Source organism: Rhizobium sp. A22-96, from assembly GCF_053521805.1.
The window spans coordinates 112,007-167,725 of record NZ_JBNWDQ010000005.1 but is presented as its reverse complement, the minus strand read 5'-3'; the positions used below and the strand labels follow the sequence as shown (position 1 = coordinate 167,725).

Here is a 55,719-nt window from a genome sequence, read left to right as displayed (position 1 = left end):
CCTCAGGCATTTCCAATCAATATACCTGCCGCCAGCACCAGAGAGCCGCCAACCACGACCTGGAAGGCCGCGCGCAGGAACGGCGTTTCCATATATTTGTTCTGGATGAAGGCGATGGCCCAGAGCTCGAAGAACACAACGATGGCAGCGATGATCGTCGCGGTCCAGAACTGCGGAATGAGGTAGGGCAGCGCGTGGCCGAGGCCGCCAAGCGCGGTCATGATCCCGCAGGCAAGACCACGCTTGATCGGCGAGCCGCGTCCGGAAATCTTGCCATCGTCATGCGCGGCTTCGGTGAAACCCATCGATATACCGGCACCGACCGAGGCCGAGAGGCCGACAAGGAAGGTCTGCCAGGTCTGCTGCGTGGCGAAGGCGGCGGCAAAGATCGGCGCCAGAGTGGAGACTGAACCATCCATCAGGCCAGCGAGCCCCGGCTGCACATAGGTCAACACGAACTGGCGATGCGCCTTTGCGTCCTCTTCGTGTTTGACCGTCTCCGGCGTGTGCTTGTCTCCCAACATGCGGGCAACGTCTTCATGCCCCTGCTCGGCCAGCGCCAGGTCGCCAAGAAGCTGCCGCGTCGAGGCATCGGAAACCTGCTTGGCTGCCTCGACATAGAAATTATAGGCCTGCTGCTCCATCGCCTCGGCTTCATCGCGCATAGCTTCGAGAGACAGGTTCTTGCGCAGCCAATCCGGCTTGCGCTCATAGAAACCGCTGACATGCTCACGCCGGATCAGCGGAATACGCTCGCCGAACCGCCGGCGATGCATATCGATCAGCGTCTTACGATGCGTGTCCTCGACCTCGGCCATATCTTCGAAGACTTTGGCGGACTCGGGATAATTGGCGCGTAGACTATCGGCATAGGCGAGATAGATACGCGAATCGTCCTCTTCCGCGGCGATGGCGACGGCAAGAATCTCCTGCTCGGACAAGGAGGTGAAAGAGCGTTTCGGCGAACGGAAGAAACCCAGCAGCATGGGAGATAGCCTCTTATCTTTAGAATTATTCTAATTCTAAAGTGAGCCGCCATCCTGGTCAAGCACCGAGACGATATCTCGATTGAAAATCGAGCCTCAGAACGTGCGTGACGGGGACCAAGGGATGCGAAAATTCGCGATGCGACTTTGACAGATTGCCGCAACGCCCGCATGACGTCTTGGATATGCCGTGAAATTGCATAGATAGGCCGGTAAGAAGGCCGGTCACGACAATACGCCGGATACTACCGGCGGGAGCTTGATATGGAAAACGACATCCAGGGCCGGGCCGCCCATCTCGCGGGCATCCGTGAAAAGGCCGAGGCCGAGATGGCGCGCATGGGGATCGATGCTGCTTTCATCGACAGGCTGGTCGACACGTTTTATGGGCGTATCCAGGCGCATCCGCGTTTAGGCCCGGTATTCGATGGGCGCCTTGCCGGGCGCTGGCCCGACCATATGGAAAAGATGAAACGCTTTTGGTCGTCGGTCGCTTTCAAGAATGGCGCCTATGGCGGCAAACCCGTGCAGGCACATCTCGGCGTCGAGGGTATTGCGGCAGATCTCTTTCCCGAGTGGCTGGCGTTGTTTTCGCAGACGCTGGACGATATCGCGCCCTCGCAGCAGGCGAAGGACTGGTTCATGGCAACCGCCGAACGTATCGCCAGGAGCCTGACGCTCTCGCTCTTCTATAATCCGGCGTTGGATGATCCGACGAGGAAGACCGTTTAGAGCGCGGCATGAGCAAACACACGGCTCGATGATGCCGCTGGTCAAGGCGACATCGTTAGGGCAACTTTGCGCTATAAGCGGTCCATTGACGGCGTTGCAGCTTCAACATTTTCTGTTTTGCCAGACAGGATTTCTGGAAATATCAGTGTGCCGATAGGTAAGATGTCATCAGAGGCAGGTCTCCGGGAATGGTTGGCTCTTCAGCAGGAAATCGAAATCGCGCATGAAGCATCGGCTTATCGTTCTCTCCATTTCCCTCGGTATCGCCGTCGTCATCATGAGCTCCTTTGCCAGCCGCTCAGCACTGGGGCTGGTCGTCAAGGCCTGCGAGGTGAACTCTACCCTCACGGGATCGCCGTATCCGTGCCTTAAAATAGTCTGGGCAAAGGACCGATTGTCTTCCTACGTCGTTCTTCGCGAGCCGACCGACAAGGAGCGAACCATTCTTGCCCCGCTCGCAGATGTGCCCGGCATCGAAGATCCTCGTCTTCTGGCGGCGGACGCACCGAACTATTTCGACGACGCATGGAAAGAACGATCCGACGGACTGGGATTGGACGCCTGGAAGGATTCCTCACGGAATTTCGCACTGGCGATAAACGCCGCCAATTGGCGCACGCAAGATCGGCTTCACATCCACATGGGATGCGAGACGCCGCGCTTTCGTACCCTCTTGAAGACCCATGCGGCGGATATCAGAAACGGTCGGTTCACAAAGTTGAGGACCAAGGCCGGTTGGTGGGCAACATTCCAGGCGGCCGATGACCTCTCGAACTTGAACCCGCTGAAGCTTGTCGCGGATGGTGTCGAGGGAGCCCGCTCGAACATGGAAAACGTTGTTGTTGGCGTCTTCGGCACCACAATGCCAGACGGGCAGCACGGCTTCTATATTCTGGCGAGAATAATGGGCGCAAACAAAGCCCGCGGCTCCGCGGAGGATATGATTGACCCCAAGTGTGCATTGGAAAATGCGGCGCGCTAAGGGCGGGTGATCAGTTGGGCGTGAATTCGTGGAGGGGGATGCGCGCACGCCCCATAAACGCAAAACCCACTGACGCGACGGCAGACCAACCCGCCGCCAATCAGCCTTTTGTCGCGAAAATGGTTGCCCCGATACTCGCAGCCACCACAAGTGCGGTGCCGAACATCTGCGACGGCGTCATCGGCTGTGACAGGATGATAAAGCCGGCAAAGGCGCCGATGGCAGGTTCGAGACTCATGAGAATGCCGAAGGACGAGGTCGGCATGCGCCGCAGTGCCACCATTTCGAGCACGTAGGGAAGAAGGGGAACGAGGAGCGCCAGGCCGGCTATTTCGAGAAGACCGAAACCCGTCAGATGCGGGGCGGCGGAGACAAAGCCGAAGGGCGTCGAGACGACGGCTGCAACCAGCAACGACATGGAAAGCCCTTCAAGACCCTGAAAGGCATTGCCGACCCTCTTCGTCAGCAGGATATAGCAGGCCCATCCCGCGCCGGCACCGATGGCAAAGAGGATACCCGGCAGATTGCCCACCCATTCCTCGCCGTCGTAGGCCAAGAGCAGGACACCGATGGCAGCAAAGATCGGCCAAAGAAGCTGGCGGCTCAGCCCAAAGCCGAGGGTTGCGACCAGCAGAGGCCCTAGAAATTCGATGGCGACGGCAAGCCCCAGGGGAATGCGGGCAATCGCCGAAAAGAAGGACGTCGTCATCAGCGCCGATACGGTGCCGAGCGCCAGCACGCCGAGCCATTGCGAGCGGCTGTAGCTCAGGATCTTCGGCCGAACGATGATCGCCAGCGCAGCCGAGGCAAAGACGAGCCGCAGCCATGTGGCTCCGGCCGGCCCATAGGCGTTGATAATCGGAGACGACAATGCCGAGCCGAACTGGATTGACGACATGGACAGGACGCACATGAACACGCCGGCGGCAATGCCGCCGGAAGACGGCGCCACGTCCGGATGCGGCATCAGCGCCGCGCCGCCATCTGTGCCACCTTCGATGATCTTCTGATTCATGACCTCTCCCATAAGGCGTGGTTTTTAGAAGCCATGCCCGGCACTGGCAAATTCAAACTTTTCATCCTGCGATCAGATGTCTTGATGCGAGAATTCGTCAGGCTTCGAGGCCCTTCAGCACATTGGCGACATTCAAGCCGATCTCCGGCACGCCATAGCCGCCCTCCATGCAGACGAGAACCGGCAAGCCGGCGGTGGCGATGCGCTCACCCATGCGGATGAAATCCTCCGACGCCAGCCTGAAGAAGGAAATCGGATCGCGTTCGAAGGTATCGACGCCGAGCGAGAGCACGATCGCCTCCGCGCCGAAAGCCCTGATGCGGGAAAGCGCGTCGTCCAGCGCCGCCGACCAGACCTCCCAGGGCGTGCCGCGCGGCATCGGATAATTGCGGTTCGCACCGAGCCCGTCGCCCTCGCCCTCCTCGTCGGCGTATCCGAGAAAGTAAGGAAAGGCGTGGATCGGGTCGCCGTGGAGCGAGGCGGTGAAGACGTCGCCGCGCTTATAGAATATATCCTGCGTGCCGTTGCCGTGATGGAAATCGACGTCGAGCACCGCCACCTTGGCAGCACCCTGGTCGCGCAGACGTTGCGCCGCGACGCCGGCATTGTTGATGAAGCAATAGCCGCCGAAGAGATCGATGCCGGCGTGATGGCCGGGCGGGCGGCAGAGCGCGAAGGCGAAGCGATTACCCGCATGGAGCCAATCGGCACCCGTCAAAGCGCAGCGCATCGAGGCGATTGCCGCCTCATAGGATCCTTTGGTGATCGAGGTGTCGGCGGCATTGGCATAATGGCCGATCAGGCCAACGATGTTTTCCGGGATGCGCTGGCTGGTGCGCCTGACAGGAAATGAATTGGAGATTGCCTCGCCCGTATGGCCGGCCGCAATCCAGCGATCCCAGACCACACCGAGAAAATCGAGATAGGCCGGATCATGCACCTTGCGCGCCGTCTCCAGCCCATGGGCATCGGGCGCGACCACATCACCAAAGCCGGCCTCCTTGACGGCGGCAAGGATCCATTCGGCGCGAAACGGCGCTTCGAAGGGCGTGACGAGCTGGCCGTCATGCAGCTCGGTCTTGGCATCCCTGAGCTTATGATCCTCCGAGTAAATGACCCGCATCGTCTCCTCCTCCATCGCCTCTAACTTATGTTGACGCAAAGGCTTACATGCATCGTCACCAAGAAAAAAGGGTGAGACGCGGCCTTGAATGCAACCGCGAACAACAGCACCTTCCCGTCGTGTTTAACGAAGCGGAGGCAGCCGGCATGAAAATCCTGATGGTCGATGTCGACGGCGTGTTGGTCCATGGCCGGCCGAGCGATGGCCTGCCGCTCTTCACCTATCTCGAGCGCGATCTCGGACTGCGGCTGGACATACTGCGGGAAGCTTTCTTCAAAACTTGCTGGCGGGATATCGTCACCGGCCGCGAGGCACTGGAGCCGAAGCTAACGGAAGTTCTCGGCACAATCGCTCCCCATCTCAGCGCTAGAACGCTGATCGACTACTGGTTCGAAAACGATTCCCGCCTCGACCAAACATTGCTGGACGAGCTAGCCGCGCTGAAGGCAAACGGAACGCGAATGTTCCTCGCCACCAACCAGGAGCATCTGCGCGCCGCTTATCTGATGGATCAGCTAGGGCTTTCCGCGCGCTTCGACGGCATTTTCTATTCCGCCGCTCTTGGTCATCAGAAGCCAGCAGCAGAATTCTTCCAGTTGGCGACCGAGCGCGTGGGCGTCGCCGCCAATGAGATCGGCTTCATCGACGATGTCGTGGCCAACATCGAAGCGGCGCAGCAATTCGGCTGGAAGGCGATGCAGTGGACATCAGGCACCAAGCTTAGAGACGCCATCGCCGCCTTTTCCGTTTGAGCCTACCCTCTCACGCAACGATGCGCTTATAAAACAAGGTCGTGTCGCAGAGGCCTCCCTCCGGCCACATCGCATAATCCGGGATGACGCCGACGCGCTGCCAGCCGAGGCGCGGATAGATCGCCTCGGCATCGCTGCCCGTCGCCGTATCGAGCACCAGCAAGCTCTTGCCGATGCGGGCAGCTTCTCGCTCCGCCGCCTCCATCAAGAGACGGGCGAGACCCTTGCCGCGGGCGGAGCGATGCACCAGCAGTTTCTTCAGATCGCCGCGATGCGGCTGGTTCGGCATCTGCGCCGCGCCGACCTGCACGGTGCCCAAGACCTTGCCTTCAATCTCGGCAACGAGCAGCAAGGTCGCGCCGCTCTTGACGCTATCGGCGACAGCCTGCCAATAGGGCAAGGCGTCAGCCAATCCATAGGGCTGCATGAAGCCGACCGAGGCGCCGCCATTGACGCAATCGGCAAGCACTTCGCAGAGATCGGCAAGGACGGCACGGGCGTCAGCGGCGGATAAAAGGCGAATGTCAGGCATGGAAAAGGTCCTTGATGATTATCAGCGGCCGCGATCGAGGATGACGCAATAGCGCGCCGATCCCTCGCCGGGATTGTGGAAGGCATGGCCGTCGCCAACGCCCATGAAAAGGCAATCGCCTGAAATCAGGCGATGCGTGACATCGCGGTGTGTCACCTCCATCTCGCCCTCGAACAGCCAGACGTGCTGGGTCATGCCGAGACTTGCAGTGTTCGGCGGGAAGATGACGCGCGCGCCGGCTGGGAAGACGACCTCGACGACATCGACCTTCGAGCCGGTTCCCGGTGGCGAGACGGCGCGTCTGACATAGCCGGTCTCCGGATCGCGCCAGATCGCCTGCTGATCGCGCCGGGCCAAGGGCGATACGTCCTTGTCTTCCTCGGCAAAGAAGGCGGAGAGCGACAGGCCGAGCGCGGCGCAGAGGCGCGACAGCAGGGATGCAGTCGGGCTCGCCTCGGCGCGCTCGATGCGCGAGATCATCGCACGGCTGACGGCGGAGGCATTCGCCAACTCATCCAGCGTCAGGCCGCGATCGATGCGTAGCTGCTTGATGCGCGCCCCAATCGTCAGTTCCAGATCATCGTCCGACATCGCCGTATCTCTCGCATATGATTCCACTATCTAAGAAATACATGACCGGATGATGGAATCAAGCCTGTTGTGATACCCAGCGGTATCGGGCCAGAAAGGGCTAACATAAGGTGAAGATAGCCACCAAAACCCCGCTTTTCCGCTTTGCGGCGCGGGGCGGCGCTGCTATATGGCGCGCATGAGCACTAATTCCACCACTCCGCTTTCGCATATCCGCAACTTCTCGATCGTGGCCCACATCGACCACGGCAAATCGACACTGGCCGATCGTCTGATCCAGACGACGGGCGGTCTTGCCGAACGCGAGATGTCGGAGCAGGTGCTCGACAATATGGAGATCGAGCGCGAGCGCGGCATCACCATCAAGGCCCAGACGGTGCGCCTGCACTACAAGGCCAACAATGGCGAGACCTATATCCTCAACCTGATCGACACGCCCGGCCACGTCGACTTCGCCTATGAAGTCTCGCGCTCGCTGTCGGCCTGCGAGGGATCGCTGCTTGTTGTCGACGCCTCCCAGGGCGTGGAAGCGCAGACGCTCGCCAACGTCTATCAGGCGATCGACAACAATCACGAGCTCGTCACCGTCCTCAACAAGATCGACCTGCCGGCGGCCGAACCGGACCGCATCAAGGCCCAGATCGAGGAAGTCATCGGCATCGATGCCTCAGAGGCCGTGCTGATCTCCGCCAAGACCGGTCTTGGCATCCCTGATGTTCTCGAAGCCATCGTCCACAAGCTGCCTGCGCCGAAGAGCCCGGGCGGCGAAAAGGCGCCCTTGAAGGCGCTGCTGGTCGACAGCTGGTACGATACCTATCTCGGCGTCATGGTTCTCGTGCGCATCATCGACGGCGTCATGACCAAGGGTCAGACCATCCGCATGATGGGCACCGACGTGAAATACCAGGTCGAGCGGGTCGGCGTACTCACGCCGAAGATGCTGACCGTCGAAAGCCTCGGCCCTGGCGAGATCGGCTTCATCACCGCCTCGATCAAGGAAGTGGCCGACACGCGCGTCGGCGATACCATTACCGAAGACAAGCGCCCGACCGCCTCAGCCCTGCCCGGCTTCAAGCCGGCCCAGCCTGTGGTGTTCTGCGGCCTCTTCCCGGTCGATGCGGCCGAATTCGAAGACCTGCGTTCGGCCATGGGCAAGCTGCGCCTCAACGACGCCAGCTTCTCCTTCGAAATGGAATCGTCTGCCGCTCTCGGCTTCGGCTTCCGCTGTGGCTTTCTCGGCCTCCTGCATCTGGAAATCATCCAGGAGCGCCTGGAACGCGAATTCAATCTCGATCTGATCGCGACGGCCCCTTCGGTCGTCTACCAGCTGACCATGACCGATGGCACCGAGATCGAACTGCACAATCCGGCCGACATGCCTGACGTCGTCAAGATTTCCGAATTCCGCGAACCATGGATCAAAGCGACGATCCTGACGCCGGATGATTATCTCGGCTCGATTCTGAAGCTCTGCCAGGACCGTCGCGGCATCCAGACCGAGCTGACCTATGTCGGCAACCGCGCCATGATCACTTACGACCTGCCGCTCAACGAAGTCGTCTTCGACTTCTATGACCGCCTGAAGTCGATCTCCAAGGGCTATGCCTCCTTCGACTACAGCCTGACCGACTATCGCGAGAGCGACCTCGTCAAGATGTCGATCCTCGTCAATGCCGAGCCGGTGGATGCGCTCTCGATGCTCGTGCACCGCTCCGCCGCTGAAAAGCGCGGCCGCGTCATGTGCGAAAAGCTGAAGGACCTGATCCCGCAGCACATGTTCCAGATCCCGATCCAGGCTGCCATCGGCGGACGCATCATCGCCCGCGAAACGGTGAAGGCGCTGCGCAAGGACGTGACCGCCAAGTGCTACGGCGGCGACGCCACCCGCAAGCGCAAGCTGCTCGATAAGCAGAAGGAAGGCAAGAAGCGTATGCGGCAGTTCGGCAAGGTCGAAATCCCGCAGGAAGCGTTTATCGCTGCGCTGAAGATGGGGGATGAGTGAGGCTCTGCCTCATATCAATCTTCGATTTTCTTCAAATTGCGCTGAATCTTTCGCTTCATTAGATCTAGCCAATCTGAGAAATCCTCAAAACTTGAGTGGCTAATCAAGGATGGCATTATAAGTACAACCTCCCCTTCTTCCAAGGTGAAAACATCTCGGCGCACAGCGTCATTGCGGTTGGATATCATCGTTGGGCTAGGATTCGCGACATCGCTAGTTTCGGCCACTGTCTTAATCAGGTTTGCGTCGTTAGATTCTTTCTCCACGCTTTCCGAAGCTTCGTTGCGTGAAGGTTCGAGCAAATCGGCATTACGCACATATTCCAAATTCGAATCGTACACGACAAGAAATCGGCGAGCGGCATCAGAAGTAAATCGGTAGTCAAATTGCAATTGACTTTTCGCAATATCGTCATCAGGGCGATCGCTTGCCCACTGTGCAAAAATCTCTGACATCAAACGTGGCTTGAGTGCAGCTTCGGCTGAAAGCCGCTCTTTGATGCCAGGCCTAGCATCGGATAATATACGACGAGCGGCGTCGGATAACCTTATCTTTCTGGTAGGCCCGGAACCAGAACTATCAATAAGACCATATGCTTGAAGGGCAGCGACATATCGCAATAACGAGCCGCTTGTTGGGGTAGTACCCCACGCGGATGATATTTCTGAAAGTCTTACTTCTGACTGCTTCGCAGCAACCAAAAGTCGTCGAGCGAGATCCAAAGCTACGGACAGTTCAAGATATGGAAACGACGGGCTGCGCTCGCGTCGTTGGTCGATTTCATTTTCGAACTCTTCAGACATTCCAATCTCCATCTGCTGTCACGTTGATAGCATAACGACATCAAGCAAGCAACATCTTGTTAGTGATTGGTCGATAGGGTCGATAGGACCTTGACAGAATCGCATGACCATCGAATACTAAAGTCAAAGGAGAATTTAGATGAGCAGCAGAGCCATAGCCAACCGTACCATCGAGCACCGTCGCGGTTGGCAGTAACAAAAAGGGCCACAAAACAAGTCAGTTCCTACACCAACTTGCAATGTGACCCATGGTGTCCAGTGGACATGCCCGAATCCGCTGGGCGGAGTAACTCGGAATGCCGATATCTGAACCGTTTGCCTATTCAGAGTCGCATTTCTGAGTCTCCGTTTCAAGAGGGCACTTTTAATCGGAGACTATTCTCATGAATGATAATGAAAAGCCGAGCTATGCGCTCACCTTTGACGACGCTGTCGAAATTTGGCTTCGTAGCTGGAATGGCGAATTCCAGAATAGGATTGCCGCAAGTTTCGACGTGAATCCCGGCCGCGTGAGCGAAGTTCTGAAAGAACGGAAGCATATCGGCAGTCGGGAAATCGCTTTGAAGAAGCAGGCCGCCTAACGGCTGGAGACCAGTGCTCCCACGGGCACTGGTCATTCTCTCACTCTCATAAGGAATTGCGCATCATGACAAAGCGAAATCAGCATGTTGTTCCGCATCAAAATGGCTGGGCCGTGAAAGGCGCTGGTGCTGAGAGGGCAACGAAAGTTACAGCAACCCAACAAGAAGCGATTGCCGCCGCTCGCGATATCGCGCGTAATCAGCAAAGTGAGTTGCTTATCCATGGGGAAAACGGACGAATTCGTGCCCGTGACTCCTATGGAAACGACCCCTTCCCGCCAAAGGGCTAGTTTTGTAACAATTTGCGACCGGCTTTGAAGCCGGTCGCCTCGCGTCAAGGAGCCTGCTCCATATACTCCCCGATCAAACCCTCATATTCTTCCATCGGCGGCAGCGCGGCATAGCTGTGTTTGGCTGGCGTCGTCACCCAGGGCAGCTTTTCGCTTGTCCAGGTCTCGATGAAGGGCGTGAACCATCTGGCATCGTCAAGCATGGTAGCGCGCATATTGACGAACCAGTCGACGCCGTCGAGCTTTGTGAACATCCAGCTCATGCAATGCGGGCAGAAATAGTGATGGATGGTGTCGCCATGCAGGCCGCCGATCACAGGCTCGCCCTGCGTTACCTCGAAACTATCAGAGGGGATCGCGGCGCTCAGCGAATAGGCGCTGCCCGTCATGTTCTGACAGCCGGTGCAATGGCAGGCCATGGTCAGCAGGGGCTTGGCGCTGATCTTCAGCCGTACCTGCCCGCAACGGCAGCCGCCTTCGCAGGGTAATTCCAGCGTCGTCATGATTTTTTCTCCTCCCGTCTTCGATGATATTGGCGCCGATGCCCGCGCCCGCTTTCCGCCAAATCAGCTGCTCAAGCTTCCGCAGCCTGAGGAAGTGCCTGGCGCGCGCCGATCGTCTGAACCCAGGCACGCGCTATGGCGAGCCCCGCAGTCTCCGCCGCTGCCGCGTGCTTGGCGACAAGCTCCGGATAGGCCTCCAGCCAGCCCGGCGCCTTGCGCTCGATGGTTTCCTTGAATTCGCCGCGCCAGCGCTCGACCACGGCGGCGTTGGCCTCGAAATGGAACTGCGTACCGTAGGTGGCGCGGCCGATGCGGAAAGCCTGGTTCGGCGTGACGCCGTTGGTGGCCAGGCGCACAGCGCCGGCCGGTAGCGTGAACGTGTCGCCATGCCATTCGAAGATGGTGAATTCGTCGCCGACGCCGGTCAGCAGCGGGTCCACCCTGCCCTCCTCGGTAAGGCCGACCGTCTTCCAGCCGAATTCATGGGCGGTTCCGATCAGATTGTCCGCCTCGTAGGCTCGCGCAAGGATCTGGCTGCCGAGGCAGATGCCGAGCACGGACTTGTCCTCACCCTCGAAACGACGCATCAAGCCCGCTAATTCCGGCAGGTAGGGGTGGGTTTCATCGGCGCGGGCATTCTGTTCGCCGCCAAGCACGACAAGCGCATCATAGGCTGATGTGTCCTTGGGAAGGGCCTCGCCGTCCCACGCACGGAACCATTCGATCCTTGCTCCCGCCTCCTCCAGCGCGATGCCCAGAGCGCCAAGCGGGGTGTTCTTCATGTTCTCGATGATTGCGACGCGCATGCCGATGATTCCTGAACCATGTCTCCGGCTGAGATGAACACGGGGGAGCCAGTCAGGCAAGAGCCAGAGCGGTCAAGCTTTCCAAACCACTTCGCGCTTTTCCTGGAATGGCTTTGGCTTGCAGCCGCCCAAAGCTATGCCTAGATGTCAGCAAACAGCGAAGGATCAGGACGATGAGCGACAAGCCGCGGATCACCATTCTCTATTGCACGCAATGCAACTGGCTGCTGCGCTCCGGGTGGATGGCGCAGGAACTGCTGCAGACCTTTACCGATAGCCTGGGCGAAGTGGCGCTGATCCCCGGCACCGGCGGCGTCTTCGAAATCCGCATCGATGGCGAGCTTCTGTGGGAGCGCAAGCGTGACGGCGGCTTCCCCGGCCCCAAGGAACTGAAGCAGCGGGTGCGCGATGTCATCGATCCCGAGCGCGACCTCGGCCATACGGACCGGGCGTCACTGGAGAGCTAAGCGCCTACCCGGTGTATCAGTCGAAAGGCGAACGGCAAGCCTGGTTGCCGCGGTTGATCGTCGTATAGCTGTTGGTGCCGGGATTATAGGTGCGGTAGCGTTCGGCACACCATGTCTGATGCTGCCTGAGCCGCTGCGCCGGCGACGGATAGACGGCACGCGGCGGCGGCGCGTAGGTTTCGCGCGGGGGCATCTGGACGCGCGGGGCGTCATAGCGTTTCACCCCTCCCGTATAGGGCGGCGTGATCGGAAGCGGCTGGCCAGGCCGAGTATAGAACTGTCTCTGTCCGAAACCGAAGCAGCCACGGGAATCGCAGATGACGGAATTCGTGGTACTCGGCGGAATGCCCATTCTCGGAGGGTTCGATGCGGCGACGGCCAGGCCCGTCTGCGCCAGCAGAGCAAAGCCCAAAGCGCAGCCAAGCGCGATTCTGTCCAAAACAGCCATGACAAACTCCTATGCGAAACGCCGCCAATGAATATGCCTGCCGCAACGCTTCACTCTCTATTTGGGGCGATGGCAGCGGTAAAACCAGTGCGACTGCAACGGGAAAGCCTCGACCCACGATGAGTTGATCCCTCGGGCTGCTTGCTCCATAAAAGCGCTATCGTTCCAAGGAGATTGCCTGTGAGCAGCTTGAAATTCGGTACCAGCGGCCTTCGCGGCCTGTCCGTTGACCTCGTCGGGCGGGCGTCCGCCCTCTATGCCACAGCCTTCGCCAACCATCTGCTGAAGAGCGGCCATGCCAAGCGCGGCGATCTCATTCTCGTCGGCCGGGACTTTCGCGAATCGAGCCCGGCGATCTCTGCGACCTGCATCGGCGCCCTGAAGCGGGCAGGCCTGACACCGATCGATTGCGGCACGCTGCCGACGCCGGCGCTCGCACTTTACGGGCTGCAGCTGAAAGCCGCCTCGCTGATGATCACCGGCTCGCATATTCCAGCCGACCGCAACGGCATCAAATTCTACCGGCCGGATGGCGAGATCGACAAGCAGGACGAAATGGCGATCAGCGCGGAGGCAACCGCGATCATCGACACGCTTCTCGACGAAACGCCCGAGACGGCGGAAAATCGTACAGCGCAGACAGAGGCGCTGTTTCTGGAGCGCAACAAGGGCCTGCTGCCAGCAGGAAGCCTTGTCGGACTGACCATCGGCGTCTATCAGCACAGCACCGTCGCGCGCGATCTCTTCGACCAGGTGCTCGCCCATTACGGCGCCCGCGTCGTGCCGCTCGGCCGCTCCGAGAGCTTCATTCCGGTCGACACCGAAGCGGTCTCCACAGAAACCATCAGCCTCATGAAAGCCTGGGCACCGGAGCACGGGCTGGATGCCATCGTCTCGGCTGACGGCGATGGCGACCGGCCGCTCGTTGCAGACGAGACGGGCGAGCCGCTGCGTGGCGATCTGCTCGGCCTCATCGCGGCAAACTTCCTCGGCGCGGACGTGGTGGTGACTCCGGTGACTTCCAATTCGGGCATCGAAGCAGCCGGCTCCTACGCCGTCACCCGCACCCGCGTCGGCTCGCCCTATGTGATCGCCGGCATGGATGAAGCGATTGCCGCCGGCAAGGCCAACGTCATGGGCTTCGAGGCCAATGGCGGCACGCTTACGGCCAGCCGTTTCACCGTCGAGGGCAGGCCCTTCGATGCCCTGCCGACCCGCGACAGCTTCCTGCCGATCCTTGCGACGCTCTATGCGTCCGCGCAGGCGAAAAAGCCGCTGTCGGCCGTTGCCGGCAGCTATCGCCTGCCGTTTGCCGCCGCCGACCGCCTGGAGAACTTTCCAGTTGAGACGAGCGCAGCACTGATGGCCTCTTTGCGTGCCTCTGACGCCAATCTTGCGGATTTCCTTGCCCCCATCGCCGGCGTGGCATCCAAGAGCGACATAGACGGGCTGCGGGTTACGCTTGCGGATGGCCGAATCATTCATTTCCGTCCTTCCGGCAATGCGCCGGAAATGCGCTGCTATGTGGAAGCAGGCAGCGAAAGCGAGGCAAAGGCCTTGCTGGAACAGGGGCTTGGCCTGATCCGTGCATGGGCCAACGCCCGGATCTGACCCGGGCTTCAACGGCTTTTTTCACGATTGACACGAAAACTTCAAAAACCCTGTTGACACCGGACGGCCACCCCCTTACATGCCTGACCGTCGCCCAGATGGCGGAATTGGTAGACGCGCCAGCTTCAGGTGCTGGTACCCGAAAGGGTGTGGAGGTTCGAGTCCTCTTCTGGGCACCATTCCATTTTGAAAAACTCAGATTTCTCAATAATTTCAAGACTAACGAGTTCCTTTGGAACACATTCGGTTCACCGGATGTGTACGATGGGACTTGTCTTGGAATTGGCGGAAATGACAAAAATCCTGACTTGACGATATCGCAAGCGGATACCCGAGAGGGCCCCCAAATCTTCCAGACAACAGCGCCCGACGGCGTGGCAAGCTCACTGTCAGCTGAGGTAATGGCTGAGATTTCCAGGCTGCTTTTAAACCGTTGACTGTGGAGAAAACGGCGACCTAATAGAGGGTGAACTCTGAGGGATGTTTGATGAGCCACAAGCGCGACTGGTACGACCTGATTGTTGGCAACGGCAACGTCAACGAGGGACTGGGCAGGATGGTGGGTTCCATCCTTGCGTTCATCGTCATCGTTGGTGTGATTTTCTGGATGATCTATCCGAACTGAGCATCTTGCCTGCTTGATGCAGGATGGGCCTAGTGAAAGCGCTCGGAGTCCGGCTTCACGTAAAGCCCGGCCTCTCTCGCAGCTTCAAGGAAAGCGTCTCGCGACTCCTCTGCAGAAACCTTGCCCAGGAGCGCATCGAGGCATACCAGCACCGCGTCATTCACCACCGCTCCGCCGCGTACCGGCCATTCCTCGCTCATGCAGTTGGCTGCATCGAGCGCGTTCGTAATGATCGCGTAGTGGCCGATCCCGTCGAGATCGACTATGACGGGGCTGCTCCAATCACCATATTCCATAGCTGGCCTCCTTAACCGTATAGCGCCATCAGTGCTGCGATCAGGAATGATCCGGTGCCGGCGCATGCGGCCATCGTCGTGTAGTAGTCCATGTACCCAGCTCCTCGCCTCAGTTGATTGGATAACGTGGACCAGCCGTGGAGGTTCCTGGACGGATAGTATCTCGTTAAGATTTTCTTAGGATCTCCGCGAGATCGACCGAATGTGGCGCACCGGCGTGGGATAGCCATGTGCCTGCATTTTCCTGAATCTCCGCTTTTCGTCTCCCATTTTGCGCAACCCTCCATCCCGCTAGAGCGCTACCTCTTGGCCTGTCATCTGATTAACCTTTGACGCAGGGAGGAGGCACATAAAATAAGGGAACGATAAAATGGACCATATCTGCAACCTCCTCTGGCTGGCCTTCAGCGTCGCTCTGCTCTTTGCCGCGCTGAACAGGAGATTGGTCGGAGACTATTTGAGCATGTGGTATCTGCTCGTCATCACAGCCATGGCCGTCCTGGCCTGGGTTGGAGTATTCCCGACCGATATGACGACGGCGCGCGCCGGATAGGTTCCGCGCAGCAGCTGATGCGGTTTGGCTTTGCCCACTTTCGCTTGCGCACTTCATTCCAAACATGAAAAAGACCGCCGAAGCTTCCTTCGGCAGTCTCTGGCACGGTGCTCTTGCAGCGTGAGCTAGAGCTTCGGGCCCAGCGGGACAATGGCGGCAAAGCGCAGCCAATCCTTCTCGGCCTTCGGCGTCCAGGCCGCTTCGGCAATGGCCGGCAGGCGCGGGAAGACCAGACGATTGAAATAGTCCCGCGAGATGAAGTTCTCCTGCCAGATACAGGCCTGCACGCCCTTCATCAGATGTTTCAGCTCATCCGGGAAATCGCCCTCCGCCTCGTAAGCATAGGTATGGGCCGGTGGCACCGTGCCGGCCCAGCTCGCGCCCGGCTCCTGCCAGGCATCCGCCTGCACCATGTCGAGATAATAGGCCTGGCCCGGCGTCATGACGACCTCGTAGCCTTCGCGCGCCAGCTCGATGCCGACCTCTGGCTTTTCCCAGGCCATCAGCAGCGTGCTGTCGGGATTGACGCCGCCGCCATGGGCGACTTCGTTCCAGCCGGCGAGCTTGCGGCCTCGTTCGGTGAGCATGGCCTTGATGCGCTTCAGGAAATAGGATTGCAGCGCGAAGGTGCCCGATAGGCCTTCCTTCTCCATAAGCTTGCGCGCCAGCGGCGAAGCGAGCCAGGAACCGTTGGCAACCTCGTCACCACCGATATGGAGATACTGCGAGGGAAAGAGCTCGACCATTTCGTCGAAGACCTTGCCGAGAAATTCATAGGTCTGCTCAATGGCCGGGTTCAGCGCATTGTTCGGATAGCCCTGAACAGAATGATAGCTATCGGGCGCCTCCTGCCCGTCCGTCAGCTCAGGCAACGCAACGAGCGTCGCGGTACTATGGCCGGGAATATCGATCTCCGGCACGACCTCGATGCCGAGTGCCGCGGCATGGGCCACGATCTCGCGAACGTCATCCTGCGAATAGAAGCCTCCCACAGGTTCGGCGGTGTTGCCGAGCTGCGGCAGCAACAGCTCGTCCGGTCCACGCAATACGCCTGTCGTGGTCAGCTGCGGATAGGCGCGGATCTCCAGCCGCCATGCCTCGTCATCCGTCAGGTGCCAATGGAAGATATTGAGCTTCAGCAAGGCCAGAATGTCGAGGAGGCGCAGCACGTCGGCTTTGGGCGTAAATTGCCTGGAGACGTCAAGATGGCAGCCGCGCCAGCCGTAGCGCGGCTGATCTGCGATCACGCCCGAAACCGGGAAGCGGAACTTGCCAGGCTCGCGGCGTGCGCCATCCAGAAGCTGGCCGAGCGTCGTCAGACCATAGAGGCGGCCAGCAGTGGTCGAGAAGACCAGCACGATTTCGTCCGCGGAGAAGGCAAGCTCATAGGCTTCAGCCGCAAGGGCCGGCCGCTCGACGAAACGCAGCGCCCTGCCCTGCGGCGCGACAATGAGGCTGAAGGGGACATGGCTGGAGGGAAACAGCCGGCGGAAGAGCGCCTGCGCCGTGGCGACCGCCTTCACGCTTGCAGCGTCCGAGCCCTTGGCCGGATAGAGCGCGACCGGAAAGCCGTCGCCCGGCTTCACATCGACAGCAGCCGGCCATGGCTGGATGGCGAAGGGAAGCTCCAGCCTGCCCTCCGGCAGCAGCACCGGCGGCGGTTCGCTGACCCGGCCTTCGAGCAACAGGTCGGAGGTGAAAACCGTGACGTGACTGCCATCCGAAAGCGTCACATAGGCGGATTTGGCGCCGTCGGTGCAGTGCCGCGCAATGCGGTGAAGGGCGGAGACACTGAACGTCCAGCTCTCACCGGGACCTACGGAGAGACCGGCCGGCGGAGCAAACTCATGGAAATTGGCGTTGCGGCGAACGAAGACGGCATTGTCGCAGGCCTCTGGATCGACGACGCGCGTCAGCGTCGTATAGGCAAGGCGAAAATTCGTAAGAGGCGTATCCGAGAAATTGAAAAGCGTCAGGGTCAGGCGACCATGCTTTCCGCCCTCGGGAGACCAGGTGTTTTCAAGATGAAAGGAAGCCGGCTGCATCTATGGTCCCTCTTTGGCGACGCGCTTTAGTAATGTTCGGATTGCGAGAAGGTGTGGGCGAGCTCGGCCTGGCCTGCCGTGAGACCGCAATCGACCGGCAGGCAGACGCCGGTGATGGCGCCAGCCAGCGGGCTTGCCAGAAAGGACACCGCATTGGCGACATCGACGGGATCGACGACACGGCGCAGCGCATACCAGCGCTTTGCTTCCTCGAAGACATTGGGGTTTGCGGCGGCGCGCACTTCCCAGGCCTGGGTGCGCACCGTTCCCGGCGCGACCGCATTGGCGCGGATGCCAAACTTGCCGTATTCGACGGCTACCAGCCGAGTGAAATGCAGAAGCCCTGCCTTGGCGGCGCTATAGGCCGGATGGCCGAAAACGGCCAAGCCATTGACGGAGGCGATGTTGATCAGCGAACCCTTCGATGCCTTCAGCATATCCTCGACCGCGCGGAAACACAGGAAAGCCGCCTCCAGATTAAGCGCATTGTCGGCGCGCCAGATTTCCGGCGTGGTATCGTGAAGGCTGACCGCACGGGCGGCGCCGGCATTGTTGACCAGCGTCCGAACCGTTCCCAGGCTCGACGCCGCCTTCGCCATTGCGGCGGTATCGGTTTCGTTTGTGATGTCGGCCTTGATTGCGACGAAGCGCTCGGCAGGCCCCAGATCCTGCGCCGCCTTTTGCGCGGCGGCCTCGTCGATATCGACGAGCAGGATGACATCATGGTCATCCGCAAGGCGCTTTGCGATGGCGCGGCCGATATCGCCTGCGGCCCCGGTGACGATGGCAACCGATTTGCTCATGTGTTTTCCTCTGATTGTCGTTGTTCCCTGCGCAATTCCGGGCGGAAACCGCTGCGCACTGTTGCTGAAATTGCCCTAGTCCCCGAGAAGCTGACGGTCGTCGCCGTCGCGATGGGTGACGAGTTGCTGTTTGATACGGCGCAAGATCACTGTGGCCTGCGGCCGCAAACGGTAGGCGACGAGACTGGCGAGAATATCGACCACGGCAAGATATGCGATGCGGGTCGACGTCGGCCTATAGATATTGTCACCTTCCGGCAGGTCGATCGGCACGGTGATATCGGCGACATGAGCAACCGGACTGTCGCTCTGCGTCAAAGCAATGGTCGGCACCTTTGCGTCACGCGCCAGCGTGAAGGCGCGCACAAGCTCGGCATTACGGCCGGAAAAAGAGGAGCCGATCAATACATCCGCGGGCTTAGCCGCCGCGGCCATCATCAGCTGCATGCTGTGGTCGGAACTCGCGGTGATGCGCAGGCCGAACCGGAACAGGCGATTCTGAATCTCGCTGGCGATCATCGAGGAATTGCCGCCGGAGCCGAAGGCGTAGATCATCTCAGCGCCAGCCAGCCGATCAGCCGCCCGTTCGATGGCTCCAACGTCCAGACCGCGATGCAGCAGGAACAGCGCGTTCTGCGCCTTGGTAATAATGTCCTGGGCGACATCGGCCGGCGCTATGCTCTTCGGCTCGGGTTTCAGATAGCGCATGCCGACATAGGCCGTGCGCGCTAGCTGCACCTTGAAATCAGAAAAGCTCTCGCAGCCGAGGCGGCGGCAGAAGCGCGTGACCGTCGGCGGCGAGACATCCGCCTTGCCGGCCAGCTCGATGATGGAAGCGTTGACGGCGAATTCGAAATCATTGAGGACGATGTCGGCGATGCGGACTTCCGATTGAGAAAGCCGTCCCCTCTCGTCCTGCATGGTCGTGAAGATATCCATCAGCTCCCCCTTTATTCTGTCGCTGGGTTCTAAACGTCCGACACTTAGTAAGTGACGCAAGCCATCTCAATCTCGCAGCTCGTTATCGATGCCTACCTACGAGTGTGCGAGGGGGCGCGGCTCGCCGTTCGCGCCCATCTGACGGGAACCATACTGAGCGACGAACATCATATGATTCCTGCAAATTATTTTCTTGATGCGTTGACAAATGACCATAGAAAGCAGAATTTGGCCAGTGAAAATCGAGAATTATGAAAAGAATTTAAATGACGGCGGATACAATGCGTGATCCATTCAAGAATCCTTTTCCTGCCAGCGACGCTCCCAGACACGCGATTTGGGAAATGCTCGTCCCTCGCGACATCGATGCATTTCTGGCAGCCGACTGGTCCATGGTAGCACGCGATTTCGTCGAAGAGGGCTTTATCGGCATTGACGGCCGCCGTGAAGTGAGCCCTGACAAATGGCGCCTTGCCTTTCCGAGCCTTACCACCTATCGCGACGAATGGCTGCGCCAGGCGCGCGACTTCGCCACACAGTCCTTTGCAGAGGATACGCGCACCGCGATTTTCACCACCACGACGCTCGAGGATATCGAGATCGAGGGCGACATGGCGCTGGTGCGCAAGAAATTCGACGGCAGCCTGAAGAAGTCGGATGGCAGTGTCGACACCATGAAATGGCAGACGCTTTATTATTGCCGCCTGCATGAGGGACGCTGGAAGATCAGCGGCTTCACCGGTTACCTGCCGAACCCCATGGAATAGAGGCGACAGCATTGCGCATATTCACCGCGGCTTTCGCGACCGAGACGAACACCTTCTCCCCCATCTGTATCGACCGGCGCGCTTTCGAAGCGTCTCTCTATGCGCCTCCGGGCATGCATCCGGAAACGCCGACGCTTTGTTCCGCTCCGATTACCGTCGGACGACGCGTCACAGCCCAAAAAGGCTGGGAGCTGATCGAAGGCACCGCCACCTGGGCCGATCCGGCCGGTCTGGTAAATCGCCGGACCTATGAGGACCTGCGCGACGAGATCCTGGATCAGCTGCGCGCGGCCATGCCGGTGGATGCCGTCGTGCTGGGCCTGCATGGCGCCATGGTCGCCGACGGTTATGAAGATACCGAAGGTGATTTCCTGTCGCGCGTACGCGAGATCGTCGGACCCGACATTCTGGTCTGCGCCGAGCTAGACCCGCATAGCCATCTGACGAAGAAGCGTCTCGCAGCGGCCGAATTCTTCGTCTATTTCAAGGAATTCCCACACACGGATTTCGTCGATCGGGCGGAAGACCTCTGGCGCATCGCCGTCGATACGCTGGAAGGCCGCGTGAAGCCTGTCATGTCGGTATTCGATTGCCGCATGATCGACGTTTTCCCGACCTCGCGCGACCCGATGCGCTCCTTCGTCGACAAGATCATGGCGATGGAAGAGAGCGACACAGACATCCTGTCGATCTCCGTCATCCATGGCTTCATGGCCGGTGACGTCCCCGAGATGGGCACCAAGCTGCTCGTCGTCACCAATAATAAGCCGGATAAGGGTTCTGCAATCGCCCGCGATCTCGGCCTGGAACTCTTCTCCAAGCGCGGCACGTTCATCATGCCGCAGATCGACGAGAAAGAGGCTGTCAGCCAGGCCATGGCCGCCACATCAGGCCCGATCGTCATCGCCGATCTCTGGGACAATCCCGGCGGCGGCACTTCGGGAGACGCCACCGTTATCCTGCAGGAACTGCTCGACCGTGGCGCCACCGATACGGCGATCGGCACGATCTGGGATCCGATGGCGGTGCAGATCTGCATGGCCGCCGGCGAAGGCGCTGAAATCCCACTGCGCTTCGGTGCCAAATCGGCGCCGGGTACCGGCAACCCCATCGACGGCCACGTCAAGATCATCCGTCTGGTCGCCAATGCCGAGATGCGTTTCGGTGAGAGCTACGCCCCCTTCGGCGATGCGGCCTATATCCAGTACAAGGGTATCGACATCATCCTGAATTCGACGCGCGCACAGAGCTTCGACCCGAGCCTGTTCTCCGTCATGGGCATCGATCCGACACAGAAGAAGATCCTGGTCATCAAATCGACCAATCACTTCTACGCATCCTTCTCCAAGATCGCGTCGGAGATCCTTTATTGCTCGGCCGGAACACCCTATCCGAACAATCCAGCCCGCACCCCCTATCGCCGCGCACCGAAAGACATCTGGCCCATGGTGGCCGATCCGCATGCGACAGAACGCAAAGGCGCCTGATATGACACACGACATCGCCTCGGAAATCAGCCCCAAATCCGGCGATCGGATCGAGGGGCTCTCGACCCCGCGCCCGATCATCGACGAAGAACGGCTGGCTGCGAATATCGCTCGCGTGCAGTCCTACATGGACGCGCACGGCCTGAATTTCCGTCCGCATATCAAGACGCACAAGATCCCAGCCGTCGCGCGCGCCCAGGTCGCCGCCGGCGCCAAGGGTATCAACTGCCAGAAGATCACCGAGGCGGAAGCATTTGCCGATGCCGGCTTCGAAGATATCCTGATCACCTTCAACATTCTCGGCCCTGAAAAGCTTGTTCGCCTCTCGGCGCTGAACGATCGCATTTCCGGCCTGAAGGTCGTGGCCGACAGCACCGTTACCGTCGACGGTCTCTCTGCCTGGTTCGCCGAACGCAAGCCGCTGACCGTGCTGGTGGAATGCGACACCGGCGGCGCGCGCTGCGGCGTGCAATCGCCCGAGCAAGCCGCCGCCCTCGGCAAGCATATCGCCGGCAAGCCCGGCCTCACCTTCGGGGGCTTGATGAGCTATCCGAAGCCCAATAATGCCGAGGGGACGCAGGCGTTCCTGGCCGACTCCGTTGCGCTGCTGAAGAACGAGGGCATCCCATGCCCTGTCGTCAGCAATGGCGGCACACCAAGCCTGTTCGAGGCGCACCTGGTGACGGCGGCCACCGAGCATCGGGCCGGCACCTATATCTATAACGACAGATCCATGGTGCGCGCCCGTCATTGCCGCGAGGAGGATTGCGCGATGCATATCCTCGCCACCGTTGTCTCCAGGCCAACCGAAGACCGCGCCGTCATCGACGCCGGCTCGAAGGCGCTCACCTCCGATCTCCTCGGCTTTGCCGATTTCGGCCATGTGGTCGACTATCCGGAAGCTGTCATCAAGGGTCTTTCGGAAGAGCATGGGGTGATCGACCTCTCGAACTGCACCGGTCCGCGCCCGCAGATCGGCGACAAGATCCGCATCATCCCCAATCACACCTGTGTCGTATCGAACCTTTTCGACCAGATGGTCTTCCATCGAGACGGCGTGGTGACACGCGTCGAGGATGTGGCCGCTCGCGGGCTGGTCTGGTAGGCGCGAAAACATTGTTTAAAACAAAAACGGCGACCTTCGGGCCGCCGTTTTTGTTTGTCGCATCTCAAAGCCGGACCGGCGCTTTATACGCGGTCCGGTCTTGCAAGCAGCCGCTCCTCAAGAGGCGACCGAGCTCAGCAATTCCATGTCGATGTCCGTGAGTTCCACCCTGCGCTCGAAAGCGATGCCGCTTTCATCGAACAGGTGGCAATCGGCGATACGCATGCCGGTCTTCAGCGGCGCCTCCAGGCGGATCGCTACGCTGCCGGGCAGCGTTGCGCAGAAATTCTCGTCGACCCCCTCGGCAGAAGCGTAGGCAACCGTCTGTGCGCCCAAATGCTCGACGACGGTGGGCACGATGGTCAATGTCAAATCGCCACCACCGAGCAGCACATGCTCCGGCCGGATGCCCAACGTCAGGGCCTTACCGACCGCATCCTGGCGCGGCGTCACCGGCAGAAGCGCCTTTTGGCCCTTGTACTCAATTTCCACGCCCGCATCGCTGACACCAGTGCAGGTCACGGGCAGGAAGTTCATCTTGGGGTTGCCGATGAAGCGGGCAACGAACGTATTCGCTGGCTTATGGTAAAGCTCCAGCGGTGCGCCGACTTGCGATATCTCGCCGGCATTGAGAACGACGATCCGGTCGGCCATTGTCATGGCCTCTACCTGGTCGTGGGTCACGTAGATCATGGTCGCCTGCAGTTGGCGATGCAGTCTTGCCAGCTCAATGCGCATATCGGCGCGCAGAGCGGCATCGAGGTTGGACAACGGCTCGTCGAAGAGGAATATCTTCGGTTCGCGCACGATGGCGCGGCCGATGGCGACGCGCTGGCGCTGACCACCGGACAAATTGCCCGGCTTCTGATGCAGCCGCTGCTCCAGATGCAGGATGCGGGCGGCATTCTCGACCTTGGCCTTCAGCTTGTCCTCCGGCATCTTTTCCACCCGCAGCGGAAAAGCGATGTTCTCGAAGACGGACATATGCGGATAGAGGGCATAGGACTGGAAGACCATGGCGATACCGCGCTTGACGGGCGCCAGATCGTTCACACGACCGCCATCGATCATGATGTCGCCGCTGGTCACCTCGTCAAGGCCGGCAATCATCCGCAGCAGGGTCGACTTGCCGCAACCGGACGGGCCGACGAAGACAATGAATTCACCGTCGTTAACGTCAAGCTCGACGCCCTTGATGACTTCGAAATGACCATAAAATTTCTTGACCTGATTAAGGTGAAGCTTTCCCAAACTCTGTCTCCGCGCGGCGCCGCTACTAGGCGGGCAGGGCTCGAAAGGCCGCGCGTGATGCGCGCGGCCCGGCGATCTGCGATCTTACTTGTACTGCTCGAGATCGGCAGCTGCCTTCTTCAAGGCATCAGCCGGCTGGGCCTTGCCGGTTACGACCGACTGGACCATCTCGATCATCACGTTCTGGAAGCCCTTATAGTCCTTGAAGAGCGGCTCGGGACCACCATAGGCGATGCCATCGATGAACGGCTTCCAGGAAGCGTCCTTCTTGACGAACTCGTCAACCAGCGGCGACGGACGCAGCGGCGTGAGACCGGCGCCGCCCTGGAGTTCGTATTCAGCCTGCGGACCCGGAGACGTGATGAACTTGGCGAACTCGGCTGCCTTGTCCTCGACGCCGCTGCCCTTAAAGACAGCAAGGCTGTCGGTGATGAGCAGCGTGCCTTGACCCTTGGCAGAAGGACCGAGCGGCAGTGGCGCGACGCCCCAGCTGATCTTCGTTTCCTTCAAGCGAGCGGCGGCACCGGAGCCGGCCTGGATCATGCCGACCTTGCCATCAAGGAAGATGGCACGCATTTCGTTCTGCTCATAGGCCGTCGGTCCTTCGACCGAGTAAGGCGTGATGTCCTTGTAGGCCTGGAGAGCTGCCAGAACTTCGGGGCTGTCGAGGACGATCTTGTCGCCATCGATGACCTTGCCGTTATTGGTGTAAACCCAATGCAGGAACTGGTGCATGGTGTTGTCGAAAGTCTTGGCCGAGAGGCCGTAGCCGGGGATGCCCGTCTTTTCCTTGATCGTCTTGGCGTCGGCGATTTCTTCGGCCCAGGTGGTCGGTGGCTTCTCGGGATCGAGGCCCGCCTTCTTGAAGAGATCCTTGTTCCAGTAAAGCGCCTTGGTCGAGAAGGCGATCGGCGTTCCCCACTGCTTCCCATCGAAGGTTACCGTACCGACGATGCCCGGATAATAGGCCTTCTTCTCGTCATCCGTCATCGGGATCGGAACGATCAGATCGTTATCAGCGAACTGCTTGAGCGTGCGCGAACCGACATAGGCCATGGCAACCGGCGTGCCGGCAGCAGCAAGCGTGGTTGCCTTGTCCTGGCACTGTTCCCAGCCGACGACTTCAGGCTTGACGGCCCAGCCGGGATTCTTGTCTTCCCACTGCTTGATGTACTTCACATGGATCGGATCGATGCTGTCGCCGCAATAGATCCAGCTGATTTCCTTGTCGGCGGCCTGGGCGTTCACGGCGCCAAGCGCGGTGGAGCCGAGCAAAGCAAGGGCAAGAAGCCCTGTCTTGAAATGGAATGTCACGTTTAAGCTCCCGTTTCTCTGGTTGTTGATTGGTTTTATTGCTTCACCGCGCCAGCGGTCAGACCGCTGACGAGATACCGTTGCAGGAAGAAGATCACGACCAGGGCCGGCGCGATGCCGACGAAACTTGCGGCCATGAGTTCGTTCCAGACGACCTCCTGCCGGCCGAAATAGGCAAAGAGCCCAACCGGCAGCGGCATGTATTCAGTCTTCGAATTGAAGGTAAGAGCGTAGATGAACTGCTGCGCGTAGGAACCGATGAAAGTGGTAATGGCGACGACGGTGATGCCCGGCATGGCGATCGGCAGGATGACGCGACGCAGCGTATAGAAATGGCTGGCGCCATCAACAAAGGCCGCCTCATTGAGCTCCTTCGGAATGCGCATCATATAGGTACGCAGCAGCCAGATGCCGGTGGGAATAAGGAAAGCGACACCCGGCACGATCATGGCAAAATAGGTGTTCAGCACACCGAAGGAGCGCATGAGCCGGAACAGCGGGATCAGCAGCACGGCGCCGGAGAACATGTTGACCGCCAGGAAAGCACCGAGCAGCAGGCCGGCGCCTCTGAACTCGAAACGCGCGAAAGCATAGGCTGCGGGCACGACGAGGATCAGGACGATAATAGTGGTCGAGCCTGAGATCAGGAACGAATTGAAGATGTACCAGCCAAAGCCCGGCACGCTGGTCCACATCGTGCGATAGGCTGCAAAGGAGCCGTTCTCGGGAATGAACCGGTAGGGCGAAGAGAAAAGCTGGCTGAGCGGCTTCAGCGAGACCAGGAAGCCTTCGACGAAGGGCGCCAGCACGAAAGTCAGGAACAGCAGGATCCCGGCATAAATGCCGATGAGCTCGTACCACTTGTAGCGATGGATCATCGTAGGCTGGCTCATCGCTGCTTGGCTCCCGTGGAAAAGCGGCTGGTCACGCGGAAATAGGCAAGGCAGAAGAGCGACAAGAAGATGCAGATCAGCACTGCGCGAGCGGCGCCTTCGCCATATTTATAGGATCCGATCGCCGTTCGATAAGTGTCGATGATCATCGTCGTCGTCTCGCCGTTCGGGCCGCCGCGCGTCAAGATCCAGATAATATCGAAGGAATTGAAGGTGGCGATGAGCGACAGCATCGACATGGTAACCAGGGAAGGCACCAACAACGGCAGGGTGATGCGGCGGAAGCGATAGAAGCGACCGGCGCCATCCGTCCAGGCGGCTTCATAGAGATCGTGAGGTACTGCCTGCATCGCCGCCAGCATGTAGAGGGTGACCATCGGGACACCGATCCAGACGTCGGTGACGATCGTCGCCCAGAAGGCCGAGCTGCCATAGGCCAGGAACGCCACGGGGCTGTCGACAATGCCGAAGCGTTGCAGCAGGCCGGAAATCATGCCGAACTGGCCATTGTACATCCAGCCCCACATGAAGATGCCGATCGCCATCGGCACGATCCAGGGAGGCATGGTGAGTACGCGGAAAAGCGAGCGGCCCGGAACGGCCGAGTTCAGCAGCGCCGCCCCCAGCGTGCCGATGATCATCTTCAACGACACGGAGAAGAAGGTCCAAATGAAGGTGCGGACGATGACGCCCGCGAAAGTATCGTTGAAGATCTTGGCGTAATTCTCGAAGCCAACCCAATTCGTCACCTTCTTCAACGACGCATCGGTGAAGGACAGGATTATCGTGTCGACCAACGGATAGGCGACGATGACGGTGACGTAGAGGAGAGCCGGAAAAAGCAGGACCCAGGCGAAGATGACCGTGCCGCGTTGAACACCCATCCCGCGCCCTCCCTAGGCCGCTCTTGAATGAAGCGCTTCGTCGAATTCGTCCCAGATCGGTCGGAGATCGACGACAGTCCTCTTCATGCGTGCCTCGTCCATCGAGAGCGCCAGAATGCCCGCTTCAAGCGCATTCTGGGTCGAAACCGGCAGATGCAGGCCGGTTTTGACGTTCGCGATGATGTCGGCGGCCATCTGCTCATCGGCACCGTAGTGCTGCGAAAGCGTGGTGGCCGCGTAGGTGTTCTCGATCACCTTCTTGCCGCTCAGCACCTCGTGAACATTGAAATAACCGCGAATGAAATCGCCTTCGGCCATGCCGCGCGAGCCCATGATGGCGAAACGGCGGAACTGGTCCGGCACGTTGAGATTGGTGTGGAAATTCATGCCGACGCCATTGGCATATTCGATGATCGCAACCTGGTAGTCGATGATGTCGCCATCGCTGTCGAACACCTTGTCCGATCCCATCCAGCCGCTCGGCTTGCGATGGAAAAGTTCGAGATCGTTGATGCCTTCCCGTGCCGGGTCGTTTTCCGGGATGAAGCTCTTGCGGCCGCCGAAGCTCGCCACCCGCTCCGGACGCGCGCCGACCACGCCATTATAAAGGTCGAGGTCGTGGCAGCATTTCTCCAGCATGAAGCTGCCGGAATAATGCTCGTAGCGGCGCCAGTCACGCATGAAGAAGGCGCCGTGGTAGGGTTCGATATGCTCGGATGCTTCAATGGAGACGACCTTGCCGAGCTTTCCTTCGGCCTGTGCGGCCAAAAGATCGCGATACATGGGCGAATAGCGCAGGACCAAGCCTACATTCAGCCGCTCATGGCCGTACTTTGCCATCAGCTTTGCGAGCTCGATGCTGTCCTTGATCGTCGTGACGATCGGCTTTTCACAGAAAATCTTGAGGCCGGCCTCAAGGCCGATGCGGATATGATCGAGATGCATGTGGTTCGGCGAACCGATCATCAAGAGGTCGATCTTTTCGTTGGCGATCAGCTCTTGAGGAGTGCGATAGGCCTTTCCAACGGAAATGCCCTGTTCGAGCAAACCAGGCAGGCCTGCCGGCGCCGGATCCACATAGCCGGCGATCTCGAAGCTTTCATCGATCGCCTTGAACACATAGCCCAGATATCCCAGGCGGAATCCCAGCCCAATGATTCCAACTCGCATACTTTTCAGTTCCCATTACGTAATTTATTTTCGTAAGCTTGGGGCAAATTTTCGCATTCGTCAACGACGTTCGCGCATTTACTCGAAAACATGAAATTTATTTTCAGATCATCGCTTAAAAATACGCAGCCTTCAAGTCTGAAGCTGCGCCCGTTTTGATCGCGTTGCCATTTATTTTGGCAGGATGGCCGGCATTATCTGTCTGGGCCGTTGTATTGCCAATATTGATAATTGGGTTTTCTGGTGCTGCTGGAAATCACACCGTTCTGGTCACACACATATCCCAGGCGGGGCATACCGCGATAGAAGTAGCCTCTGTAGAAGTCATCCGGATATAAGGTCGTGGTGCTGCACTGGAATTTTTCGTCAGCTGCCATTTTTGGCGCGGTTACCCCCGGCAGGTTCTTGTAGGGATAGACAGGCGCGACATATGGCTTCGGTATAAGCGGGTTATCGGCCATCGCGGCAAGAGGCATGAGGCAGCCAAGGAACAGAGCGGCAATGGCGATTTTTGATTTGGTCCACATGAATTGCTACGCTCCTTCAACCATGCGAGCGCAACGACCACGCGCCGCATGTTGCAGATATAGTAAAGTGCAGGTCCGTCGCCAACAGGGCACCCGCCAAAATCACGGCGCGAAGCCTGTTTCTTGGCCAAGATGCGGGCGTTCACATAACGTTACACCAAATAAAATGCTTTTATCCGGAAATACAACATTGACGCGCATTCCGAATTTGCGACAATTCGTAAGCATGTTATATGATGGCAAAACCATTGCTTTAACTGCTATCGCCACGATTTCTGTTTGCAGGAGTAACAGTCATTCTCGAACAGATTGATCGTACCGCCCCTATCACTGATCCGCTGACTGTTGCTGATGCCGCTCAGCAGTTGCGCATCTACGTCATCAATCTGGATCAGTCGCGCGATCGCTGGGAACGTTTGTGTGGCCAGGCCGTGGAATACGATCTGGATATCACGCGAATACCGGCTGTTGACGGCCGAGCGATCGCCGAGGAGGATCGCCTCGACTTTCATCCCAAGTCGTTCGTCTATCACAATGGCCGCAAGCTCCTGGCCGGCGAATATGGCTGTTATCGCAGCCATCTCCTCGCGCTTGAGCAATTCGTTGCCAGCGGCGACAAGATGGCCATCATCATGGAAGATGATATCGAGTTGAACGAGAAGCTGATCCCGCGTGCGATTGCGACGATGGATGGCGTCGACGGCGCCCGCCTCGTCAAGCTGGTCAATCATCGCCTGGTGGGTTTCAAGCAGATCTGCGAGACAGCCGAAAACGATGTCATCGGCCGCTGCCTGCACGGCCCGCAGGGATCTGCCGCCTGTTATATCGTCAACCGCAAGGCTGCCAAGAAGCTGCTGGTGACGCTGAAGCCAATGCTTCTTCCCTATGACGTCGCTCTCGAACGCGGCTGGTCAACCGGCGTCGAGACATTCGCGACGCTTGAAAATCTTGCCGATTTCAGCCCGCATCGCGCCGATACGACGATCGGCAAGCGCACGGATTACCGCGCCGTGAAGCGGCACTCCCTGTTGCGGATGACGGCGCACTGGTTCCGCACATGCGATCAGCTGCGACGTTGGCGGTATGCCATCCGTATTAAGCCACGGATGGTAGTTCCCTGACGGGATCCTGAGCCGCTGGTACCTAACGGAAGCTCTCATCAGCCTATGTGGCCGATGTCTACAGTCCCGGTGGAAAGCGGAAAGCGCTTTTTTGCGGCCGCCTTATAGCGGCGCGACATTATCGAGATTTGGCTGGGCAACAGTCAGATCCGCCTCGCGCTCACGATAGACCAGATCGACGACTTCGCTGCTCGGCGCATAACCGGATACGAGTTTCTCCAGCAGAGTTCGTGCCAGTGGTATGTCGTTTTCGTCCAACGCGGCCTCAAGCGCGACAAGCCGCTGCGAAAGCTCCGGCCACAGCAGGAAGTCCTCCTTGGCATGCATGATGCGGGGATGGCTTGTCTGCTGTGGGTTGTCGCCGATCAGCAACTCCTCATAGAGCTTCTCGCCCGGCCTCAGCCCGGTGATCTCAAGCTCAATATCACCATCCGGCTCATCCTCATCGCGCACCGTCAGGCCGGAAAGCTCCACCATCCGCCGGGCGAGATCGGCAATGCGCACCGGCTCACCCATGTCGAGCAGAAACACGTCGCCGCCAGCCGACATGGCGCCGGCCTGGATGACAAGCTGCGACGCCTCGGGAATGGTCATGAAATAGCGGGTGATATCCGGATGCGTCAGCGTGATCGGGCCGCCATCGCGGATCTGCTGGCGGAAGAGAGGCACGACGGAGCCGGAGGAACCAAGAACGTTGCCAAAACGGACCATCGCAAAATTGGTGCTGGCAACACCAGGCTTGCGGTCGGCGTTCATGGCCTGCAGCACCATTTCCGCCAGCCGCTTGCTGGCGCCCATGATATTGGTCGGGCGCACGGCCTTGTCGGTGCTGATCAGCACGAAATCCTCGACGCCATGGTCGCGCGCCGCCTCGGCCGTTATCTGGGTCCCAAGGACATTGTTGCGCACACCTTCGACGGGATTGTACTCGACAAGCGGCACATGCTTGTAAGCGGCCGCATGATAGACGGTCTTTGGATGCCATGCCGCCATGATCTGACCGATACGCCGCGCATCTCGGACGGAGGCGAGAAAGGGTATGATGCGGATATCGGCATATCCTGCGGAGGTAGCCAGTTTTTCGAGTTCGCCGTGAATGGCGTAAAGCCCGAATTCATTCTGTTCCACCAAGAGCAGGGCGGATGGGCCGTTTTTCATGATCTGGCGGCAAAGTTCGCTGCCGATCGAACCGCCGGCGCCGGTCACCATGACCACCTTGCCGCGGATGTTCTTCTCGATCAGTGCCCGGTCGGGCGCGATGACGTTGCGGCCGAGCAGATCCTCGATATCAAGTTCGCGCAGATCGGAGACCGCGACGCGCCCCTGGGCGAGTGCCGTCAGGTCCGGCATGGTGCGCACCGTGACGCGCGCCTTGCGCATATCCTCAAGGATTTCATTGCGCCGCTGCCGCGTGGCGTTCGGCAGGGCAAGCAGTACGCCCTTGATATCGCCGGACACGGTGAGAGCAGGAAGATCGGCAGGATCATAGATCGGCAGACCGCCCATGATACTGCTATGCAGATTGCGGTCGTCGTCCAGATAGCCGACGACATTCAGCTCGGCGCTGTTGGCTAGCGCGCCGGCAAGCTGGCGGCCCGATGCACCCGCGCCGTAGATCAGCACCTTGGCGAGCTGGCTGCGGTTGAGCAGCCGTTGATAGGCATTGCCGAGCCAATAGCGCGTCCATATCCGCGACAAGCCGATGCAGATCAGCAACAGCAAGGGCTGCAAAATGCCGACCGTGCGCGGCACGCCCGGCACGCTGATCGCGGTAAAAATAGTCATGAAGGCGAGCCCGTAGATGGCCACCGCCTTGAGCACGGTTACGAAAGCCGACAGACCCGCATAGCGGAAAATCGCGCGGTAAAGGCCCAGCACGATGAAGATGGGTATGGCAACGAGAAGCGAGACAACGGCCGGCAGCCATTCGACGCCTTCCAGGATCACCCAGTCATCGAGGCGCAGACAATAGGCGAACCAGACCGTCAATACACAGAGGCTGGCATCGACGAGCAGGGCGAGCGCTCGCTTGGTTGAGCGCGGCAATGCCAAAAAGGGCAAAACGAGCTTATCGGAGGGCACCATCGGTCAGCTCTCCCTGGCGCCGGTCATCAAAGCGATGCGCCGCTTCTCTCGCATAGATCGTCTCACAATGCACCGCATGACGCATGATAATTGCATCGTACTTTCATTGGCGGATTCCAATTCATTCCAGCGCCGATTTACATGTAGAACAGCCGGCACACAATTGCATCCTCGATGTTGGAGAGGCGGCTCACGCAGAAAGATGGGAAGGGATCACTTGCCAAGATAGCTGCGCAGGACCGGATGACGGAACAGACCGAGGAGAATGGCAAAGGCCATTCCAAGGCCAGCACCGAAAAGCGCACCGGCGATCAAGCCCGCCACCATCATCACCTTTCGGCCGGGGCCGTCAGCTTTCAACGGCGGCTCGGCTTCCGAAATCACGCGGATATTGCTCTGCGACAGATCCTGCGCATCGCTTGTCTGGCCGGAACGCTTCAGCAGCGACTCGTAGATATCACGGGCTGCGGTGGCCTTGCGCTGAAGCTCGTTCAGGCCGACCAGCTTGCTTGAGGTATTGACCTGCGATGCCTTCTGCACCGCCAGTTCCTTGGCGATATCCTGCTCAGCTCCCTGCGCCTGCGCATAATCGGCGCGCGCCGACGTCATCTGGCGCTGCAATTCGCTGCGGATTTCTGCGGCAAGGCTGTCCAGCGAGGATTTGGCCGCAAGCAGGCGTGGATGACGGGCACCGAGTTGGCTCTGCAGGCTGCCGACATTGGCGGCAAGTGTCGCATATTGCTGACGCAGGCTGCTCAGCGCCGTCGATCCGCTGCTGGCGTTGGGGTTGTTCGGATTGTTGGCAACCACATCCTCGAAGCTCAGCTTGCCGGCGGCGTCCGCCCGAGCCTTGGCTTCGATCGTGCGTTGCTGGGCAGTCACCAGCATGTCGTTCAGCGCCGTCAGACGCTTGTCGGAGATCAGATTGCCTTCGACGGCCACCATGTCATTGTCGGCGCGATAGGCTTCTACCGCCTTCTCGGCCGAAAGCACCTGCTGGCGCAGGTCGTCCAGCCTGCTGTCCAGTGCGCTGTTGCTTGACTTGAAGCTCTTGGCGACGGCACCGCTTTCTTCTTCGATAAAGGAGGAAAATAGCTGGTTGGCGATCGCAGCTGATTTTTGCGGATCGCCCGTCGTCACCTTCGCGGTCACGACATAGGTGCTCGACTCGCGGGCGATCTGCACGGCCTTCGCAAGAGCCGCCGTCGCTATGTATTTTGCTGCCTCGCCGGTGGCGCCGCCAGAAAAATGCGGATCCTGGTCGAGCTTGAGGGTATCGACAACACGGCCAAGCACCTTGCCCGAAGACAGGATCTGGGTCTGGCTGTCGATCATCGTCGTGATCAGCTCCGGCGGCGTCGGAGCCTGCTGGGAGGATTCGCCGCCGTTCGGTCTGGGATCGAAGTAAAGGCTGGTCTCAGCCGTGAACTTCTGGGGGATGAGCGGAATAATGGCGGCGCCAGCGACGCCACAGATTACCGCCAGGGCGAGAACGACAAATTTCTTCGCCCAAATAGAATGGATCGCGGAGCGCAGATCGAGCAACGGCGAATCTGCCGACGGCAGGACGACCGATTGGGCAATGATCTGTGGCGGAGCGACAGCGCTGGGCTCGACAGGGGCAGTGGGGGCGGCAGTGACCGCAGCCGGCTCGACAGGGGCGTGCGAGGCCACCTCAACATCAATTTTGCTTGGTCGCTTTTCGGATGCGAAATCAGCAGGCCCTGGCGCTTCGGGCTGTTCGGCGGCTGCAGCCGGCTCCGGCGCCACGACAAAATCCCGCGGGCGCAAGATCGGACTGCGCAGGCGCAGGCCATCGCGCCGTGTATCTGACGGCTCGGTATCGCGCCAACTCGGAAGCTGGTCCGATCTTTTGCTTCGTTCCATTGAGCTCATGTCAGGCTTTCAGTGCTCCGCAGGCGGTTTCCGCCTCGCAGATGTCTCGACTTTAGAAATGTTTGGCTAACGGACCATTAAGGACGCTCCAAGGAAATCGCAGTGCGGGGGCCGGCAGACCCTCTGCCTTCACCATTGTTCAACATCATCGCCCCTATGAAAGGGACAGATCCGCATGGGAGGCAGGAGCGTGCAATGACCGCATCGATGACGAAGGCTCTGCTGCGCCTGACGGCTGCGGCAGTCTTGCTTGCCTCCACGACAATGGCAGATAGCAGCTTTGCAGCGGCGCAGCTTTGCTATCGTGGCGTCAATCTCTCCGGCGCGGAATATGGTGAGCGCGACGGCGTGGCCAACGTCAACTACACCTACCCCTCGGAAGAAACCGTGCGCTATTTTGCGGGCAAGGGCATGAACGTCGTGCGGCTGCCCTTCCGCTGGGAGCGGCTGCAGCCGGTGCTCGGCCAACCCTTCAACGGCGACGAACTCCAGAGGCTCAAGGACGCCGTCGCCCTCATTCAGAAGCACGGCATGGTGGTCGTCCTCGACCCTCACAATTACGGCTATTACGACAAGGTCCAACTCAAGCAACCGCCGGCAACCGAGCTCGCCTTCGGCGACTTCTGGGCGCGCCTTGCCGTCGAATTCTCCAATCAAAAGGGCGTCGCCTTCGGCCTCATGAACGAGCCGCACGACATCAAGGCGCCGGACTGGCTGGAACTCGCCAATACCGCCATCCGCAGCATCCGCACCGTCGGCGCGCGCAATCTCATCCTCGTACCCGGCACCAACTGGACTGGCGCGCATAGCTGGTCTGCTGATGTCCTTGGCGGCGGCGCGAATGCGACAGTCATGCTCGGCGTCACGGATCCGCTCGACTTCTACGCCTTCGAATTCCATCAATATCTGGATTCGGACAGCTCCGGCACGCATCCGGTCTGCGATGGCACCGACAATGCCAAAAGAGGCTTGAACGATGTCACGGACTGGCTGCGCAAGAATGGAAAGCGCGGCTTCCTCGGCGAATTCGGGGTCGCCGCCAATGACGGTTGCCTCGACGGCCTTAAACAGGTGCTCGACGTCCTGAACACCAATAGCGATGTCTGGCTCGGCTGGAGTTACTGGGCGGCCGGCGATTGGTGGCCGCTGGAGGAGCCGCTCAATATTCAGCCGCACAATGGCCGCGACAAGCCGCAACTGAAAGTGCTGGTGGAGGGATTGAGCAAGAAGGCAACCCTCGCGCCGTCATGTGCGCTGATCAAACCGAAGTAAGGGACGCTGGCTCGACTCTTTGCCGCGAATCATCGGCCTGATATGCTGGCCAAGGCCAGAGATCCCACGACCTCGGATAGTTCATGCAAAGTTCAGGCGAAAAGCAGCCCATCAATTTCGTCATTCTTGCCGTTTCGCTGCTCGCGGTCCTGTACAATAGCATCCTCGCCTTCATCAATCACAACATCACGCCATTGACGCCAAACGCCGTCGTGATGAGCGAAATCGTGCTCCAGGCGGTCAGTTTCACCTATATTCTGACGAAGGGGATCTACGAGGAGGATATCGCGCCGCTCCTCTATCTCGTGCTGACGATCATACTCACGGTCTTCGTCATCGCCATCAACAAGCAGGCCTATATCGATCACCTTCGCAACGTGATGATCATCTTCTCGTTTTCCATCATGGGCAGGCTTTGCAACGAGCGCACGCTCAAGCTGGCTTTCAAGATCGCCTGCTTCGCCGTGCTGGCGGTGCTCATCTGCGAGATCGTGTCGGTGAAGGAATATGTGGCGCTGTTTCATCCGGCCGAATATTTTCAGAATACGCGCGGCGTGCCGCCGGCCACCTACAGCGATATCGGCCTCTTCCGCGGCGCATTGGGCTTCGAGGGCCGGTTCTCCTTTGGCCTGATAGACCACCGCTCATCTTCCGTTTTCCTGGAACAGGTCTCGCTTGCCAATTTCTGCGGCGTGATGGTCCTTTATCTCATCAGCTTTTCCGGCCGGCTGCGGCTGCTCGACAGGCTGCTGTTTCTGTCGACCGTCGTGCTGATCCTGCTGACAAACGACACGCGCACGATGCTGATCTTCAGCCTCATCTGCGTCGCCGGTTATTTCATCTATCCCTGGCTCCCGAAGATACTCGACCTCCTGACGATGCCCGTGATCATCGTCGTCGGCTTCGTCATCCATTCGCTCAAGCCGACGGTTACGGGCGATAATTTCGTGGGGCGCATCAACGGGACGGTAAAGGCCTTCCTTGGCATGGACCTGCAGAGCACCATCGGCCTGCAGCTCGATCAGGTCGGCATATTCTTCGACAGCGGCTATGTGTACATCATATATGGAGCCACCATCTTCGGCCTCATCCTGTTCTGGCTTTACGCCTCGCTCTATCCGGGGGGCGAGACCGTCAATCAGCGGCGCCTCGGCCATGCCCTTTCCCTTTTCCTGTTCCTGAATCTCATGATCGGTTCCACCGCCATCTTCTCGATGAAGACGGCAGGCCTGGTCTGGCTTCTCGTCGGCTTCTTGAAATTCAACGAGGGCACCCAGGCAAAGCAGCCACAAAAGCTCTCGCTGGCGACCAGCAGCTGAGGCGGGGATGCGCCGCCCGAAGGCGCAATGGGAACGGCTTTTTTCCCGCCATCCTGCCTAAATTAGCGTCGAAAGCTGACGGGGCGGAAGGTATTTCCCACCCTTGCGATTTCCTTTAAGTGGGCGGCATCCTCGGCGTAAGAGAGAAGAGACATGAAGAGCTATGTACTGACAGTTGCGTGCAAGTCGACACGCGGGATCGTGGCGGCGATTTCGAACTATCTGGCCGAGCAGGGCTGCAACATCGTCGATTCCAGCCAGTTCGACGATCTCGATACCGGCATGTTCTTCATGCGCGTCTCCTTCATCTCCGAAGAAGGCATCGGCGAGGGGGCGCTGGCCGAGGGCTTCAAGCCGATCGCCACCAAGTTCGACATGGCTTCAGAGTTTCACGATGCCAAGAAGCGCATGAAGGTGCTGCTGATGGTCTCGCGCTTCGGCCATTGCCTCAACGACCTGCTCTATCGCTGGAAGATCGGCGCGCTGCCGATCGACATCGTCGGCGTCATCTCCAACCATTTCGAATATCAGAAGGTCGTGGTCAATCACGACATCCCCTTCCACCATATTCCGGTGACCAAGGCCAACAAGCCGGAGGCGGAAGCCCGGATCATGGATGTTGTCGAGCAGACCGGCACGGAACTGATCGTGCTTGCCCGCTACATGCAGATCCTGTCGGATTCGATGTGCCAGAAGATGTCTGGCCGCATCATCAACATCCACCATTCCTTCCTGCCGTCCTTCAAGGGCGCAAATCCTTACAAGCAGGCCTATGAGCGCGGCGTGAAGCTGATCGGGGCGACGGCGCATTATGTCACCGCCGATCTCGACGAGGGTCCGATCATCGAGCAGGACACGGCGCGCATCACGCATGCGCAGTCGGCCGACGATTACGTCTCGATCGGCCGCGATGTCGAGAGCCAGGTGCTGGCGCGCGCCATCCATGCGCATATCCATCACCGCAATTTCATCAACGGCAACCGCACCGTCGTCTTCCCGGCGAGCCCGGGCTCCTACGCGTCCGAGCGGATGGGCTGAGGCGCGGCCTAACTATTGCCGCCAATTCCCTTTTTCTTTTGCGCCGAAGCACGATTTGATACCGCCGGTATCGAATCGGCCGGGAATAAGGAAAAGACATGTCATTCCATCGCAAGGGAACGCTGCTGCTGGCGGCGTTTCTTATGAGTACGGCGACGGCGCATGCCGCCACTGCGGAACAGGATCCATCGAAGATCGATCTTGCCAAGCTGATCGAATGCACGACCTACGACGTGCCGAGTTACAATAATTTCGGCATGTGGCTGACCGGGCCTGAAAGTGTCACGGCCATGAAGCAGTTCGGCTTGACCGAACTGCCGTCGGAAAACCCCTTCCTGCGCGAATTCCAGCTCGCAGCTCCGGTGAGCGTCTTCGGGCGGCAGACGAGCAGGATTGCCTTCGCCTCCTCCGGACCCTTGGCCGTGCTCGACGAGCCCGATCCGCATCCGCTTGCCAAGACACTCGGAGTGACGGCAGCGGTCGACAAGCCGAACAAGTTCCTCGGTGCAAAAGAAATCCTGTCGAGCAAAGAGCAGCTCGAAAATTCCGATACCGTGCTCCACACACTCATCACCCTCAATGTCTCGACGGATGACAGCCATCCCGGCAAGACGCTGGCCGGTTGCAGCTATTCCATCGAGGTCGAATAGGGGACGATCCCTAGCCGGACATGATCTGCGGCCTATCTTCTTCCTAAATGCTCGACGACCCTATCTGTTTTGGGTGATTTTCTTTAGGATGGAATGGTTTAGTGTCGACGCAAATCAACCATCCGGGGGATGCCATGGCCGACGCCACGCTCGCAAATCGTATGCAATTGCCAAGACCGGACATCACGCCGGAAGAGGCAGCCGAAATCTTGCAGACGCATTACGGCCTGAGCGGGGCATTGAGCGAACTCGGCAGCCAGCAGGATCGCAACTACCGTATCGACGCCGGCGACAAGGCCTATGTGCTGAAGATATGCCGGGCCGAATACGAAGAGGTCGAGCTGGAGGCGCAGAATGCGGCCATCCGCCATCTCCATGCCAAGCCGGATGCGCCGCGCGTGCCCGATATCGTGCCATCTCAGGATGGCCGTGACATTCTCGCCATTACCGTGCGCGAACAGGATTACCTCGTCCGGCTGCTCGGATTCCTTCCCGGGCAGACGCTGACGCAGCGCAAGCATCTGCCGGATGCTTCGACGGCCGGACTCGGCGCGCTTTCCGCCCGGCTCGCACGCGATCTTGCCGATTTCGACCATCCCGGCCTGCACCGAAATCTGCAATGGGACCTGCGCCGCGCCGGACCGGTGGCCGTGCAGCTTTTGTCGGCGATAACGGATCACGAGGCGCGCGACCGCATCGCCAAGGCAATGGTGGCCGCGGTCAAACGTATCCAGCCGCTGGCAACAGCGCTGCGCGTGCAGCCCGTGCATCACGACGTTACCGACGACAACGTCGTCAGCCACCCTGACGCCCACGGGCAGCCGGTGCCGGATGGGGTGATCGATTTCGGCGACATCATTCAGGGTTGGCTGGTGGGCGATCTCGCAGTCACCTGCGCTTCGCTGCTGCATCACGCCGACGGCAACCCGTTCCATATCCTTCCGGCCATCAGGGCATATCACGCGATCTATCCGCTGGAGGAGGCGGAGGCGAAGGCGCTGTGGCCGCTGATCGTCGCGCGCGCGGTCATCCTGGCCGCCAGCACCGAACAGCAGCTCGCCATCGATCCGGATAATGAGTATGTGCGCGGCAATCTCGATTTCGAGCGCGAGATCTTCGTTGTCGCAACCGAAGCGCAGCCGGATGTGATGGAAGCCGCGATCCTGCGCGCAATCGGCTTCGACGTCGCCCCGATCTCGACGGACGGCTGGTCGGCTCTGCTGCCTGATATCGATGCGCAGGAGATCGTCGCCGTCGACCTTTCCGTCACCAGTGCCGATTTTGTCGATGGCAACTGGCAAAAGCCTGACATGGACTGGCGGCTGCTGGCACAGGCGGCCATAGCCTCCGGCGCGGCGGCAACCCGCTACGGCGAATTCCGCCTGTCGCTGGCCACGCCGCTCAGCATGGCGCAACCACAGAATTTCGCCTTGCACAGCGACGTTTGCCTGCCAGCCGGCGCGACCGTCGCGGCCCCCTTCCCGGGCCTTTTCCAACGTCAAGGACAACATCTCGTCCTTGCCGGCGAAGAGGTGAGCCTGCATCTCGACGGCATTGAAACCGACCTCGAGGACGGCGCGACCATCGAGCAGGGCGCGACGCTTGGCACGATCGGCAGCGAAGGATCGGCCATTGGCGGATTGCGCGTGCAGCTTTGCCGTGTGCCGACACTGGAACCGCCGCTCTTTGCGACAGCGGACCAGGCGGAGGGTTGGTCGGCCATTTGCCCCTCGCCTGCCGCCCTCCTCAATGCAGCCTGCGAAGCGCCGAGGCCGGATGCCGCTTCACTGCTTTCCCTGCGCAACGCCCGTTTCGCCAAGCCGCAGAAGCATTATTACGAATTCCCGCCGCAGATCGAACGCGGCTGGCGCGAATTCCTGTTCGACACGCAGGGCCGTTGCTACCTCGACATGGTCAACAACGTCACGACGCTCGGCCACGCCCATCCGCGCCTGACGGCTGCCGTCGCCCGCCAATGGTCGCTGCTCAATACCAACTCCCGCTTCCATTATGCCGCCGTCGCGGAATTTTCCGAGCGGCTGGCGATGCTGGCGCCGGAAGGGCTCGACAGCGTCTTCCTCGTCAACAGCGGCTCGGAGGCCAATGATCTCGCCATCCGTCTTGCCTGGGCGCATACCGGCAAGAAGAACATGCTTTGCCTGCTGGAGGCCTATCACGGCTGGACCGTCGCAAGCGATGCCGTCTCGACCTCGATTGCCGACAACCCGCAGGCGCTGACGACGCGGCCCGACTGGGTGCATCCCGTCATTTCGCCCAATACCTATCGCGGCGCGTTTCGCGGCCCCGATACGGCCTCGGATTATCTTGTCGATGTCGCCGAGAAATTGCAGGCCATCGACGAAAAGGGCGAAGGCCTTGCCGGCTTTATTGCGGAGCCGGTCTACGGCAATGCCGGCGGCATCGCCCTGCCCCATGGCTATCTGGCTGGCGCTTACGAAGCCGTCAGGCAGCGCGGCGGCCTCTGCATCGCCGACGAGGTGCAGGTGGGCTATGGCCGGCTCGGCGAGCACTTCTGGGGCTTCGAGACGCAGGGTGTCGTGCCTGATATCATCACCATCGCCAAGGGCATGGGCAACGGCCATCCGCTCGGCGCCGTCATCACCCGCCGCGAAATCGCCGAATCGTTGGAAAGGGAGGGCTATTTCTTCTCCTCCTCCGGCGGCAGCCCGGTGAGCTGCATTGTCGGCCTTACCGTTCTCGACATTCTCAAGGACGAAAATCTGCAGGAAAACGCCCGCGTCGTCGGCGACCGGCTGAAAGCCGGGCTGATCGCGCTGATGGATCGCTTCCCGCTGATTGGCGCCGTGCACGGCACCGGTCTTTACCTCGGCGTGGAGTTCATTCGCGACCGGGAAGCGCTGACGCCTGCCACCGAAGAAACGGCTGCGATCTGCGAGCGCCTGCTCGATCTTGGGGTCATCATGCAGCCGACCGGCGATCACCTGAATGTGTTGAAGATCAAGCCGCCGCTCTGCCTTTCGGCCGATAGTGCGGACTTCTTCGTGAAAGCCCTGGAAAAGGTGCTCGAAGACGGATTTTGATCGGCCAGATGAGGCCGTTAACCATTGGGGTAATTTAGCGGCGAGTGAATTTTAATGCCGCCGGGGGATTGTCGAATCTCCCGGCAATTCCTATTTGCTTGTCGGTGATCGGTAAGCCGTTCCGGCAGAGGAAGATGGCATGGATATAAGTGCCTCCTTCCTTGCAATTAGCCAGATACGGAATTTTATTTTACCGATCGTCGACATTTTGACATCTTTAGGAATATGTTTCCGGAGATAAAATTGTTATTGTCTACTAATATAATAGACAATGACGCACTCGTTCACCGGCTCCTTTTCGGAGCTTAACAAGTACAACACCAACCAGGGACGTGACATGCAGAATTTTAAGATCATCGCTTCGACCCTTGGCTGGTCCGTGCTTGGCCATGACCGCTCGGGCGCGCTCTCCAGCCCGCGCTGTCGAATGTGACGTTCGTCCCCTAATCGGATTCAAACAGTCAATTCGCCATATCTGCACCGATAGCGGTGCGGAGGGAGTCTATTTATGAAGAAGCAAGTTATCGAATACGCCGGCGTTCCCGTCGGCATCGTCGTTCCCGATCAGGATCGGCTCAAGTTCATCGCTGTAAAATATCACGTCCACGATCTGGACGAGCAGCATTTCAGAAACGCAGACGAAGTGAGACTCGCAATCCGCGATCTCCTCTCTCGCCAACAGGCTAAGCCGATCCACGTTTGATGGATCGGCTTAGCCGCCGCTTTTGCATTCCAATCACTGCATTCCAATCAGCCGCCCTCGCCCTTCGAGGGTCGCTATGCTCCCACCTCAGGGTGAGGGCTGATCTTTCCGCTTCAATCCGCCGGGCTTATCCTGCCGGCGTTTCCAAGATCGGATTTTGGTTGTAGCTCGACCTAATGGTCGCTCCGCCCTCATGGTGAGGTGGCCCGAAGGGCCCTCGAACCACGAGGGTCGGCCCCAACCAACCCCATACCCACCTTGTCTTTTCCCCCTCTTTGCGGTCCTATCGCCATGGCAACCCCGCGCTGCCACGGCGATAGGATTTTTCATTGGCTGACCTTCTCAATCTCCTGACCGATATCGAAGGCGTCGCTGTCGGTCATTCCACCGACCTCGCGCTCGGTTCCGGCGTCACCGCCATTATCTTCGACGAGCCGGCGGTCGCCTCCTGCACCGTGCTCGGTGGCGCGCCGGGCGGGCGCGACACAGCCCTGCTCGATCCGGCAATGACCGTCGGCACGGTTGATGGCCTTGTTCTCTCCGGCGGCTCCGCCTACGGGCTCGATGCAGCCGGCGGTGTGCAGGCGGGCCTTCGGGATATCGGCAGAGGATTGCAGGTCGGTAACGCGCTGGTGCCGATCGTACCGCAGGCGATCCTCTTCGATCTCATCAATGGCGGCAACAAGGACTGGGGCCTGCATTCGCCCTATCGCGACATGGGCTATGCGGCCTTCAAGGCGGCCACCAAAGGGCCGTTTGCGCTCGGCACCGTCGGCGCCGGCACGGGCGCCACTACCGCAACGGTCAAGGGCGGCCTCGGTTCGGCCAGCGCCGTCAGCAGCAAGGGATACCGGATCGCCGCCATCGTCGCCGTCAATGCGCTCGGCTCGGCCACCATCGGCGACAGCCAGCATTTCTGGGCAGCACCCTTCGAGGAGAGCGGCGAATTCGGTGGGCTCGGCATGCCAAAAGCCATCGATACGCGCCTGCGGCTGAAGGGCACCAATATCACCGCCACCACCATCGGCGCCGTCGTCACCGACGCGCAGCTGAGCAAGGCGGAGGCGCACCGCCTCTCCATCTGCGCCCATGACGGATTTGCCCGCGCCCTGCTGCCAACGCATCTGCCGCTCGACGGCGATACAATCTTCGCCGCATCCACCGGCAAGCACGCCCGCGACGACATGCCCGGCTTCATGGAGCTTTGCCACCTCGCCACGATCGTCATGGCGCGCGCGATTGCGCGCGGTGTCTATGAAGCGACGGCGCTGCCGATCGAGGGCACGCAGCCGGCATGGCGGGACCGCTTCACCAAGCCTGTCCCCTAACCGGAGATTTCGCGCATGCAGCTCCGGGCGCTGATCTATTTCGATGAGCTGGTGCGCACCAATTCGATGCGCCAGGCCGCCGAAAACCTGAATGTGGCGCCAACGGCCATCAGCCGGCAGATCGAGAATCTCGAACACCACTTCGGTACGCAGCTCGTCGAACGCAGCGCCCGCGGCGTCAAGCTGACGGCGGCCGGCGAACTTCTGGCCGCCCGCGCCGGCCGGACGCTGCGCGAATTGGAGCATGTGCATCAGCTGATCGAGGACCTGAAGGGCCTGCAGCGTGGCCGCGTCAGCATCTATACCAATGGTGCTGCCGTCGCCAATATCCTGGCGCCGGCGCTTGCCGAATTCAGCCTGCGCTATCCAAGGCTTCGCTTCGAGGTGACCATCACCAGCGCCCGCGGCGCCATCGAAGCGGTCAACAGTGCCGAGGCAGATATGGCGGTGACGCTGTTTGCGCCGCCGCTTTCGGGAACCAAGGTGCGGCTGCGCGCCGAACTGATCTACGACGTGATCGTTGCGGCCTCCCATCCGCTCGCGGACGGCAAGGAGGTCGCGCTCGCCGAAATCGCCATGCACGCGCTTGCTGTTCCCGACCGTTCCTTCGGTGCGAGGCAGGCCTTCGACGCGCTATTCGCGCGTGAGGGATTGACGCTCGATCCGGTGTTCGAGACCGGCTCGCTGGAAATGCAGAAGGAGCTGGTGCTGCGCGGCGCGGCAATCACCATGCTGCCGGCGCTGACGGTGCAGCGGGAGATCGCGGCAGGCCAGCTTGTCGCGTTGCCGGTCGCTGATGGCAAGGGGGTTAAAACGCCGATCGACCTCTGCGTCGCGCCCGATCGCCAGCTATCCTTTGCGGCGGGCAAACTGCTTGATTTCATCGAGCGCTTCATGCGCCAGCAACTCACCGCCAAGGGGAAGCAAGGTTGATCGAACCCTCATAATTAAGGAAATCCGGTGTAGCGATATCGGCTACACCGAGCACACATTTTCGGAATTGTGTGTGCGCTTGCGAGATGACACTATCCTGGAAAAGACCGCGGGCCGGAGGGAAGCCGGACTAGCGGGCAAAAGCAAGGGAACTGAAATGACCACGTTTTTACGCCCGAGCCTCGGCGATTTCGCGCGCCGCCTCGCCTATGGCACCGCATTTTCCGTCGGGCTGCTGATGCTTGGCCTGACACCTGCCGAAGCTGCCAAGACCACGCTCAATCTCGGCATGAGCGTTGAGCCGACCGGGCTTGATCCGACGATCGCCGCGCCCGTCGCAATTGGGCAGGTCACCTGGCAGAATATCTTCGAGGGGCTGGTTGCTATCGACGAAAGCGGCAAGATCGTGCCGCAGCTCGCAAAGAGCTGGGAGATCTCGCCCGATGGGCTGACCTATACATTCAAGCTGCAGACCGGCGTCAAATTCCATGATGGCGAGGCCTTCGATTCGGCGGCGGCGAAATTCGCGCTCGATCGCGCCCGCGGCAAGGATTCCGTCAACCCGCAGAAGCGCTTCTTCGCGACCATCGCCTCGATCGATACGCCGGATTCCGAAACGCTGGTGCTGCATCTTTCCTCGCCGACTGGCAGCCTGCTCTACTGGCTCGGTTGGCCTTCCTCTGTCATGGTCGGGCCGAAATCCTCCGCCAACGACAAGACGACACCCATCGGCACCGGCCCGTTCAAGTTCTCAGCCTGGGCGAAGGGCGATCATGTCGACCTCGCCAAGAACCCCGATTACTGGAACAAGTCCGTCGACGTGAAGCTCGAGAAGGTCACCTTCCGCTTCATTTCCGACCCGCAGGCGGAGGCGGCGGCGCTAAAGGCCGGTGATCTCGATGCGTTTCCGGAGTTCGCCGCGCCCGAGCTGATGAGCTCCTTCGACGGCGATGCCAGGCTAATGACCAAGGTCGGCAATACCGAGCTCAAGGTCGTGGCCGGCATGAACAACACGCGCAAGCCCTTCGACGACAAGCGCGTTCGCCAAGCGTTGATGATGGCGCTCGATCGCAAGACCATCATCGAAGGCGCCTGGTCGGGCTTCGGCACGGCGATCGGCAGCCACTACACGCCGAACGACCCCGGCTACAAGGACCTGACCGGCACGCTGCCCTATGATGCCGCCAAGGCCAAGGCGCTGCTTGCCGAAGCCGGCTATCCAAATGGCTTTACCTTCACCATCAAGACGCCGCAGATGGCCTATGCGCCGCGCAGCGCCCAGGTGATGCAGGCGATGTTTGCCGATATCGGTGTGACGATGAATATCGAGCCGACAGAATTTCCGGCTAAATGGGTGCAGGACGTCTTCAGCGGCCGCAACTACGACATGACCATCGTTGCCCATGCCGAACCGCTGGATATCGATATCTATTCGCGCGATCCCTATTACTTCAATTACAAGAACCCGGCCTTCAACGAGTTGATGAAGAAGATACAGCTCACCGCCGATCCGGCCGAGCAGAACAAGCTTTACGGTGAGGCACAGACCATTCTTGCGGAGGATGTGCCTGCGCTCTTCCTCTTCGTCATGCCGAAGCTCGGCGTCTGGAACAAGAAGCTGAAAGGTCTCTGGGAAAACGAGCCCATCCCCTCGAACGTGCTGACCAACGTATCCTGGGAAGATTGACCGCTTTCGCCTGCAGGGCGGCCGGGCGGAGAGTTTCGCCCGCTGCCAACCATTTCGATGCCACCCATTTCGATGCTGGGGCATGATCGGCCATGGATATGCTATGATCGCACTCCTCATCCGTCGTATTTTCGGGCTTGCCCTGACGCTGATCGCCGTTTCGCTGCTGGTCTTCGTGGTCATGGCGCTGCTGCCGGGCGATCCCGCCGCCATCACGCTGGGTACGTCGGCGACGCCGGAAACGCTTGCGGTGCTAAGGCACGACATGGGCCTCGATCAGCCACTGATCGTCCGCTACGGCCAATGGCTTGCCGGCACTCTAACAGGCGATCTCGGCAAGTCCTATACCTATGGCGTCCCCGTCGCGGGCCTGATTGCCGAGCGGCTCGCTGTCACCCTGCCGCTCGCAGCCCTCGCAGTCATACTTTCGGTCCTTATCGCCGTTCCCCTTGGCGTTGCCGCAGCCGCCAGGCGTGGCGGCGTCTTCGATATCATCGCCACGCTGTTTTCGCAGATGGGCATTGCAGTGCCCGGCTTCTGGGTCGGGTTGCTGCTGGTGCTGCTGTTTGCGACCTCGCTCGGCTGGATGCCGGCCGGCGGCTTTCCCGGCTGGGGCAATGGGCTCTGGCCGGCGATGAAATCGCTGGTATTGCCAGCCGTCGCCCTTGCGCTACCACAGGCGGCGGTGCTGACCCGGGTCACGCGCTCGGCCGTGCTCGACACGCTGCATGAGGATTTTGCCCGCACGGCGCTTGCCAAGGGTCTCTCTCGAAGCCAAGTGCTCTGGGGGCATGTGGTGCCGAATGCTTTGGTGCCGGTGCTGACCATTCTCGGCCTTCAATTCACCTTTCTGGTCGCCGGCGCGGTGCTGATCGAAAACGTCTTCACCCTGCCCGGCCTCGGCCGTCTCGCCTATCAGGCGCTCAGCCAGCGCGACATCATCGTGCTGCAGGATGTCGTGCTGTTCTTTGCCGGCCTTGTCATCGTCGTGAACTTTCTGGTGGATCTCTCCTATCTCGTCATCGATCCCCGGCTTCGGGCTGGAGGCGCGCGATGAGCATCACCGAAAGCGCCGCCGCCCGCCCCTCCCGCTTTCGTGGGTTTCGCCGTGCCAATCTGATCGTCGGGGCAATCATCATCCTCGCCCTTGTCGGCATCGCCACTCTCTCGCTGTTCTGGACGCCGGTGCCGCCGGCCAAGATGCAGATCCTTCACAAGCTGCAGCCGCCTTTCGGCTTCGGGCTTCTCGGCACGGATCAACTCGGCCACGATGTGCTGTCGATGCTGATGGTCGGCTGCTGGAATTCGCTGTCGATCTCGGTCCTGGCGGTCGCGATTGGCGGTACGCTCGGAACGATCGTCGGCGTTACGGCGGCGGCGCAGCGCGGCGTTTTCGAAGCACTTGTCATGCGTGCCTGCGATGTGGTCTTCGCACTGCCGCCCATCCTCTCGGCCATGATCCTCGGGGCCTTTCTCGGAACGGGGCGGATGACCGCAATTCTGGCGATCGCCGTTTTCATGGTGCCCGTGTTCGCCCGCGTCTCCCTCGGCTCAGCGCTGCAGGCCTGGAGCCGCGACTATGTGCTGGCGGCGCGCGCCATCGGCAATACGCAGCTTTCCATCACGATGCGCCATGTGCTGCCGAACATCATCAGCGGCATCATCGTGCAGGCGACGATCCAGCTTGGCCTGGCGATCCTGACGGAAGCCGGGCTCGCCTTCCTGGGCCTTAGCGTGCCGCCGCCGGAGCCGACCTGGGGGCGGATGCTCGCCGATGCCCAGACCTATTTCCATGCCGCGCCGTGGCTCGCCCTCCTCCCGGGTCTTGCCATTGCGCTCTCCGTCCTCGGCTTCAACCTGCTCGGCGACGGCCTGCGTGACCTTCTCGACCCCCGCGAGACGGCGCGCTGATCAAGATATGAAGAGTATGAACCATGACCGAACCGACCGATCTTTCCATCCGAGACCTCAAGCGCAAATTCTCCAACAAGAGCCTGTCGCCCAGCGAATACTGGCTGGCACTCGAACAGCATATCGATGCATGGGAGCCGACCATATCGGCCCTCTATGCCTATGATCCCGAGGATGCCCGCAAGCAGGCGGCCGCTTCGACCGAGCGCTGGGCAAAGGGCGCACCGCTTGGCGCCCTGGATGGGATTCCTGTTACCTTGAAGGAGCTGATCGCCACCAAGGGCCAGCCGGTGCCACTCGGCACGGCTGCCGTCGAGCTCGTGCCCGCAACCGAGGATGCGCCGATCGCCGCGCGCATGCGGGAGGATGGCGCGGTGATCTTTGCCAAGACAACCTGCCCCGACTACGGCATGCTATCGTCAGGACTTTCGAGCTTTCACAAGCTCAGCCGCAATCCATGGGACCCAAGTCAAAATCCGGGCGGCTCCAGCGCCGGCGCGTCGGCGGCGGCCGCCGCCGGTTATGGACCTCTACATATCGGCACAGATATCGGCGGCTCGGTGCGCTTGCCCGCCGGCTGGACAGGCATTTTCGGCTTCAAGCCGAGCCATGGCCGCATCCCGGTCGATCCCTATTATGTCGGGCGTTGCGCCGGGCCAATGACACGCACGGTCGAGGATGCCGCCTTCTCCATGGCGACACTGTCGCGACCCGACTGGCGCGACGGCACCAGCCTGCCGCCTGATAACATCGACTGGATGGATCTCGACATCGACGTGCGTGGCATGAAGATCGGCCTGATGCTGGATGCCGGCTGCGGCCTGCCCGTTGATGACGACGTGCGCGATGCGGTGATTGCTGCCGCCAGACGCTTCGAGGAAGTGGGTGCCATTATCATCGATGTCGCGCCGGTGCTGACGCGGCAGATGCTTGATGGCCTCGATGTCTTCTGGCGCGCGCGCTTCTGGGGCGACATCGTCGGTCTCAGTGAAGAACGCCGTAATGCGATCCTCCCCTACATCCATACATGGGCGAAGAGCGGCGCCGATGTCAGCGGTGTCGAGGCCGTGCGCGGCTTCAACCAGACGATCGAGATGCGCAAGAGCTGCGGCAGGCTCTTCACCCAGGTGGATGCAGTACTTTCGCCGACCAACCCGATCGTTTCCTATCCGGCCGAATGGGCCTCGCCCACCAACGACCCCGCCTTGCCCTTCGAGCACATCGCCTTCACCGTTCCCTGGAACATGTCGGAGCAGCCGGCCTCTTCGATCAATTGCGGCTTCTCTCGTTCCGGCATGCCGATCGGCCTGCAGATCGTCGGCCCGCGCTTCGGCGACATGCTCGTGCTTCGTCTGTCCAAGGCCTATGAGGACTGGACCGGCGGCGTTACCAACTGGCCGAAGAAGCCGGGATAGGCGCGACAGACGGAAAGCCGGCTAATCCTGCATGAGCGGCAGGGAAAGGCCGATCTTCACACGATCCATCGAGACCAACGATTTGAACTTCGTGACATTCGGATTGTCGTGGAAAAGACGGCGGCAGAGCGCCTGATAGTCTGACATGCTGGCCACCATCACGATCAGAACGAAATCCGCCTCGCCGGTCACCTGATAACATTGCTGCACTTCCGGTGCATCGAGGAAGCTGCGTTTTATCGCGTTTATAAGATCATAGCGCTCGTCGGCAATCTGCACTTCTACGATGATGGTGATCGGCAATGCCACGGCTACCGGATCAACGACCGCGATATTCGCCTGAATGACACCATCAGCCTGCATGCGCTTGATGCGGCGCTGCACGGCCGGCGCCGACAGGTTGATCTGCTCACCAATCGTGCGCTGCGGAACGGTATTGTCCCTTTGCAGAATATCGAGAATCGCCAGATCGAAATCATCAAGATCGGCGGATTTGCGCATTTCAAAACATCCTTACCGCAAAGAGGAAACAAAATTGCAAGAAAGCTGGCAAAATGGAGCCAAATCCTCTTCGCGTATGTACTAGGTTTGCGCCACAAATCACCTGACTTGCAAAGGCAACAGAATGTCACGGCCAGACGCCAATTACGATACGCGCACTCCAGATCTTGGCGAAAGGCCGGATGCAAACCACCTTGCCGCCGGTAAGGCGGCGCCTCACGACTCGAAAGGCTTTGCTCTCGGGCTGGTGGCGATGCTGCTTGCGGCGCTGGCGATGAGCATTTCTCCAAGCCTGGTGCGCCTTGCCGATGTCGGGCCTTTCGCCAGCGCATTCTGGCGCGTCTTCTTGGCCCTGCCGATCCTCTGGATCTGGATGCGCTATGCCGAGACTTCGGAGGTTGATGCGCCCCGCGCCAGCTTCACAATGGCCACCATCCTTGCCGGCATTGCGTTTACGGGAGATCTGCTTTTCTGGCATCTCGCCATCCTGAAGACCACCATCGCCAACGCGACCTTCTTTGCAACCATGGCGCCGCTCTGGGTCGTCATCTTCGGCTGGCTGCTGCTGCGGCAAAGGGTCAGCAAAGCCACACTCGTCGGGCTTCTCGTTTGCCTGGCCGGCGGCACGGCGCTTGTCGTGCAGAGCCTTGCGTTCAATCCGAGCCGCGCAGTCGGCGATAGCCTGGCCATCGTTACCGGCGCCTTCTTCGGACTTTATTTCCTGGCGGTCGGCGCGGCGCGAGGCAAGACGAATGCCGCCCGTGTGACCTTCGAGCTCAGCATCATCACCTCGGCGATCCTGTTTCTGGTCGCCATCTTCTTCGAGCAGCGGATCTTGCCGCAGTCGGTATCTGGATGGTGTGTTCTGCTGGCGCTTGGCCTTATCAGCCATGCCGGCGGTCAAGGCATGCTGTCGATAGCACTCGGGCGCCTGCCGACCGTCTTCTCGTCACTCGTCATTTTCCTGGAAACGATCGCTGCAGCACTTTTCGCCTGGATGCTGTTCGGTGAAAACGTCACGCTGATACAGGCGCTCGGCGGGATCGTCATCGTCGCAGGCATCTGGATTGCCCGGCCGCGCACACCGTAGAGCTTCGCAAGATGAATTGGTGCCGCAGTATTACAACGTTGCGGCGCCCTTCTGCTCGATGTCGGCATCAAGATCGTGCAAGGCCTTTTCGATGACACGCAAATCGTCCTGAAGACCATCATCAGCGCTCATCGAACTTTCGCTGCCGGCGCGCTGTATGCCACGCGCCTCACTTTGCAATTCGCGCAACCTGTAGATCTTGCGGCTCTTGCGGATATGGCTGTCTCGCAGGATATCCCTGACTGTCTTTTCCATGGCCGTAACGGGCATGTGTCTTCCTCCTCTCGATAGGACCTATCGATCAGAAGGAATAACGAACGAGCGAAAAGACTGTTCCCAGCGACGATCAGTCGACGAAGCGGCGGTAGCCATTTGGCTGTTCGTAGAGCCAGCCGATGCGCTCGACGGCGGCAGCGAAATTCTCGCGCGCAACGGTCATCGTATGGCCATTGGCATGGATGATGGTCTCCGGGTCTTCCATGATAGCGACATGGCCCTTCCAGAAGACGAAATCGCCGCGCTTCAGCTCCTCGCGGGCGATCGGCTCGCCGAGACCGGCGGCCTGCATATCGGTATCGCGCGGCGCGGTACGGCCGGTCATCGCCAGTGCCAATTGCACCAACCCCGAACAATCGATGCCGAGACCGGAGCGGCCGCCCCAGAGATAGGGCGTCTCGAGAAAGCGCAGGGCGATGTCGACGTAATCGCCGCCGTCATCATGACCGATCGGCTGCACATGCTTGGCGAAGATGGCGGTGCCGTCCTCCAGGACGACGTAATGATTGCCCCGCGCCTCGGCATTGCCGGTGACGCGGATGCGGCTACCCATCGAGAGGATGGCAGCATGCGGCTTGCGCAGTTCCGGCTCGGGATAGAGGAAGGTGCGTTGCGGGATAACGATGTGGGTCGCCGCTGCCGCGCCTTCCTTGACCGCACCCTCGGGAAGATAGCCGACATAGCCGTCAGACAGCGACTTGACCCAGCACCAGCCGTTGCTGCGCTCGAAAACCGTCACCTCCTCGCCCATCAGCAGCTCGGTATCGATACCGGCGGCGAGATCAGGCTTCGGGCGCAGCGCAACAACGGGTATTGCGATCTGCGCCTTGCTGCCTGCGACGAAGCGTTCGGCTTCGACCTTGCCTTTGAGGGAGGCCTCGGCGAGGTCAGGTCTGAAAGCGTTGAGGCGGCGGTCGAGCGTCATGACGAGTTCCCGAATTCATAGTTTACGGCCGTGCTCGATAACGAGATCGCCGAGTTTTTCCAGATAGAGCGCGCCGGTGACGGTACGCTTGATGATGACATTGCGGCGATCGCGATCGTCGCGCACCCGGTCGACCAGCCCCATCTCGCCCATCGTGTCAAGCGCGCGCGTGATGACCGGCTTGGTGACGCCGAGCGTCGCGGCAAGTCCGCGCACCGTATGCGGCGGCGGCACGAGATAGATTTGCAGCAGGATCGCCGTCTGCCGCAGCGTCAAATCATGATCCTCGCGGCGCACCTGAGCGAGCGTCACGCCATGCCAGAGGCCGAGAGCCTGCGAGGCAGAGAGATCTAGCGGCAAGGGCAACCCCGAAATCGTTACGCTACCGTTCCAGTCTCGGCCAAGATCGTGGCGGATTCAAGGGGTGAATTTCCACATTATCCCTAGTTAGACGTGACTGCGCAGTGCGTGGTGAGCGCCCCCCTCTGTCACTTCATGACATCTCCCCCACAAGGGGGGAGATTGCTAGCTCGCGGAAACGCCTTACCTCAAGCAAACATCGAATCCGTTGGGATTGCAGTTTATTGTCTTGCGAGTGACGACCCGCATGCTCCCAACGATCTCCCCCCTTGTGGGGGAGATGTCACGACAGTGACAGAGGGGGGTATCAGAGTCTCGGCAAGCTCAGAACCTGATCGGCCCTACCGCACACTCTGCCTGATATGCTGATACAACGCCCGGATCGCCTGTGCCTCGCCGCCGCCGGGCGAGTGGGGGCGTTCGCTCTGCGCCCAGCCGTAAATGTCGAAATGCGCCCAGCTCGGAGTTTTCGTCACGAAGCGCTTGAGGAACAAGGCGGCGGTGATCGAGCCGGCCATTCCGCCGGATGGCGCATTGGTGATATCGGCGAATTTGGTGCGGATATCCTTGTCGTACCCCATGTAGAGCGGCATGCGCCACAGCGGATCGTCCGTTTCCAGGCTCGCTTCCGTGAGGTCGCGGGCAAGGTCGTTGTCGTCGGTGAAGAAGGGCGGCAGGTCGGGGCCAAGCGCGACGCGGGCGGCACCGGTCAGGGTTGCCATGTCGATCATCAGATCAGGCGCATCCTCGTCGGCGTAGGCGAGCGCATCGGCAAGGATCAGCCGTCCCTCTGCATCGGTATTGTCGATCTGTACCGTCAGGCCCTTGCGGCTTTTGTAGATATCGCCGGGACGGAAGGCGTTGGCCGAAATCGAGTTTTCGACGACGGGAATGATGACGCGCAGGTCGACCTTGAGCTTGGCATCCATGATCATCAACGCAAGGCCCATGACGTTGGCCGCGCCACCCATGTCCTTCTTCATCAGGAGCATCGAGGATGCCGGCTTGATGTCGAGGCCGCCTGTGTCGAAGCATACGCCCTTGCCGACCAACGTAATGCGGCGATGGCCCTTCTTGCCCCAGCGCAACTCCAGAAGGCGCGGCGCATCGGCGCTGGCACGTCCGACGGTGTGTACGAGCGGAAAATTCTCCTTCAGCAGATCGTCGCCAATGATGACGGACATCTCGGCCTTATAATGCTCGGCAAGCGCCCGGAAGGCGGCTTCCAGCTGTTCCGGCCCCATGTCGTTGGTCGGCGTGTTGATGAGGTCGCGGGCGAGGAAGACGCCGGCAAGCTGGCGCTTGATATCGGCGGCATCGGCATCACGCGGGATCATCAGCGTCGGTGCCGCCGCCTTTTCCGACTTGTAGCGATCGAAACGATAGCTGCCGAGGCCGAAGCCGAGCGAAAGCCGGTTCGCGGTTAAAGGTGCCGTTTCGATATGCCAATCGCCCGCCGGCAGGCTGCGCGCCAGTTTGCCCGTCAGGAAGGGCTGCTCGGACGGATTGGAGCCGAGGCCGAACAATGCACCGCCGAGGTGGCCTTCGGCGGTCGGTATCAGGAGCAGTGAGCCGCTATCCGCCTTGTAGCCGGCCTTGCGGGCCCAATCGAGCGCGATGGGGTCGATGGTGCCGGTTTCTATATGCGCCGGCGTGACGGCAAAGATCGGCAGCGTTGCGCCACCCTTCGAATTGAAGGGCGTCGCGCGCTCGATGAACTGATAGGGGGCCATGACTATCCTTTGACGATGACTTCAGGGAATCGAGAGTTAACCATCTGTTAGGGTTAACAGATTATTGCTGGAGCGAACATTGCGTCGAACCTTTCCCTGTTCCGATTCTAGGCCGGACGCAAGATTTAGGGATTCAGGGATAAGCGTCATGTCCGCCGGTTCAACCACGTCTTTGCTTAGAACCTTCCTTTTCCGGGGCGCTTCCGCGGCACTTCTGGCGCTTGCGCTTGCTGGCTGCTCGACAACCGGGAAAGACAAGATGACGACGGGCTCGATCCCGACGGCGCCGAAGACCGCCCTCGACACCATGAACAGCAGCGACCTGGCACAGGCAACCGCGAGCCTCGGCAAGGCCTATGACGCCAATCCGAAGGATCGCAACGCCGGCGTCAACTACGCCAACGCCCTGCGAATGAGCGGCCGCAACGATCAGGCGCTCGCCGTCATGCAACAGGTTGCGATCACCAATCCGAGCGACCGCGGTGTGCTGGCAGCTTACGGCAAGGCGCAGGCAGCGGCCGGCCAGTTGGAAGAGGCGCTCTCGACCATCGATCGCGCCCAGACACCGGATCGCCCGGATTGGCGCCTCGTCTCCGCACAGGGTGCAATCCTCGATCAGCTCGGCCGCTCTGCCGATGCGCGCGGCAAATACCGTGACGCGCTGGTACTGGCACCCAACGAGCCGACGATCCTTTCCAACCTCGGCATGTCCTATGTGCTGACAGGCGATCTCAAGAATGCCGAAAACTACCTTCGCTCGGCCGTCGGCCAACCCGGCGCCGATAGCCGCGTGCGACAGAACCTGGCACTGGTTGTCGGTCTGCAGGGCCGCTTTGCCGAAGCCGAGCAGATCGCCCGGCAGGAGCTGACACCGCAGCAGGCAAATGCCAACGTCGCCTATCTGCGCTCCATGTTGGCGCAGCAGAACTCCTGGCAGAAGCTCGCCGCCAGTGGCGATGCCAAGAAAGCCGTTCAGTAGAACTATTCGGCAAAGTGAGCGGCGCGCGTTTTTGAGGCTGCGCGACCGCTCCTCAAATACTCAACGCCAGATATGCCGAGGCAGGCCATCCATCACCAGCCGCGCTCCGAGCGCCCCGATGATGGCGCCGGATACTCTATCGATCCATAGCTTCGATCCGATATAAAGCGCACGCGGGCGGTTGGACGAAAAGGCCAAGGTCACGACGGTGTACCAGCCCACTTCAACCAGAAAGACTGCTGGCGGAACCGTCAGCAGGAGCCAAGGAGCAGGAGCGGCCGGAAGAAGTGCCGCGAAGATACTGCCATAGAATATGGCCGTCTTCGGATTGCTGAGCTGGGTCCCAAGTGCGAACAGGAAATTGCGCATGATGCCTGCAGCCGCCGGTGTGGCAGGGGCATCGATCGGAAGATCATCGGCCGCGTGACGCCAGATGCGAATGCCGACATAAATCAGATAGAGCCCGCCAGCCACTTTCAGGGCAAGGTACAGCCACTCGACCTTCATCAAAAGCGCGCTCAGACCGAACAGGGCCAGGGTCGCGAAGATGAC

General features: G+C 60.1%; 55 protein-coding genes and 1 tRNA gene (1 of these 56 running past the window's edge). 29 read left to right on the top strand and 27 right to left on the bottom strand.

From position 1 onward, the window contains the following. Positions 1-2: 2 nt before the first annotated feature. Positions 3-986, bottom strand: coding sequence for an iron exporter MbfA (mbfA, locus tag ACQZ6F_RS22305; protein WP_068400740.1), 984 nt, complete (start codon positions 984-986; stop codon positions 3-5). A gap of 264 nt (positions 987-1,250) precedes the next feature. Here mbfA and ACQZ6F_RS22300 point away from each other — a divergent pair, with 264 nt between their 5' ends. Next, positions 1,251-1,718, top strand: a complete 468-nt coding sequence (locus ACQZ6F_RS22300; RefSeq protein ID WP_449094147.1) for a group III truncated hemoglobin — start codon at positions 1,251-1,253, stop codon at positions 1,716-1,718. Between the two features lie 223 nt (positions 1,719-1,941). Then, complete coding sequence (locus ACQZ6F_RS22295; RefSeq protein WP_449094146.1) at positions 1,942-2,700, top strand: CDP-diacylglycerol diphosphatase; 759 nt, start codon at positions 1,942-1,944, stop codon at positions 2,698-2,700. A 100-nt stretch (positions 2,701-2,800) separates the two neighbouring features. On the opposite strand, the gene ACQZ6F_RS22290 is transcribed toward ACQZ6F_RS22295, so the two are convergent. Further along, positions 2,801-3,715 carry an EamA family transporter gene (locus ACQZ6F_RS22290; protein ID WP_449094145.1) on the bottom strand — a complete coding sequence of 305 codons (915 nt, stop codon included), beginning with the start codon at positions 3,713-3,715 and terminating at the stop codon, positions 2,801-2,803. A 97-nt stretch (positions 3,716-3,812) separates the two neighbouring features. Beyond that, positions 3,813-4,838, bottom strand: a complete 1,026-nt coding sequence (locus ACQZ6F_RS22285) for a histone deacetylase family protein (RefSeq protein WP_449094144.1) — start codon at positions 4,836-4,838, stop codon at positions 3,813-3,815. A 146-nt stretch (positions 4,839-4,984) separates the two neighbouring features. On the opposite strand from ACQZ6F_RS22285, the gene ACQZ6F_RS22280 reads away from it, so the two are divergent. Next, entirely contained in the window at positions 4,985-5,590 is a 606-nt protein-coding gene (locus tag ACQZ6F_RS22280) for an HAD-IA family hydrolase (protein ID WP_449094408.1), read from the top strand. 10 nt (positions 5,591-5,600) lie between these two features. Here ACQZ6F_RS22280 and ACQZ6F_RS22275 read toward each other — a convergent pair whose 3' ends face one another. Both ACQZ6F_RS22275 and ACQZ6F_RS22270 read right to left on the bottom strand, forming a co-directional pair. After that, positions 5,601-6,122: an N-acetyltransferase family protein gene (locus tag ACQZ6F_RS22275; RefSeq protein ID WP_449094143.1), complete on the bottom strand. Its 522-nt coding sequence runs from the start codon at positions 6,120-6,122 to the stop codon at positions 5,601-5,603. A gap of 21 nt (positions 6,123-6,143) precedes the next feature. Next, on the bottom strand, positions 6,144-6,713 hold the full coding sequence (locus ACQZ6F_RS22270) for a helix-turn-helix domain-containing protein (RefSeq protein WP_449094142.1): 570 nt from the start codon (positions 6,711-6,713) through the stop codon (positions 6,144-6,146). 169 nt (positions 6,714-6,882) lie between these two features. Here ACQZ6F_RS22270 and lepA point away from each other — a divergent pair, with 169 nt between their 5' ends. Further along, complete coding sequence (gene lepA, locus ACQZ6F_RS22265) at positions 6,883-8,715, top strand: translation elongation factor 4 (RefSeq protein ID WP_430762010.1); 1,833 nt, start codon at positions 6,883-6,885, stop codon at positions 8,713-8,715. A gap of 14 nt (positions 8,716-8,729) precedes the next feature. Here the strand turns inward: lepA and ACQZ6F_RS22260 are convergent, their stop codons facing one another. Further along, a complete protein-coding gene (locus ACQZ6F_RS22260; protein ID WP_449094141.1) occupies positions 8,730-9,518 on the bottom strand; it encodes a hypothetical protein in 789 nt (262 codons plus the stop codon). Positions 9,519-9,901: 383 nt separating this feature from the next. Between ACQZ6F_RS22260 and ACQZ6F_RS22255 the strand changes: the two genes are divergently transcribed. Further along, positions 9,902-10,099 (top strand): hypothetical protein, encoded by a 198-nt coding sequence (locus tag ACQZ6F_RS22255; RefSeq protein WP_449094140.1) that lies wholly within the window; start codon positions 9,902-9,904, stop codon positions 10,097-10,099. Positions 10,100-10,164: 65 nt separating this feature from the next. Further along, positions 10,165-10,389, top strand: a complete 225-nt coding sequence (locus tag ACQZ6F_RS22250) for a DUF2188 domain-containing protein (RefSeq protein ID WP_449094139.1) — start codon at positions 10,165-10,167, stop codon at positions 10,387-10,389. 44 nt (positions 10,390-10,433) lie between these two features. Here the strand turns inward: ACQZ6F_RS22250 and ACQZ6F_RS22245 are convergent, their stop codons facing one another. Continuing rightward, positions 10,434-10,892, bottom strand: a complete 459-nt coding sequence (locus tag ACQZ6F_RS22245) for a GFA family protein (protein ID WP_449094138.1) — start codon at positions 10,890-10,892, stop codon at positions 10,434-10,436. A gap of 71 nt (positions 10,893-10,963) precedes the next feature. Further along, positions 10,964-11,698 carry a type 1 glutamine amidotransferase gene (locus ACQZ6F_RS22240; protein WP_449094137.1) on the bottom strand — a complete coding sequence of 245 codons (735 nt, stop codon included), beginning with the start codon at positions 11,696-11,698 and terminating at the stop codon, positions 10,964-10,966. A gap of 173 nt (positions 11,699-11,871) precedes the next feature. Here ACQZ6F_RS22240 and ACQZ6F_RS22235 point away from each other — a divergent pair, with 173 nt between their 5' ends. Then, positions 11,872-12,165: an Rdx family protein gene (locus ACQZ6F_RS22235; RefSeq protein ID WP_034514177.1), complete on the top strand. Its 294-nt coding sequence runs from the start codon at positions 11,872-11,874 to the stop codon at positions 12,163-12,165. A 16-nt stretch (positions 12,166-12,181) separates the two neighbouring features. Here ACQZ6F_RS22235 and ACQZ6F_RS22230 read toward each other — a convergent pair whose 3' ends face one another. Continuing rightward, entirely contained in the window at positions 12,182-12,613 is a 432-nt protein-coding gene (locus ACQZ6F_RS22230; protein WP_449094136.1) for a BA14K family protein, read from the bottom strand. A 189-nt stretch (positions 12,614-12,802) separates the two neighbouring features. Here ACQZ6F_RS22230 and ACQZ6F_RS22225 point away from each other — a divergent pair, with 189 nt between their 5' ends. The 3 genes from ACQZ6F_RS22225 to ACQZ6F_RS22215 all read left to right on the top strand — a co-directional run bounded on the left by ACQZ6F_RS22225 (position 12,803) and on the right by ACQZ6F_RS22215 (position 14,849). Then, a complete protein-coding gene (locus ACQZ6F_RS22225) occupies positions 12,803-14,224 on the top strand; it encodes a phosphomannomutase (RefSeq protein WP_449094407.1) in 1,422 nt (473 codons plus the stop codon). A gap of 92 nt (positions 14,225-14,316) precedes the next feature. After that, positions 14,317-14,403, top strand: a tRNA-Leu gene (locus ACQZ6F_RS22220). 308 nt (positions 14,404-14,711) lie between these two features. Next, positions 14,712-14,849: a hypothetical protein gene (locus ACQZ6F_RS22215; RefSeq protein ID WP_198929123.1), complete on the top strand. Its 138-nt coding sequence runs from the start codon at positions 14,712-14,714 to the stop codon at positions 14,847-14,849. A gap of 29 nt (positions 14,850-14,878) precedes the next feature. Here ACQZ6F_RS22215 and ACQZ6F_RS22210 read toward each other — a convergent pair whose 3' ends face one another. Beyond that, complete coding sequence (locus tag ACQZ6F_RS22210) at positions 14,879-15,145, bottom strand: DUF982 domain-containing protein (protein ID WP_169055376.1); 267 nt, start codon at positions 15,143-15,145, stop codon at positions 14,879-14,881. Positions 15,146-15,515: 370 nt separating this feature from the next. Here ACQZ6F_RS22210 and ACQZ6F_RS22205 point away from each other — a divergent pair, with 370 nt between their 5' ends. After that, on the top strand, positions 15,516-15,698 hold the full coding sequence (locus tag ACQZ6F_RS22205; protein ID WP_077468416.1) for a hypothetical protein: 183 nt from the start codon (positions 15,516-15,518) through the stop codon (positions 15,696-15,698). A 125-nt stretch (positions 15,699-15,823) separates the two neighbouring features. Here ACQZ6F_RS22205 and ACQZ6F_RS22200 read toward each other — a convergent pair whose 3' ends face one another. From ACQZ6F_RS22200 to ACQZ6F_RS22190, 3 genes are all read right to left on the bottom strand, one after another. Next, on the bottom strand, positions 15,824-17,743 hold the full coding sequence (locus ACQZ6F_RS22200; protein WP_449094135.1) for a beta-N-acetylhexosaminidase: 1,920 nt from the start codon (positions 17,741-17,743) through the stop codon (positions 15,824-15,826). 26 nt (positions 17,744-17,769) lie between these two features. Then, positions 17,770-18,546, bottom strand: a complete 777-nt coding sequence (locus ACQZ6F_RS22195) for an SDR family oxidoreductase (RefSeq protein ID WP_449094134.1) — start codon at positions 18,544-18,546, stop codon at positions 17,770-17,772. Positions 18,547-18,621: 75 nt separating this feature from the next. Beyond that, positions 18,622-19,485 (bottom strand): MurR/RpiR family transcriptional regulator, encoded by an 864-nt coding sequence (locus ACQZ6F_RS22190; protein WP_077468414.1) that lies wholly within the window; start codon positions 19,483-19,485, stop codon positions 18,622-18,624. A gap of 281 nt (positions 19,486-19,766) precedes the next feature. Here ACQZ6F_RS22190 and ACQZ6F_RS22185 point away from each other — a divergent pair, with 281 nt between their 5' ends. From ACQZ6F_RS22185 to ACQZ6F_RS22175, 3 genes are read left to right on the top strand one after another with little or no spacing between them, the layout of a single operon-like run. Beyond that, positions 19,767-20,252 carry a hypothetical protein gene (locus tag ACQZ6F_RS22185; protein WP_449094133.1) on the top strand — a complete coding sequence of 162 codons (486 nt, stop codon included), beginning with the start codon at positions 19,767-19,769 and terminating at the stop codon, positions 20,250-20,252. A gap of 11 nt (positions 20,253-20,263) precedes the next feature. Beyond that, positions 20,264-21,739: a M81 family metallopeptidase gene (locus ACQZ6F_RS22180; RefSeq protein ID WP_449094132.1), complete on the top strand. Its 1,476-nt coding sequence runs from the start codon at positions 20,264-20,266 to the stop codon at positions 21,737-21,739. Position 21,740: 1 nt separating this feature from the next. Beyond that, positions 21,741-22,844 carry a D-TA family PLP-dependent enzyme gene (locus tag ACQZ6F_RS22175; RefSeq protein ID WP_449094131.1) on the top strand — a complete coding sequence of 368 codons (1,104 nt, stop codon included), beginning with the start codon at positions 21,741-21,743 and terminating at the stop codon, positions 22,842-22,844. A 117-nt stretch (positions 22,845-22,961) separates the two neighbouring features. Here the strand turns inward: ACQZ6F_RS22175 and ACQZ6F_RS22170 are convergent, their stop codons facing one another. The 6 genes from ACQZ6F_RS22170 to ACQZ6F_RS22145 form a co-directional block, all read right to left on the bottom strand. Further along, positions 22,962-24,095 (bottom strand): ABC transporter ATP-binding protein, encoded by a 1,134-nt coding sequence (locus tag ACQZ6F_RS22170; RefSeq protein WP_077468411.1) that lies wholly within the window; start codon positions 24,093-24,095, stop codon positions 22,962-22,964. 84 nt (positions 24,096-24,179) lie between these two features. After that, positions 24,180-25,409, bottom strand: a complete 1,230-nt coding sequence (locus tag ACQZ6F_RS22165; protein WP_077468410.1) for an ABC transporter substrate-binding protein — start codon at positions 25,407-25,409, stop codon at positions 24,180-24,182. A 35-nt stretch (positions 25,410-25,444) separates the two neighbouring features. Further along, entirely contained in the window at positions 25,445-26,302 is an 858-nt protein-coding gene (locus ACQZ6F_RS22160) for a carbohydrate ABC transporter permease (RefSeq protein WP_077468409.1), read from the bottom strand. Beyond that, the gene (locus tag ACQZ6F_RS22155; protein WP_077468408.1) at positions 26,299-27,186 is read right to left on the bottom strand and encodes a carbohydrate ABC transporter permease; all 888 of its coding nucleotides are present in this window, start codon (positions 27,184-27,186) and stop codon (positions 26,299-26,301) included. The genes ACQZ6F_RS22160 and ACQZ6F_RS22155 overlap by 4 nt, the downstream gene beginning before the upstream one ends. Positions 27,187-27,198: 12 nt before the next feature. Next, on the bottom strand, positions 27,199-28,356 hold the full coding sequence (locus ACQZ6F_RS22150) for a Gfo/Idh/MocA family protein (protein WP_449094130.1): 1,158 nt from the start codon (positions 28,354-28,356) through the stop codon (positions 27,199-27,201). A 194-nt stretch (positions 28,357-28,550) separates the two neighbouring features. Then, positions 28,551-28,883, bottom strand: a complete 333-nt coding sequence (locus ACQZ6F_RS22145) for a hypothetical protein (RefSeq protein WP_449094129.1) — start codon at positions 28,881-28,883, stop codon at positions 28,551-28,553. 365 nt (positions 28,884-29,248) lie between these two features. Between ACQZ6F_RS22145 and ACQZ6F_RS22140 the strand changes: the two genes are divergently transcribed. Continuing rightward, on the top strand, positions 29,249-30,004 hold the full coding sequence (locus ACQZ6F_RS22140; protein ID WP_449094128.1) for a glycosyltransferase family 25 protein: 756 nt from the start codon (positions 29,249-29,251) through the stop codon (positions 30,002-30,004). A gap of 102 nt (positions 30,005-30,106) precedes the next feature. Here ACQZ6F_RS22140 and ACQZ6F_RS22135 read toward each other — a convergent pair whose 3' ends face one another. Both ACQZ6F_RS22135 and ACQZ6F_RS22130 read right to left on the bottom strand, forming a co-directional pair. Beyond that, complete coding sequence (locus ACQZ6F_RS22135) at positions 30,107-32,089, bottom strand: polysaccharide biosynthesis protein (RefSeq protein WP_449094127.1); 1,983 nt, start codon at positions 32,087-32,089, stop codon at positions 30,107-30,109. Positions 32,090-32,302: 213 nt separating this feature from the next. Beyond that, on the bottom strand, positions 32,303-33,985 hold the full coding sequence (locus ACQZ6F_RS22130) for a GumC family protein (protein ID WP_449094126.1): 1,683 nt from the start codon (positions 33,983-33,985) through the stop codon (positions 32,303-32,305). Between the two features lie 195 nt (positions 33,986-34,180). Between ACQZ6F_RS22130 and ACQZ6F_RS22125 the strand changes: the two genes are divergently transcribed. From ACQZ6F_RS22125 to ACQZ6F_RS22070, 12 genes are all read left to right on the top strand, one after another. After that, positions 34,181-35,257, top strand: a complete 1,077-nt coding sequence (locus ACQZ6F_RS22125; protein ID WP_449094125.1) for a glycoside hydrolase family 5 protein — start codon at positions 34,181-34,183, stop codon at positions 35,255-35,257. A gap of 83 nt (positions 35,258-35,340) precedes the next feature. Continuing rightward, entirely contained in the window at positions 35,341-36,576 is a 1,236-nt protein-coding gene (locus ACQZ6F_RS22120) for a hypothetical protein (RefSeq protein ID WP_449094124.1), read from the top strand. A 153-nt stretch (positions 36,577-36,729) separates the two neighbouring features. Next, the gene (purU, locus tag ACQZ6F_RS22115; RefSeq protein ID WP_449096338.1) at positions 36,730-37,614 is read left to right on the top strand and encodes a formyltetrahydrofolate deformylase; all 885 of its coding nucleotides are present in this window, start codon (positions 36,730-36,732) and stop codon (positions 37,612-37,614) included. Positions 37,615-37,712: 98 nt separating this feature from the next. After that, the gene (locus ACQZ6F_RS22110; RefSeq protein WP_449095992.1) at positions 37,713-38,264 is read left to right on the top strand and encodes a hypothetical protein; all 552 of its coding nucleotides are present in this window, start codon (positions 37,713-37,715) and stop codon (positions 38,262-38,264) included. Positions 38,265-38,398: 134 nt separating this feature from the next. Next, a complete protein-coding gene (locus tag ACQZ6F_RS22105; protein WP_449096072.1) occupies positions 38,399-41,326 on the top strand; it encodes an aminotransferase in 2,928 nt (975 codons plus the stop codon). A gap of 508 nt (positions 41,327-41,834) precedes the next feature. Continuing rightward, positions 41,835-42,029 (top strand): hypothetical protein, encoded by a 195-nt coding sequence (locus tag ACQZ6F_RS22100; RefSeq protein WP_034489296.1) that lies wholly within the window; start codon positions 41,835-41,837, stop codon positions 42,027-42,029. Between the two features lie 329 nt (positions 42,030-42,358). Then, complete coding sequence (locus tag ACQZ6F_RS22095) at positions 42,359-43,357, top strand: P1 family peptidase (RefSeq protein ID WP_449095993.1); 999 nt, start codon at positions 42,359-42,361, stop codon at positions 43,355-43,357. 15 nt (positions 43,358-43,372) lie between these two features. Next, the gene (locus tag ACQZ6F_RS22090) at positions 43,373-44,290 is read left to right on the top strand and encodes a LysR family transcriptional regulator (RefSeq protein WP_449095994.1); all 918 of its coding nucleotides are present in this window, start codon (positions 43,373-43,375) and stop codon (positions 44,288-44,290) included. 157 nt (positions 44,291-44,447) lie between these two features. After that, positions 44,448-45,977 (top strand): ABC transporter substrate-binding protein, encoded by a 1,530-nt coding sequence (locus ACQZ6F_RS22085; RefSeq protein ID WP_449095995.1) that lies wholly within the window; start codon positions 44,448-44,450, stop codon positions 45,975-45,977. 103 nt (positions 45,978-46,080) lie between these two features. Continuing rightward, a complete protein-coding gene (locus ACQZ6F_RS22080; protein ID WP_449095996.1) occupies positions 46,081-47,034 on the top strand; it encodes an ABC transporter permease in 954 nt (317 codons plus the stop codon). Further along, positions 47,031-47,888 (top strand): ABC transporter permease, encoded by an 858-nt coding sequence (locus tag ACQZ6F_RS22075; RefSeq protein WP_449095997.1) that lies wholly within the window; start codon positions 47,031-47,033, stop codon positions 47,886-47,888. The genes ACQZ6F_RS22080 and ACQZ6F_RS22075 overlap by 4 nt, the downstream gene beginning before the upstream one ends. Before the next feature lie 23 nt (positions 47,889-47,911). Continuing rightward, the gene (locus ACQZ6F_RS22070) at positions 47,912-49,303 is read left to right on the top strand and encodes an amidase (RefSeq protein WP_449095998.1); all 1,392 of its coding nucleotides are present in this window, start codon (positions 47,912-47,914) and stop codon (positions 49,301-49,303) included. A gap of 21 nt (positions 49,304-49,324) precedes the next feature. Here the strand turns inward: ACQZ6F_RS22070 and ACQZ6F_RS22065 are convergent, their stop codons facing one another. Further along, positions 49,325-49,804 (bottom strand): Lrp/AsnC family transcriptional regulator, encoded by a 480-nt coding sequence (locus tag ACQZ6F_RS22065; RefSeq protein WP_077468394.1) that lies wholly within the window; start codon positions 49,802-49,804, stop codon positions 49,325-49,327. 124 nt (positions 49,805-49,928) lie between these two features. Here ACQZ6F_RS22065 and ACQZ6F_RS22060 point away from each other — a divergent pair, with 124 nt between their 5' ends. Further along, complete coding sequence (locus tag ACQZ6F_RS22060) at positions 49,929-50,894, top strand: DMT family transporter (protein WP_449095999.1); 966 nt, start codon at positions 49,929-49,931, stop codon at positions 50,892-50,894. A gap of 30 nt (positions 50,895-50,924) precedes the next feature. Here the strand turns inward: ACQZ6F_RS22060 and ACQZ6F_RS22055 are convergent, their stop codons facing one another. The 4 genes from ACQZ6F_RS22055 to ACQZ6F_RS22040 form a co-directional block, all read right to left on the bottom strand. Further along, entirely contained in the window at positions 50,925-51,164 is a 240-nt protein-coding gene (locus ACQZ6F_RS22055; RefSeq protein WP_077468392.1) for a hypothetical protein, read from the bottom strand. Between the two features lie 76 nt (positions 51,165-51,240). Then, positions 51,241-52,095, bottom strand: a complete 855-nt coding sequence (locus tag ACQZ6F_RS22050) for a C40 family peptidase (RefSeq protein WP_449096000.1) — start codon at positions 52,093-52,095, stop codon at positions 51,241-51,243. Between the two features lie 15 nt (positions 52,096-52,110). After that, positions 52,111-52,455 carry a MarR family transcriptional regulator gene (locus tag ACQZ6F_RS22045; RefSeq protein ID WP_047634989.1) on the bottom strand — a complete coding sequence of 115 codons (345 nt, stop codon included), beginning with the start codon at positions 52,453-52,455 and terminating at the stop codon, positions 52,111-52,113. A 341-nt stretch (positions 52,456-52,796) separates the two neighbouring features. Then, a complete protein-coding gene (locus tag ACQZ6F_RS22040; RefSeq protein WP_449096001.1) occupies positions 52,797-54,188 on the bottom strand; it encodes a leucyl aminopeptidase family protein in 1,392 nt (463 codons plus the stop codon). A gap of 148 nt (positions 54,189-54,336) precedes the next feature. Here ACQZ6F_RS22040 and ACQZ6F_RS22035 point away from each other — a divergent pair, with 148 nt between their 5' ends. After that, the gene (locus ACQZ6F_RS22035) at positions 54,337-55,167 is read left to right on the top strand and encodes a tetratricopeptide repeat protein (RefSeq protein ID WP_449096002.1); all 831 of its coding nucleotides are present in this window, start codon (positions 54,337-54,339) and stop codon (positions 55,165-55,167) included. Positions 55,168-55,227: 60 nt separating this feature from the next. On the opposite strand, the gene ACQZ6F_RS22030 is transcribed toward ACQZ6F_RS22035, so the two are convergent. Then, on the bottom strand, positions 55,228-55,719 hold the 3' portion of the coding sequence (locus ACQZ6F_RS22030) for a LysE family translocator (protein WP_077468388.1). It continues 153 nt past the right edge of the window; the window shows 492 of its 645 coding nt (coding positions 154-645); its start codon lies beyond the right edge, outside the window; the stop codon is at positions 55,228-55,230.

Excerpts from the sequence above, each read along its gene's own strand:
- mbfA (WP_068400740.1), bottom strand. The coding sequence starts at position 986 with ATGCTGCTGGGTTTCTTCCGTTCGCCGAAACGCTCTTTCACCTCCTTG.
- ACQZ6F_RS22300 (WP_449094147.1), top strand. The coding sequence starts at position 1,251 with ATGGAAAACGACATCCAGGGCCGGGCCGCCCATCTCGCGGGCATCCGT.
- ACQZ6F_RS22295 (WP_449094146.1), top strand. The coding sequence starts at position 1,942 with ATGAAGCATCGGCTTATCGTTCTCTCCATTTCCCTCGGTATCGCCGTC.
- ACQZ6F_RS22290 (WP_449094145.1), bottom strand. The coding sequence starts at position 3,715 with ATGAATCAGAAGATCATCGAAGGTGGCACAGATGGCGGCGCGGCGCTG.
- ACQZ6F_RS22285 (WP_449094144.1), bottom strand. The coding sequence starts at position 4,838 with ATGCGGGTCATTTACTCGGAGGATCATAAGCTCAGGGATGCCAAGACC.
- ACQZ6F_RS22280 (WP_449094408.1), top strand. The coding sequence starts at position 4,985 with ATGAAAATCCTGATGGTCGATGTCGACGGCGTGTTGGTCCATGGCCGG.
- ACQZ6F_RS22275 (WP_449094143.1), bottom strand. The coding sequence starts at position 6,122 with ATGCCTGACATTCGCCTTTTATCCGCCGCTGACGCCCGTGCCGTCCTT.
- ACQZ6F_RS22270 (WP_449094142.1), bottom strand. The coding sequence starts at position 6,713 with ATGTCGGACGATGATCTGGAACTGACGATTGGGGCGCGCATCAAGCAG.
- lepA (WP_430762010.1), top strand. The coding sequence starts at position 6,883 with ATGGCGCGCATGAGCACTAATTCCACCACTCCGCTTTCGCATATCCGC.
- ACQZ6F_RS22260 (WP_449094141.1), bottom strand. The coding sequence starts at position 9,518 with ATGTCTGAAGAGTTCGAAAATGAAATCGACCAACGACGCGAGCGCAGC.
- ACQZ6F_RS22255 (WP_449094140.1), top strand. The coding sequence starts at position 9,902 with ATGAATGATAATGAAAAGCCGAGCTATGCGCTCACCTTTGACGACGCT.
- ACQZ6F_RS22250 (WP_449094139.1), top strand. The coding sequence starts at position 10,165 with ATGACAAAGCGAAATCAGCATGTTGTTCCGCATCAAAATGGCTGGGCC.
- ACQZ6F_RS22245 (WP_449094138.1), bottom strand. The coding sequence starts at position 10,892 with ATGACGACGCTGGAATTACCCTGCGAAGGCGGCTGCCGTTGCGGGCAG.
- ACQZ6F_RS22240 (WP_449094137.1), bottom strand. The coding sequence starts at position 11,698 with ATGCGCGTCGCAATCATCGAGAACATGAAGAACACCCCGCTTGGCGCT.
- ACQZ6F_RS22235 (WP_034514177.1), top strand. The coding sequence starts at position 11,872 with ATGAGCGACAAGCCGCGGATCACCATTCTCTATTGCACGCAATGCAAC.
- ACQZ6F_RS22230 (WP_449094136.1), bottom strand. The coding sequence starts at position 12,613 with ATGGCTGTTTTGGACAGAATCGCGCTTGGCTGCGCTTTGGGCTTTGCT.
- ACQZ6F_RS22215 (WP_198929123.1), top strand. The coding sequence starts at position 14,712 with ATGAGCCACAAGCGCGACTGGTACGACCTGATTGTTGGCAACGGCAAC.
- ACQZ6F_RS22210 (WP_169055376.1), bottom strand. The coding sequence starts at position 15,145 with ATGGAATATGGTGATTGGAGCAGCCCCGTCATAGTCGATCTCGACGGG.
- ACQZ6F_RS22205 (WP_077468416.1), top strand. The coding sequence starts at position 15,516 with ATGGACCATATCTGCAACCTCCTCTGGCTGGCCTTCAGCGTCGCTCTG.
- ACQZ6F_RS22200 (WP_449094135.1), bottom strand. The coding sequence starts at position 17,743 with ATGCAGCCGGCTTCCTTTCATCTTGAAAACACCTGGTCTCCCGAGGGC.
- ACQZ6F_RS22195 (WP_449094134.1), bottom strand. The coding sequence starts at position 18,546 with ATGAGCAAATCGGTTGCCATCGTCACCGGGGCCGCAGGCGATATCGGC.
- ACQZ6F_RS22190 (WP_077468414.1), bottom strand. The coding sequence starts at position 19,485 with ATGGATATCTTCACGACCATGCAGGACGAGAGGGGACGGCTTTCTCAA.
- ACQZ6F_RS22185 (WP_449094133.1), top strand. The coding sequence starts at position 19,767 with ATGCGTGATCCATTCAAGAATCCTTTTCCTGCCAGCGACGCTCCCAGA.
- ACQZ6F_RS22175 (WP_449094131.1), top strand. The coding sequence starts at position 21,741 with ATGACACACGACATCGCCTCGGAAATCAGCCCCAAATCCGGCGATCGG.
- ACQZ6F_RS22160 (WP_077468409.1), bottom strand. The coding sequence starts at position 26,302 with ATGAGCCAGCCTACGATGATCCATCGCTACAAGTGGTACGAGCTCATC.
- ACQZ6F_RS22155 (WP_077468408.1), bottom strand. The coding sequence starts at position 27,186 with ATGGGTGTTCAACGCGGCACGGTCATCTTCGCCTGGGTCCTGCTTTTT.
- ACQZ6F_RS22150 (WP_449094130.1), bottom strand. The coding sequence starts at position 28,356 with ATGCGAGTTGGAATCATTGGGCTGGGATTCCGCCTGGGATATCTGGGC.
- ACQZ6F_RS22145 (WP_449094129.1), bottom strand. The coding sequence starts at position 28,883 with ATGTGGACCAAATCAAAAATCGCCATTGCCGCTCTGTTCCTTGGCTGC.
- ACQZ6F_RS22135 (WP_449094127.1), bottom strand. The coding sequence starts at position 32,089 with ATGGTGCCCTCCGATAAGCTCGTTTTGCCCTTTTTGGCATTGCCGCGC.
- ACQZ6F_RS22130 (WP_449094126.1), bottom strand. The coding sequence starts at position 33,985 with ATGAGCTCAATGGAACGAAGCAAAAGATCGGACCAGCTTCCGAGTTGG.
- ACQZ6F_RS22125 (WP_449094125.1), top strand. The coding sequence starts at position 34,181 with ATGACCGCATCGATGACGAAGGCTCTGCTGCGCCTGACGGCTGCGGCA.
- ACQZ6F_RS22120 (WP_449094124.1), top strand. The coding sequence starts at position 35,341 with ATGCAAAGTTCAGGCGAAAAGCAGCCCATCAATTTCGTCATTCTTGCC.
- purU (WP_449096338.1), top strand. The coding sequence starts at position 36,730 with ATGAAGAGCTATGTACTGACAGTTGCGTGCAAGTCGACACGCGGGATC.
- ACQZ6F_RS22110 (WP_449095992.1), top strand. The coding sequence starts at position 37,713 with ATGTCATTCCATCGCAAGGGAACGCTGCTGCTGGCGGCGTTTCTTATG.
- ACQZ6F_RS22105 (WP_449096072.1), top strand. The coding sequence starts at position 38,399 with ATGGCCGACGCCACGCTCGCAAATCGTATGCAATTGCCAAGACCGGAC.
- ACQZ6F_RS22100 (WP_034489296.1), top strand. The coding sequence starts at position 41,835 with ATGAAGAAGCAAGTTATCGAATACGCCGGCGTTCCCGTCGGCATCGTC.
- ACQZ6F_RS22090 (WP_449095994.1), top strand. The coding sequence starts at position 43,373 with ATGCAGCTCCGGGCGCTGATCTATTTCGATGAGCTGGTGCGCACCAAT.
- ACQZ6F_RS22085 (WP_449095995.1), top strand. The coding sequence starts at position 44,448 with ATGACCACGTTTTTACGCCCGAGCCTCGGCGATTTCGCGCGCCGCCTC.
- ACQZ6F_RS22080 (WP_449095996.1), top strand. The coding sequence starts at position 46,081 with ATGATCGCACTCCTCATCCGTCGTATTTTCGGGCTTGCCCTGACGCTG.
- ACQZ6F_RS22075 (WP_449095997.1), top strand. The coding sequence starts at position 47,031 with ATGAGCATCACCGAAAGCGCCGCCGCCCGCCCCTCCCGCTTTCGTGGG.
- ACQZ6F_RS22070 (WP_449095998.1), top strand. The coding sequence starts at position 47,912 with ATGACCGAACCGACCGATCTTTCCATCCGAGACCTCAAGCGCAAATTC.
- ACQZ6F_RS22065 (WP_077468394.1), bottom strand. The coding sequence starts at position 49,804 with ATGCGCAAATCCGCCGATCTTGATGATTTCGATCTGGCGATTCTCGAT.
- ACQZ6F_RS22060 (WP_449095999.1), top strand. The coding sequence starts at position 49,929 with ATGTCACGGCCAGACGCCAATTACGATACGCGCACTCCAGATCTTGGC.
- ACQZ6F_RS22055 (WP_077468392.1), bottom strand. The coding sequence starts at position 51,164 with ATGCCCGTTACGGCCATGGAAAAGACAGTCAGGGATATCCTGCGAGAC.
- ACQZ6F_RS22050 (WP_449096000.1), bottom strand. The coding sequence starts at position 52,095 with ATGACGCTCGACCGCCGCCTCAACGCTTTCAGACCTGACCTCGCCGAG.
- ACQZ6F_RS22040 (WP_449096001.1), bottom strand. The coding sequence starts at position 54,188 with ATGGCCCCCTATCAGTTCATCGAGCGCGCGACGCCCTTCAATTCGAAG.
- ACQZ6F_RS22035 (WP_449096002.1), top strand. The coding sequence starts at position 54,337 with ATGTCCGCCGGTTCAACCACGTCTTTGCTTAGAACCTTCCTTTTCCGG.